At 72.1% G+C, this 53,959-nt stretch carries 56 protein-coding genes and 1 pseudogene (2 of these 57 only partly in view); 25 read left to right on the top strand and 32 right to left on the bottom strand.

Annotated elements, in window-relative coordinates; translation table 11 throughout:
• From HNR40_RS22620 to HNR40_RS22610, 3 genes are all read right to left on the bottom strand, one after another.
• Positions 1–659 carry the 5' portion of an AfsR/SARP family transcriptional regulator gene (locus HNR40_RS22620; RefSeq protein ID WP_184964468.1) on the bottom strand. It extends 214 nt beyond the left edge of the window, so only the first 659 of its 873 coding nucleotides appear in the window; it begins with the start codon at positions 657–659; the stop codon falls past the left edge of the window.
• A gap of 193 nt (positions 660–852) precedes the next feature.
• Positions 853–1,416: a DUF305 domain-containing protein gene (locus HNR40_RS22615; protein ID WP_184964466.1), complete on the bottom strand. Its 564-nt coding sequence runs from the start codon at positions 1,414–1,416 to the stop codon at positions 853–855.
• A 61-nt stretch (positions 1,417–1,477) separates the two neighbouring features.
• A complete protein-coding gene (locus HNR40_RS22610; protein WP_184964464.1) occupies positions 1,478–1,885 on the bottom strand; it encodes an ester cyclase in 408 nt (135 codons plus the stop codon).
• Between the two features lie 80 nt (positions 1,886–1,965).
• Between HNR40_RS22610 and HNR40_RS22605 the strand changes: the two genes are divergently transcribed.
• Positions 1,966–2,574, top strand: a complete 609-nt coding sequence (locus HNR40_RS22605; RefSeq protein ID WP_184964462.1) for a TetR/AcrR family transcriptional regulator — start codon at positions 1,966–1,968, stop codon at positions 2,572–2,574.
• A 4-nt stretch (positions 2,575–2,578) separates the two neighbouring features.
• Here HNR40_RS22605 and HNR40_RS22600 read toward each other — a convergent pair whose 3' ends face one another.
• A complete protein-coding gene (locus tag HNR40_RS22600) occupies positions 2,579–3,139 on the bottom strand; it encodes a TetR/AcrR family transcriptional regulator (RefSeq protein ID WP_184964460.1) in 561 nt (186 codons plus the stop codon).
• Between the two features lie 95 nt (positions 3,140–3,234).
• Between HNR40_RS22600 and HNR40_RS22595 the strand changes: the two genes are divergently transcribed.
• Together HNR40_RS22595 and HNR40_RS22590 are read left to right on the top strand one after the other, a co-directional pair.
• Entirely contained in the window at positions 3,235–4,077 is an 843-nt protein-coding gene (locus HNR40_RS22595; protein ID WP_184964459.1) for an alpha/beta fold hydrolase, read from the top strand.
• A gap of 48 nt (positions 4,078–4,125) precedes the next feature.
• The gene (locus tag HNR40_RS22590; RefSeq protein WP_184964457.1) at positions 4,126–4,779 is read left to right on the top strand and encodes a class I SAM-dependent methyltransferase; all 654 of its coding nucleotides are present in this window, start codon (positions 4,126–4,128) and stop codon (positions 4,777–4,779) included.
• On the opposite strand, the gene HNR40_RS22585 is transcribed toward HNR40_RS22590, so the two are convergent.
• The 4 genes from HNR40_RS22585 to HNR40_RS57305 are packed head-to-tail and all read right to left on the bottom strand — an operon-like array spanning position 4,732 to position 8,586.
• On the bottom strand, positions 4,732–5,472 hold the full coding sequence (locus HNR40_RS22585; RefSeq protein WP_184964456.1) for a helix-turn-helix domain-containing protein: 741 nt from the start codon (positions 5,470–5,472) through the stop codon (positions 4,732–4,734). The genes HNR40_RS22590 and HNR40_RS22585 overlap by 48 nt on opposite strands.
• A 35-nt stretch (positions 5,473–5,507) precedes the next feature.
• Positions 5,508–6,653, bottom strand: a complete 1,146-nt coding sequence (locus tag HNR40_RS22580; protein ID WP_184964455.1) for a serine hydrolase domain-containing protein — start codon at positions 6,651–6,653, stop codon at positions 5,508–5,510.
• Positions 6,654–6,677: 24 nt separating this feature from the next.
• Positions 6,678–7,676, bottom strand: coding sequence for an alpha/beta hydrolase family protein (locus tag HNR40_RS22575; RefSeq protein WP_184964454.1), 999 nt, complete (start codon positions 7,674–7,676; stop codon positions 6,678–6,680).
• 31 nt (positions 7,677–7,707) lie between these two features.
• Positions 7,708–8,586: a winged helix-turn-helix transcriptional regulator gene (locus HNR40_RS57305; RefSeq protein ID WP_184964453.1), complete on the bottom strand. Its 879-nt coding sequence runs from the start codon at positions 8,584–8,586 to the stop codon at positions 7,708–7,710.
• Between the two features lie 24 nt (positions 8,587–8,610).
• Between HNR40_RS57305 and HNR40_RS22565 the strand changes: the two genes are divergently transcribed.
• The 3 genes from HNR40_RS22565 to HNR40_RS22555 all read left to right on the top strand — a co-directional run bounded on the left by HNR40_RS22565 (position 8,611) and on the right by HNR40_RS22555 (position 12,095).
• The gene (locus HNR40_RS22565; RefSeq protein ID WP_184964452.1) at positions 8,611–9,873 is read left to right on the top strand and encodes an MFS transporter; all 1,263 of its coding nucleotides are present in this window, start codon (positions 8,611–8,613) and stop codon (positions 9,871–9,873) included.
• Positions 9,874–10,043: 170 nt separating this feature from the next.
• The gene (locus HNR40_RS22560; RefSeq protein ID WP_184964451.1) at positions 10,044–10,505 is read left to right on the top strand and encodes a hypothetical protein; all 462 of its coding nucleotides are present in this window, start codon (positions 10,044–10,046) and stop codon (positions 10,503–10,505) included.
• Between the two features lie 78 nt (positions 10,506–10,583).
• The gene (locus tag HNR40_RS22555) at positions 10,584–12,095 is read left to right on the top strand and encodes an amidohydrolase family protein (protein ID WP_184964450.1); all 1,512 of its coding nucleotides are present in this window, start codon (positions 10,584–10,586) and stop codon (positions 12,093–12,095) included.
• Positions 12,096–12,193: 98 nt separating this feature from the next.
• Here HNR40_RS22555 and HNR40_RS22550 read toward each other — a convergent pair whose 3' ends face one another.
• The 3 genes and pseudogenes from HNR40_RS22550 to HNR40_RS22540 form a co-directional block, all read right to left on the bottom strand.
• Entirely contained in the window at positions 12,194–12,481 is a 288-nt protein-coding gene (locus tag HNR40_RS22550) for a hypothetical protein (protein WP_184965405.1), read from the bottom strand.
• Positions 12,482–12,520: 39 nt separating this feature from the next.
• Positions 12,521–12,978: pseudogene (locus HNR40_RS22545) on the bottom strand (AMP-binding protein); the annotation flags it as partial.
• 24 nt (positions 12,979–13,002) lie between these two features.
• Positions 13,003–13,395 carry a DoxX family protein gene (locus tag HNR40_RS22540; RefSeq protein ID WP_184964447.1) on the bottom strand — a complete coding sequence of 131 codons (393 nt, stop codon included), beginning with the start codon at positions 13,393–13,395 and terminating at the stop codon, positions 13,003–13,005.
• A gap of 91 nt (positions 13,396–13,486) precedes the next feature.
• On the opposite strand from HNR40_RS22540, the gene uppS reads away from it, so the two are divergent.
• Positions 13,487–14,224, top strand: coding sequence for a polyprenyl diphosphate synthase (uppS, locus tag HNR40_RS22535; RefSeq protein WP_184964445.1), 738 nt, complete (start codon positions 13,487–13,489; stop codon positions 14,222–14,224).
• Between the two features lie 11 nt (positions 14,225–14,235).
• Here uppS and HNR40_RS22530 read toward each other — a convergent pair whose 3' ends face one another.
• The 5 genes from HNR40_RS22530 to HNR40_RS22510 all read right to left on the bottom strand — a co-directional run bounded on the left by HNR40_RS22530 (position 14,236) and on the right by HNR40_RS22510 (position 22,193).
• Complete coding sequence (locus HNR40_RS22530) at positions 14,236–15,327, bottom strand: TolB-like translocation protein (protein WP_184964443.1); 1,092 nt, start codon at positions 15,325–15,327, stop codon at positions 14,236–14,238.
• On the bottom strand, positions 15,324–15,842 hold the full coding sequence (locus HNR40_RS22525) for a SigE family RNA polymerase sigma factor (RefSeq protein WP_184964441.1): 519 nt from the start codon (positions 15,840–15,842) through the stop codon (positions 15,324–15,326). Before HNR40_RS22525 ends, HNR40_RS22530 begins: the two co-directional genes overlap by 4 nt.
• A gap of 66 nt (positions 15,843–15,908) precedes the next feature.
• Positions 15,909–16,592 carry a hypothetical protein gene (locus HNR40_RS22520; RefSeq protein WP_184964439.1) on the bottom strand — a complete coding sequence of 228 codons (684 nt, stop codon included), beginning with the start codon at positions 16,590–16,592 and terminating at the stop codon, positions 15,909–15,911.
• On the bottom strand, positions 16,585–21,555 hold the full coding sequence (locus HNR40_RS22515; protein ID WP_184964437.1) for a CHAT domain-containing protein: 4,971 nt from the start codon (positions 21,553–21,555) through the stop codon (positions 16,585–16,587). Before HNR40_RS22515 ends, HNR40_RS22520 begins: the two co-directional genes overlap by 8 nt.
• 92 nt (positions 21,556–21,647) lie before the next feature.
• Positions 21,648–22,193, bottom strand: coding sequence for a TIGR03086 family metal-binding protein (locus tag HNR40_RS22510; RefSeq protein ID WP_184964435.1), 546 nt, complete (start codon positions 22,191–22,193; stop codon positions 21,648–21,650).
• A 61-nt stretch (positions 22,194–22,254) separates the two neighbouring features.
• Between HNR40_RS22510 and HNR40_RS57300 the strand changes: the two genes are divergently transcribed.
• Entirely contained in the window at positions 22,255–23,013 is a 759-nt protein-coding gene (locus tag HNR40_RS57300) for a helix-turn-helix domain-containing protein (protein WP_184964433.1), read from the top strand.
• Positions 23,014–23,159: 146 nt separating this feature from the next.
• On the opposite strand, the gene HNR40_RS22500 is transcribed toward HNR40_RS57300, so the two are convergent.
• Complete coding sequence (locus HNR40_RS22500; RefSeq protein ID WP_184964431.1) at positions 23,160–23,960, bottom strand: HpcH/HpaI aldolase/citrate lyase family protein; 801 nt, start codon at positions 23,958–23,960, stop codon at positions 23,160–23,162.
• On the bottom strand, positions 23,957–25,144 hold the full coding sequence (locus tag HNR40_RS22495; protein ID WP_184964429.1) for a CaiB/BaiF CoA transferase family protein: 1,188 nt from the start codon (positions 25,142–25,144) through the stop codon (positions 23,957–23,959). The genes HNR40_RS22500 and HNR40_RS22495 overlap by 4 nt, the downstream gene beginning before the upstream one ends.
• Before the next feature lie 71 nt (positions 25,145–25,215).
• On the opposite strand from HNR40_RS22495, the gene HNR40_RS22490 reads away from it, so the two are divergent.
• Both HNR40_RS22490 and HNR40_RS57870 read left to right on the top strand, forming a co-directional pair.
• Complete coding sequence (locus HNR40_RS22490; RefSeq protein WP_246509376.1) at positions 25,216–25,857, top strand: GntR family transcriptional regulator; 642 nt, start codon at positions 25,216–25,218, stop codon at positions 25,855–25,857.
• 214 nt (positions 25,858–26,071) lie between these two features.
• Positions 26,072–26,227, top strand: a complete 156-nt coding sequence (locus HNR40_RS57870; RefSeq protein ID WP_184965318.1) for an alpha/beta hydrolase — start codon at positions 26,072–26,074, stop codon at positions 26,225–26,227.
• A gap of 270 nt (positions 26,228–26,497) precedes the next feature.
• On the opposite strand, the gene HNR40_RS22480 is transcribed toward HNR40_RS57870, so the two are convergent.
• Positions 26,498–26,998, bottom strand: a complete 501-nt coding sequence (locus HNR40_RS22480; protein ID WP_184964428.1) for a TetR/AcrR family transcriptional regulator — start codon at positions 26,996–26,998, stop codon at positions 26,498–26,500.
• Positions 26,999–27,051: 53 nt separating this feature from the next.
• Here HNR40_RS22480 and HNR40_RS22475 point away from each other — a divergent pair, with 53 nt between their 5' ends.
• A complete protein-coding gene (locus HNR40_RS22475) occupies positions 27,052–27,405 on the top strand; it encodes a VOC family protein (RefSeq protein WP_184964425.1) in 354 nt (117 codons plus the stop codon).
• A gap of 3 nt (positions 27,406–27,408) precedes the next feature.
• On the opposite strand, the gene HNR40_RS22470 is transcribed toward HNR40_RS22475, so the two are convergent.
• Positions 27,409–27,819 (bottom strand): VOC family protein, encoded by a 411-nt coding sequence (locus tag HNR40_RS22470; RefSeq protein WP_184964423.1) that lies wholly within the window; start codon positions 27,817–27,819, stop codon positions 27,409–27,411.
• A 10-nt stretch (positions 27,820–27,829) separates the two neighbouring features.
• Positions 27,830–28,270 (bottom strand): helix-turn-helix transcriptional regulator, encoded by a 441-nt coding sequence (locus HNR40_RS22465; protein WP_184964421.1) that lies wholly within the window; start codon positions 28,268–28,270, stop codon positions 27,830–27,832.
• A 306-nt stretch (positions 28,271–28,576) separates the two neighbouring features.
• On the opposite strand from HNR40_RS22465, the gene HNR40_RS22460 reads away from it, so the two are divergent.
• Positions 28,577–29,854 carry an MFS transporter gene (locus tag HNR40_RS22460; RefSeq protein WP_184964419.1) on the top strand — a complete coding sequence of 426 codons (1,278 nt, stop codon included), beginning with the start codon at positions 28,577–28,579 and terminating at the stop codon, positions 29,852–29,854.
• A gap of 114 nt (positions 29,855–29,968) precedes the next feature.
• Positions 29,969–32,326: an ATP-binding cassette domain-containing protein gene (locus HNR40_RS22455; protein ID WP_184964417.1), complete on the top strand. Its 2,358-nt coding sequence runs from the start codon at positions 29,969–29,971 to the stop codon at positions 32,324–32,326.
• Here the strand turns inward: HNR40_RS22455 and HNR40_RS22450 are convergent.
• The gene (locus HNR40_RS22450) at positions 32,311–32,961 is read right to left on the bottom strand and encodes a TetR/AcrR family transcriptional regulator (RefSeq protein WP_221340720.1); all 651 of its coding nucleotides are present in this window, start codon (positions 32,959–32,961) and stop codon (positions 32,311–32,313) included. The two genes, HNR40_RS22455 and HNR40_RS22450, sit on opposite strands and share 16 nt — an antisense overlap.
• Positions 32,962–33,047: 86 nt before the next feature.
• Between HNR40_RS22450 and HNR40_RS22445 the strand changes: the two genes are divergently transcribed.
• From HNR40_RS22445 to HNR40_RS22430, 4 genes are all read left to right on the top strand, one after another.
• On the top strand, positions 33,048–33,686 hold the full coding sequence (locus HNR40_RS22445; protein WP_184964413.1) for a maleylpyruvate isomerase family mycothiol-dependent enzyme: 639 nt from the start codon (positions 33,048–33,050) through the stop codon (positions 33,684–33,686).
• Complete coding sequence (locus tag HNR40_RS22440) at positions 33,679–33,951, top strand: DUF1905 domain-containing protein (protein ID WP_184964411.1); 273 nt, start codon at positions 33,679–33,681, stop codon at positions 33,949–33,951. Before HNR40_RS22445 ends, HNR40_RS22440 begins: the two co-directional genes overlap by 8 nt.
• 55 nt (positions 33,952–34,006) lie before the next feature.
• Positions 34,007–34,381: a hypothetical protein gene (locus HNR40_RS22435; RefSeq protein ID WP_184964409.1), complete on the top strand. Its 375-nt coding sequence runs from the start codon at positions 34,007–34,009 to the stop codon at positions 34,379–34,381.
• Positions 34,382–34,470: 89 nt separating this feature from the next.
• On the top strand, positions 34,471–35,847 hold the full coding sequence (locus tag HNR40_RS22430; RefSeq protein WP_184964407.1) for a cytochrome b: 1,377 nt from the start codon (positions 34,471–34,473) through the stop codon (positions 35,845–35,847).
• On the opposite strand, the gene HNR40_RS22425 is transcribed toward HNR40_RS22430, so the two are convergent.
• Positions 35,844–36,731 (bottom strand): LysR family transcriptional regulator, encoded by an 888-nt coding sequence (locus tag HNR40_RS22425; protein ID WP_184964405.1) that lies wholly within the window; start codon positions 36,729–36,731, stop codon positions 35,844–35,846. The two genes, HNR40_RS22430 and HNR40_RS22425, sit on opposite strands and share 4 nt — an antisense overlap.
• A 76-nt stretch (positions 36,732–36,807) precedes the next feature.
• Here HNR40_RS22425 and HNR40_RS22420 point away from each other — a divergent pair, with 76 nt between their 5' ends.
• The 6 genes from HNR40_RS22420 to HNR40_RS57295 all read left to right on the top strand — a co-directional run bounded on the left by HNR40_RS22420 (position 36,808) and on the right by HNR40_RS57295 (position 43,502).
• A complete protein-coding gene (locus tag HNR40_RS22420) occupies positions 36,808–38,211 on the top strand; it encodes a cytochrome ubiquinol oxidase subunit I (protein WP_184964403.1) in 1,404 nt (467 codons plus the stop codon).
• A 13-nt stretch (positions 38,212–38,224) separates the two neighbouring features.
• A complete protein-coding gene (gene cydB / locus HNR40_RS22415) occupies positions 38,225–39,238 on the top strand; it encodes a cytochrome d ubiquinol oxidase subunit II (protein ID WP_184964401.1) in 1,014 nt (337 codons plus the stop codon).
• Between the two features lie 81 nt (positions 39,239–39,319).
• A complete protein-coding gene (locus HNR40_RS22410) occupies positions 39,320–40,618 on the top strand; it encodes an amidase (protein WP_184964399.1) in 1,299 nt (432 codons plus the stop codon).
• 102 nt (positions 40,619–40,720) lie between these two features.
• A complete protein-coding gene (locus tag HNR40_RS22405; RefSeq protein ID WP_221340718.1) occupies positions 40,721–41,164 on the top strand; it encodes a pyridoxamine 5'-phosphate oxidase family protein in 444 nt (147 codons plus the stop codon).
• A gap of 37 nt (positions 41,165–41,201) precedes the next feature.
• Positions 41,202–41,759 (top strand): TetR/AcrR family transcriptional regulator, encoded by a 558-nt coding sequence (locus HNR40_RS22400; RefSeq protein ID WP_184964397.1) that lies wholly within the window; start codon positions 41,202–41,204, stop codon positions 41,757–41,759.
• Between the two features lie 69 nt (positions 41,760–41,828).
• Positions 41,829–43,502 (top strand): alpha/beta fold hydrolase, encoded by a 1,674-nt coding sequence (locus tag HNR40_RS57295; protein ID WP_184964395.1) that lies wholly within the window; start codon positions 41,829–41,831, stop codon positions 43,500–43,502.
• A 9-nt stretch (positions 43,503–43,511) separates the two neighbouring features.
• On the opposite strand, the gene HNR40_RS22390 is transcribed toward HNR40_RS57295, so the two are convergent.
• The 5 genes from HNR40_RS22390 to HNR40_RS22370 form a co-directional block, all read right to left on the bottom strand.
• Entirely contained in the window at positions 43,512–44,000 is a 489-nt protein-coding gene (locus HNR40_RS22390; RefSeq protein ID WP_184964393.1) for a hypothetical protein, read from the bottom strand.
• Positions 44,001–44,120: 120 nt separating this feature from the next.
• Positions 44,121–45,293: a bifunctional alpha/beta hydrolase/OsmC family protein gene (locus HNR40_RS22385; RefSeq protein WP_184964391.1), complete on the bottom strand. Its 1,173-nt coding sequence runs from the start codon at positions 45,291–45,293 to the stop codon at positions 44,121–44,123.
• A gap of 52 nt (positions 45,294–45,345) precedes the next feature.
• Positions 45,346–45,726: a hypothetical protein gene (locus HNR40_RS22380; protein ID WP_184964389.1), complete on the bottom strand. Its 381-nt coding sequence runs from the start codon at positions 45,724–45,726 to the stop codon at positions 45,346–45,348.
• A gap of 84 nt (positions 45,727–45,810) precedes the next feature.
• A complete protein-coding gene (locus HNR40_RS22375) occupies positions 45,811–46,551 on the bottom strand; it encodes an SDR family oxidoreductase (RefSeq protein WP_184964387.1) in 741 nt (246 codons plus the stop codon).
• Positions 46,552–46,640: 89 nt separating this feature from the next.
• Entirely contained in the window at positions 46,641–47,639 is a 999-nt protein-coding gene (locus HNR40_RS22370; protein ID WP_184964385.1) for a hypothetical protein, read from the bottom strand.
• Between the two features lie 154 nt (positions 47,640–47,793).
• Between HNR40_RS22370 and HNR40_RS22365 the strand changes: the two genes are divergently transcribed.
• Positions 47,794–49,011 carry a serine hydrolase domain-containing protein gene (locus HNR40_RS22365; RefSeq protein ID WP_184964383.1) on the top strand — a complete coding sequence of 406 codons (1,218 nt, stop codon included), beginning with the start codon at positions 47,794–47,796 and terminating at the stop codon, positions 49,009–49,011.
• On the opposite strand, the gene HNR40_RS22360 is transcribed toward HNR40_RS22365, so the two are convergent.
• From HNR40_RS22360 to HNR40_RS22345, 4 genes are read right to left on the bottom strand one after another with little or no spacing between them, the layout of a single operon-like run.
• A complete protein-coding gene (locus tag HNR40_RS22360; protein WP_184964381.1) occupies positions 49,004–52,525 on the bottom strand; it encodes an AfsR/SARP family transcriptional regulator in 3,522 nt (1,173 codons plus the stop codon). The genes HNR40_RS22365 and HNR40_RS22360 overlap by 8 nt on opposite strands.
• Positions 52,526–52,538: 13 nt before the next feature.
• A complete protein-coding gene (locus tag HNR40_RS22355; RefSeq protein ID WP_184964379.1) occupies positions 52,539–52,676 on the bottom strand; it encodes a P-loop NTPase family protein in 138 nt (45 codons plus the stop codon).
• Positions 52,676–52,828, bottom strand: coding sequence for an acylphosphatase (locus tag HNR40_RS56430; protein WP_312896477.1), 153 nt, complete (start codon positions 52,826–52,828; stop codon positions 52,676–52,678). The genes HNR40_RS22355 and HNR40_RS56430 overlap by 1 nt, the downstream gene beginning before the upstream one ends.
• A gap of 45 nt (positions 52,829–52,873) precedes the next feature.
• Positions 52,874–53,542, bottom strand: a complete 669-nt coding sequence (locus HNR40_RS22345; RefSeq protein ID WP_184964377.1) for a type 1 glutamine amidotransferase domain-containing protein — start codon at positions 53,540–53,542, stop codon at positions 52,874–52,876.
• Positions 53,543–53,614: 72 nt separating this feature from the next.
• Between HNR40_RS22345 and HNR40_RS22340 the strand changes: the two genes are divergently transcribed.
• A protein-coding gene (locus tag HNR40_RS22340) for a LysR family transcriptional regulator (protein WP_184964375.1) crosses the window boundary here: on the top strand, positions 53,615–53,959 show its beginning. Its footprint extends 528 nt past the window's final position; 345 of the gene's 873 nt are visible here — the first part of the coding sequence; the start codon lies at positions 53,615–53,617; its stop codon lies off the right edge, out of view.

Genomic DNA, 53,959 nt, shown 5'->3' with positions numbered 1-53,959 from the left:
AGCTCCGCGCCCGGATCGGTGCCCAGCTCATCGGCCAGCCGCCGCCGCATCCGCTCGTACTGGGCCAGCGCCTCCGCCTGCCGCCCGCACCGATCCAGCACGACCAGCAGCCGCTCCCACAACGACTCCCGCAGCGGATGCCGGGAGGCCAGCTCGAGCAGTTCCGCGACCAGCTCGCCGTGCCGCCCCTCGGCCAGGCGCAGGTCGATCCGCCGCTCCACCGCACCCAGATGCAGCTCCTGCAGGTACGGGGCCAGGCTCGCGCGCAGCCAGTCGGAGTCGATGCCCTCGAACGGCGGGCCGCGCCACAGCCGGTCCGCCTCCTCCACCAGGCCGGGCTCGGCCGCCGTGCCGCGCGAACGTGCCGCCTCGGCCAGCAGCCGGCGAAAGCGCAGCACGTCGACCCGCTCCGGATCGGCCTCCAGCCGGTAGCCGCCGGGCATCGTGCGGATCGCCGCCCGGCCGACGACGCGGCGCAGTCTGGTGACGTAGGTCTGCACGCTGCGCCGCGCGTTGGCCGGGAGCTCCTCACCCCACAACGCCAGGGCCAGGCGCTCGAAGGTGACCGTGTCTCCGGCCGACACCGCCAGCACGGCCAGCAGCGTCCGCAGCCGGCCGGTGGTCAGCCGGATCGGCGTGGGCCCCAGCCTTACCTCCATCGGACCCAATAGCGCGACGTCAAGACTCATACGATCACTGTCCCCGCCGGCGCGCCGCCGCGCATCGGCCGCACGGAGCGGGCAGGGCTACGCCCGGCGGCAGAGACGGTCACCCCGGGCACTGCCCCACCGGGATGACCCCGCGGCGCGCGGATGCCGCGCCCGGCGCACATCGCCGCTACGGCGCGGCCCCTCAGCTCTGACCGGCGCGCTCCCCGAGTTCGGCGATCAGGGCGCGCTGGTCGGGGATCAGGGAGCGGGCCAGCGTGGTCGTGGGCACGTGCTCGCCCTGCGTGGTGACGGCCTCGGCCATCCGCACCCCGCTGCCCAGGTGCGTGGCCAGCAACGACGCCCACAGCGTGTCGAACTCGGCGCCGCTGCGCCGCTTCAGCTCGGTGATCTGGACCGCGGAGAGCATGCCGGGCATGGCGTGACCGGCGGCCGGCGGGGTGGAGGGCACCGCCGTACCCCAGGAGCGCAGCCAGGAGGACATGAGCTCGATGTCGGCGCGCTCCTTCTTGATCAGGTCCCGCGCGACCCGCCGGACGTAGGTGTCGCCGGACTTCTTCTCGGCCAGTTGCGCCACCTGGATGGTCTGCAGGTGGTGGGGGATCATCTGCTGGGAGAAGGCCAGGTCGGCGGTGTTGTATCCGGCGCCGGAGGCGATGGGCGCCCCCGCTGCCTGGCCGCAGCCGCAGGCCAGGGCGGCCAGGCACAGGGCGACGATCGCGGTTCGCGCTTTGCAGGAGCCTGTCATGGTCGATCCCTTCGGGAGCACTCATGACCGGATACGCGGCTCCCGCCGGGCAGGTTCGGTCTCAGGCGGCGCGCAGCTGGTTGAGCAGCCCGAGCCGGTCGATGACGGCGTGACGTTCGCTGATGCGCTCGCCGACGAAGCGGAACAGCGCGAACGCCTCCATGGACACCTCCCGGCCGGTCGGGGGCACGCCGAGCAGTTCGCCGCTGTGGGTCGCGGTCATGCGCCAGCGCACGGCGATCTGGTCGCCCTCGCCGAGAATGTCGAGGATCTCGAACCTGGGGCCGGCGTGCGTGGCGTGCACCTCGCGGATGGCCTCCTTGAAGCCCTGGGGCCCGACGATGTGCTGGTGCTCGCCTTCGGTGGTGATGAAGTCGGGGGTGAACAGTTCGTCGGCGATGTCGACGTCGCCGAGCTCAAGGGCCTTGTAGAGACGTCTGACGGTGTCCTTGCGCGCTTCGATGCTCACGGGGGTCTCCAATTTCTGAGTGATTACTCAATAAAGCTACTCTTTCCTGAGTGATTCCTCAATAAATCGGGAGTGAAGCGATGACGGAGTCCCGGCGCGGCCGCCCGTCCACCGGTGTGCGCGAGGCGGTGCTGAAGGCGACGGAGGAGGTGCTCGGCGAGGCGGGCCTGGCGTTGTCGACCAAGGAGATCGCCCGCCGGGCGGGTGTCGTGGAGTCGAGCATCTTCTACCACTTCGGCAACCGGCTCGGCCTGCTGCAGGCCGTCATCAACCTGCACCTGCCGCTGTTCGCCGACGCGACGGTGGTGCTCGGCCGCCCCGGACGCAGCGGCGACCTGAAGGCCGATCTCGGCGCGGTCATCGCCGGGCTGGAACGCTTCTACCTGCGGATCATGCCGATTCTCGGCGCGCTGCAGTCCGACCGCCAGCTGCGCGAGCTGCTCGTCGAACGCGAGGCCGAGGTGGGACCGCATCTCGCGCTGAAGCCGGTCGCCGAGCTGCTGCGGGCCGAGCAGCGGGCCGGGCGGATGCGCGCGTCACTGGATCCGGCGGCGGGCGCGCTGCTGCTGATCGGGGCCGGGCACCAGCGGGCGCTGCACCGGTATCTGCTGGGGGATCTGGCCGCCGGCCTGCTGCCTTCGGTGGAGTCGCTGGCCGAGGCGCTGGTCCCGGCGTTCCAGAAGGACTGAATTCCTACTCGAACGCGCACCGGATGAGGGTCTCGGCCGCCGCGCGGGCCTGCGCGGCCGTGCCGGGGTCGCGCGTGATCGCCGCCGTGGTCTGGGCGCCCTCGGCGAGCAGGGCCAGCTGCGGGGCGAGGTGGCCGGGGCCGCCCGCGTCCCGCACCAGGCCGGCGACGTGGCGCTGGAAGGACGTCTTCTGCTCGCGTACGGCCGCGGCCACTTTGGAGTTGCCGCCGCCCAGTTCGCCGAAGAAGTTGATGAAGGCGCAACCGCGGAAGTCGTCCTCGCGAAACCACTCGGCCAGGAAGTCGAAGACGGCCAGCATCTTGTCGCGCGGCGTCCCGGCCGCCGCGACGGCCTTGGCCAGGCCGGTGTTCCACTGCTCCGTGCGGTGCCGGAGCACGGCCAGGACCAGGTCGTCCTTGGAGGGGTACAGCGCGTAGATGCGCTTCAGCGACACGCCCGAGGCGCTACGGACCGCGTCCATGCCGACGGCCTGCACCCCCTGGGCGTAAAACAGCCGGTCGGCGGTGGACACGACGCGGGCACGCGCTGCCTCCTCGTTGTTCATGAGAGCTCCCGAGTTGCGCGGAGAACGTACGTTCTCTACTGTAGACCACGGAGCGAGAGAACGATCGTTCTCCGCCAAAGAGGAGGAAAGATCTCATGGGCCACATCAAGGTCGGAACAGAAAACAGCACCCCCGTCGAGCTCTACTACGAGGACCAGGGCTCGGGTCAGCCGGTCGTGCTCATCCACGGCTACCCGCTGGACGGCCACAGCTGGGAGCTCCAGACCCGCGAACTCCTCGCCGCCGGATACCGCGTCATCACCTACGACCGGCGCGGCTTCGGCCAGTCCAGCAAGGTGGGCGCCGGCTACGACTACGACACCTTCGCCGCCGACCTGAACACGCTGCTGGAGACCCTCGACCTGCGCGAGGTCATCCTCGTCGGCTTCTCCATGGGCACCGGCGAACTCGCCCGCTACGTCAAGAACCACGGCCACGGGCGCGTCGCCAAGCTCGCGTTCCTGGCGTCGCTGGAGCCGTTCCTGGTGGCGGCCGACGACAACCCCACCGGCGTGCCCCAGAAGGTCTTCGACGGCATCATCGCCGCCGCCCGGGCCGACCGCTACGCCTGGTTCACCCAGTTCTACAAGGACTTCTACAACCTCGACGAGAACCTCGGCACCAAGATCAGCCAGGAGGTCGTCACCGCGAGCTGGAACACCGCCACCACCTCGGCCCCGGTCGCCGCCTACGCGGTGGTCCCGGCCTGGATCGAGGACTTCCGCCAGGACGTCGCGGCGGTACGCGCGGCCGGCAAGCCGTCGCTGATCCTGCACGGCACCAGCGACAACATCCTGCCGATCGACGCCACCGCGCGCCCCTTCCACCAGGCCTTCCCCGAGGCGGACTACGTCGAGGTCGAGGGCGCCCCGCACGGCCTGCTGTGGACGCACGCCGCCGAGGTCAACCGGGCGCTGCTGGCCTTCGTGGCCAAGTGAGCGGTTCGTTCAAGACCGTGGCCCGAGGTGGGATGAAGACTGCCGGGCATGACCGGACGAGCCTTCACTCCCGCCCTGGGCCGCTTGGCCCCCACCCGGCTGTATGACGCCGCGGCCGCGCTGACCCGCGAACGCCTGTGGCGCGGCCTGCTCGCGATGCACGCCGCGCCGCGGCCCGGCGACGTGATCGTCGACGTGGGCTGCGGCACCGGGTCCCTGGCGCTGCTGCTGAACCGGGTCGAGCCGCGCGCCCGCCTCATCGGCGTCGACCCCGACCCTGACGCGCTCGCGATCGCCCGCCGCAAGGCCGCCGCCGCGGGCGCCGAACTGGACTGGCGGACCGCCATGGGCGACGCGCTCACCGACATCGTCGAAGCGGGCTCGGCGAGCACCGCCGTCTCCAGCCTCGTGCTCCACCAGTGCCCGGTCGCGATGAAGCGGGCCGTGCTCGCCTCGATGTTCGCGGTGCTGCGGCCCGGCGGGCGGCTGGTGCTCGCCGACTACGGGCTGCAGCGCACGCCGCTGATGCGCACCGCCTTCCGCCTCGTGCAACTCGCCGACGGCCGAGCCGACACCCAGCCCAACGCCGACGGCATCCTGCCCGAACTCATGGCGCGGGCGGGCTTCCTCGACGTGCGCGAGGCCGAGGTGGTCTCAACGATCACGGGCTCCATCTCCGTGTACGTCGCCCGGCGCGGCTGACCGGCGCAGCAGCGGCGCCACGGCGGCCGGGGTGAGCCCCATCATCTCGCGCAGCCGCCGGGTGAAGTGCGCCTGGTCGGCGAAGCCGCCCGCGATCGCCGCGTCCGCCGGTGACTGCCCGGCCCGCATCGCCTCGGCCGCCCGGCGCAGCCGTACCCAGATCCGCCAGCGCGACAGCGGCATGCCCAGTTGCAGCCGTGCCAGTGCCCGCAGCCGCTGCGGCGACAACCCCACCTCGGCGGCCAGGGCGGGCATCGAGCCCGGGGCGCGCGGCGCGTTCTGGCCGGACAGGGTGCGCATCGCCGCCTGCAGGCGGGGGTCGAGGTCGCCGGAGGGGTGCGCGCCGCCGCCGCGTACGTCCTGCTCGCGCAGGCCGCGCAGGTCGGCGGCGGCGGTGATCCCGGCGCCGTGACGCGCGCGCAGCCGGTCGGCGAACGCGCAGTGCGGCTCGACGAAGAACGTGAGCAGGTTCTCCACCGCGAGGATCCGGTGCCACACCATCGGCGGCACGACCAGCGCCGCCGCGCGGTGCCGGGTCCGGCCGGCGTCCAGCATAGACACCTCGCCCTCGACGGCGATGGCGACCTGGAAGGCGGCGTGGCGATGCGCCACGCTGTCGGAGACCGGGCCCCGATACAGCGCGTATCCCTCGTGGACGGCGAAGTACGGCGCCGTTCCGTCCCCGGACGTCACCCCGCCGATGCTCCCAGGTGCCGGCGCCGGTGGTGTCAGGGGGTGGCGGAGGCGTAGGCCTGGGCGAGCTTCGTCCAGATCGTGCCGGCCACGTCCGCGGCGCCCATCCGGTTGGTCACCACCATCAGCGTCACGCCGCGGGCGCGGTCGGTGGCGCCCATCGAGGTGAATCCGCCGTACGCGCCCCCGTGCCCCTGCCAGGTGCGCTTGCCGACCTTCGTGCGTTCGGTGGCCATGCCGTAGGTGCCGTCGGCGGCCCGCGACTGGGGTGACGGCGTGGTCATCGTCTTGACCGTGGCGGCGCGCAGGAGCCGTTTGTCGACGAACAGGGCGTCGAGGAAGCGGGCGCCGCCGGTCGCGGTTCCGGCGAACATCCCGTCGCCGAACGGCAGGCCGTACAGGTCGGTGGGGATGGCCTTGGCGCCGTGGGCGGTGGAGAAGTCGGTCAGCGCGCCGCCGTCGCCGACGGTGTAGCCGTGGGCGAAGCGGGAGAACGCGCGGCCCGAGCGCTCGGCGGTGAGGTGGCCGGCGCTCGTGCCCGCTCCGCGCAGGAAGCGCCGCAGGTCGCGTTCGAGCGCTTCGCCGCCGCCGGAGACCTTGCTCAGCACGTGGGCCAGGACGATGAACCCGGTGTTGGAGTACTCGTAGCGCTTGCCGGGGTTGACCGGCTTGCGGATGCCCGGCGCGAGCATGGCGAAGGTGTAGGGCCGGTTCGGGTCGTACTTCTTGCCGCCCTCGAACAGGGGAGCGGTCTTGGGGTCGGCGTACATGTCCGGATAGCCCGAGGTGTGCGTGAGCAGCATCCGGAGCGTGACGACCTGCGAGCCAGCCACCTTTTTCCCGACATAGACGGAGATCGGGGTGTCGAGTGCCAGGACCTTCTTCTCGGTCAGCCGCAGGGCGTACGCGGCCAGGATGGTCTTGCCGAAACTGCCCAGGCTGAACAGCGTCGAGCCGGTGACCGGAGCGGACGGTTCGTTGATAGCCCGGCCGGACTTCGCCGACCAGATCACCTTCCCGTCCTTCACCGCGACCGCCTGGGCGCCGGGATCGCCGACGCCGGCCGCCGCCTTGGCGAACGCCTTGTCCAGCGCGGTCTGGAGCGGTACCTGGGCCGAGGCGGGAATGGCCAGCCCGCCCGCGAGAAGGCTTAACGCCGGCACGAGTGTCCTGAAGATCATGGTTGTCCCTCCGGGTGTCGGTGGTCAGTGTCCATGCTTGTTCACGAACGCCGTGAGCGCGTCGAGATAGCCGGGCACGTACAGGGAACGCGGCGCGGCGACGGCCGTGATCGCGCCCCGGATGCTATCGGGACTGTCCAGTTCGTGTTTGGCCGCGCTGTGGGAGCCGCCGCGCAGGATCGCGACGGTCAACAGGTCGCGGGGGAGGGCCGCGCGGTAGGCGGCCTCGGTCTCCTTGACGTCGACGTTGCGGTCGTGGTCGCCGAGCACGAGATACGTCGGCACGCGTACCCGGGGAAGCTGATCGGTCACGTCGGCGCGGAAGTTTCGGAGCACGAACTGCCAGCGGTCCTTACTCATCGGCGGGTCGTCCAGCCCGGAGGCGAGGTATTCGGCGTGGCTCACGCCCTTCTCCAGCAGGCGGATCTGGGCGGCGCGCCGCCTGAGCTCGGCGTCGAGCGTGCTCTGGCCGCGTAGTTCCGCCCGCAGGTTGTACTCGCCCTGCCGCAGCCAGTTCACCGCGGGCCCGACGAGGATCATGAAGCGCACGTCGGTCCGGTCACCGGCGACCTTCGGCAGCACCCAGCCGCCCTGGCTGATGCCCCAGAGCCCGAGCCGCCGCGGGTCGATCTCCGGCCGCTTCTTCGCCCAGTCCAGCGCGGCCTCGACCTCGGCGCCGCGATCGTCCATGCTCTGGTCGAGCCAGTTGCCCGGTGCGCCGCCGACGCCGGGCTTGTTCCAGGACAGCGACGCGTACCCGGCCCGCGCGAACGCCTCCCAGAGCGGCCGGTAGAACCCGTCCCGGCCGGCGTCCGCCGCGCCGTCCCCATGGGCGAAGACGACCAGCCCGTGCGGTCCCTTGCCTTCCTCCGGCAGCGCGAGCACCGCCTTCAGCGGCTGCTTGGGCCCCGGGATGCTCACCTCCACCTCGCGCACGGCGAAGTCGTTCTGCGCGACGACCCACACGCCGGTCCCCGCGACCAGGACGAGCACGCAGAGCACAACCCACGTTCTGACTCTCATGAAAACTATCGTAAACGATACGATCGGATGACTAGTGAACGTTTTCTATGAGATCAAGCATCTCCGCCACCGAACCGGCCGGATCGATGATCGGGAACTGCACCGCCCGGATGACCGCGCCGGGATCGGCCAGCAGGCTGAGGCGCTTGAAACGATCGACGCCGGCCGCGCGGAACGTCGGCAGCAGCAGCCCGGCCGCCAGCTTGCTGTCCTGGTCGGACAGCAGGGGATAGGGCAGCTTGGCGTGCTCGGCGAAGGCGGCGAGCTGGTCGGGCCGCTGGGTGCTGACGCCCCGGATCGCGACTCCGGCCGCGGCGAAGTCGGCCTGCCGGGCGGCGTACGTGAGAGATTCCAGCGTGCAGCCGGGCGCGCCCGGGATGTCGCCCCAGCCGGGCGGATAGTTGTGCGCGCCGGGGGCGAAGGCGCCGGGAAAGAGGTAGAGCACGCTCCAGGTGTCGCCCGGCGCGCCGAGCGCGACGTGCTCGCCGTCGTGGCGTTCCAGGACGACGTCCGGGAGCTTGCGGCCGACCAGATCGTGCACGCGGCGTGACTCGGCCGACCCCTGCTCGCCGGTGGCGGTCAGCGCGCCGTCGCCCATCACGTGCCTGCTGCCCCAGTCCTGCAGCGCGATGAGCGCGGGCAGCAGGCCCTCGCCCTTCGGGGTCAGCACGTAGTCGTGGCGCGGCGGGCGCTCGGAGTAGGGCCGCTTCTCCAGCACCCCGTGCGCGACGAGCCCGGCCAGGCGCTCGGCCAGCGCGCGTCTGCTGACGCCGAGCTCGCGCTGCAGGTCGTCGAAGCGGGTCGTGCCACCGGCCACGTCCCGCACGACCAGGAACGTCCACCAGTCGCCGATGACGCCGAGAGCTTGGGCGATGCCGCAGTCGGCGTCCTGGAGATCAGCGCGCTTCACGCCCCCACTATAGTGCGTTTCAAAATGGAACTCACTGAGGAGGAAGCCGGGATGACGAGCGTCTTCTGGCGTTGGTGGAGCGCCGGCACCACCAGCGCGATCGGCTCTGCGGTGGGCGGGGTGGCGCTGCCGCTGACCGCCCTGACGGTCCTCGACGCCTCCGCGTTCGAGATGGGCCTGATCGTGGCGGCCAGCTACGTCGCCTGGATCGTGATCGGCCTGCCCGCCGGGGTGCTGGTGCAGCGGCTGCCCATGCGCGGCGTGCAGATCGCCGCCGACCTGGCCCGCGCCGTGGCGGTCGTCTCCATCCCGCTGGCCTGGTGGTGGCAGGCCCTCACGGTCGCCCAGCTGGTGGCCGTGGCGCTGGTGATCAGCTTCGCGAACGTCGTCTTCGACGTCGCCAACTCGACCTTCCTGCCGTCGATCGTGAGCAAGGAGCAGCTGCAGTCGCGCAACAGCCTGACCTCGGGCACCCACGCCGTCACGCAGCTCGGCGGGCCGTCCGCGGGCGGCCTCGTCGTCCAGGTGCTCGGCGCGGTCCCGACCCTGCTGGTCGACGCGGTCAGCTACCTCGTCTCGGCGCTGCTGCTGCGCACACTGCCGGAACGGCGGGCCGAAGCCCCCGCCGAGTGGCCGCCGATGCGCGCGATGATCGTCGAAGGCTGGCGCTTCGTCGCGCACCACCCGGTGATGGGCCCCTGCATGTGGGCCGCCACCGCGGCCAACGCGGTCTGCGGCGCCCAGCACGCGCTCTTCGCCCTGTACCTGGTGCGCGAGCTGCACGCCTCACCCGCCCTCCTCGGGATCCTGCTGGCCGCCGACGGCGTCGGCACGCTGATCGGCGCCGCGCTGACCACCCGGATCACCGCCCGGTTCGGCGGCGCCCGCGCCCTGATCGGCGCCGGGTTCGTCGCGGTGGCCGGGGCGCTCGTCCTGCCCCTGGGCGCCGGCGCGCTGGGGTTCATCGCGTTCGCCGTCGGCAGCGCCGTCTTCGCGGCCGGCGTGGTGGTGCTCAGCGTGGTGACCCGCACCTACCGGCAGCTCGCCAGCCCGCCCGAGCTGCTGCCCCGGGTCATGGCGACGGTCCGCTTCGTCTCCTGGGGCGCGATCCCGATCGGGGGACTGCTCGCCGGAGGCATCGCCGGCGCCCTCGGCGGGCGCGCCACGCTGCTGCTCTTCGCGGTGGTGGCCGCCGGTGTGCCGCTGATCCTGCTGCTCTCACGGGTACGCCGCTTGCGCGACCTCACCGACCACCAGCCCACCGCCCTGTCCCCAGAACTGGGGTGAAACACCCTGCCGGATCCGGACACGTACCGGGCAGGCGGGCGCAACCAGGGGAGAAGCGCACCGGAGGATCGATGAACGCGGTCATGCGCCGGTTGACCTGACCTCAGGCCGGACGAATGCGGATGACCACGGCCTTTCCGGTGATGCCGACGACCTCCAGGCTCATCTTGTTGACGACCGTCTTGTCGCCCGACCCGCAGGTCACGCTCCAGAAGGCGGCGGAGTTCGCCGTCGGGCCGGTGATGGTGGGCGAGCACCCGCCGTCGCTGGAGAACTTCGACCCGATGATCGTCGCGACGAACGAGACCGTCTCGTCCTCGACCCCGGTCACCTCGAGCGAGCTGAGCCCGAACCGCTTCGGCAGCGGAACCCTGGCCGAGTTCTTCACCCGGACGTCGCAGGTGCCGTCCGCGCACGCGCGGGTCCTCGTCCCGTCCTTGGGAGCCGACGGTGACGGCGTGGGAGTCGCGGTGGGAGTGGCGGTGGGGGAGGTCGCGGGGGTGGACGGCGCGGCGGCCTCCGGAGCCGAGGTGGCCGGTGAGCATGCCGCCACCAGGGCGATCACAGCAGCGGACAGCGATACGCGGGCAACCCGCGAGCCAGGCATGCCTGCATTCAACACCAAGCACTGACCACGAGTGCGGTCCTTTCGTCAACAAGGCCTGTCGATCACACTGGAAGGATCACCACATACGGGGAAGGAAGCACTCATGCCCACCATCCCGAGTGAGCCCGCCAGCCGCCGCGACGTCTTACGTGGCCTCTCGATGACCGGCGCGGGAGCCGTACTGGCGACAGGTTCGCTGCCTGCGCCCGCCCGCGCGCACTCACCGGACCTCACGGTCCTGCGGCGGGCCAGCCTGATCGACGGCACGGGAGCGCCGGTACGGCGCGGCGTCACCATCGTGATCACCGGCGGCCGGATCGCCTGGATCGGCGACGACCACGGCGCACCCGGACACCGGGCAGCCAAGGTGGTCGATCTGCGTGGACGCTACGTCATCCCCGGACTGTGGGACATGCACACCCACGGGACGCTCGACGAGAAGATCGCCCCGCCGCTGTACATCGCCAACGGCGTCCTCGGCGTCCGCGAGATGTGGGGCTCCCCGCCGCTGCACGCCCTGCGCGACCGGATCGAACGCGGCGACCTGCTCGGCCCGCGCATGGTCGTGGCCAGCAACATCATCGACGGCCCGGTCTCCCTGCTGGGGCCCCTGCCCGCCAAGGTCGCGAACGCGGCCGAGGCCAGGCGGGTCGTACGCGCGGAACAGGCGGCCGGAGCCGACTTCGCCAAGATCTACTCCTACCTCGGCCGCGACGCCTTCCACGCCCTGACGGACGAGGCGCGCGCGGCGGGGCTGCCCGTCGCCGGCCACGTCCCTTACCTGGTGCCGATGGCCGAGGCGAGCCGGGCCGGGCAGCGGTGCTTCGAGCATCTGCTCGGCCTCACCCTGGCCACCTCCGGCCAGGAGCCCGAGTTCCGCCGCCGGATGGAGGACACGCCCATCGACCCGGCCGATCCGCGCGCCTGGTACACCATGGTGCGCGAGATGGAACGGCTGGCGGCCGACACCTACGACCCGGCCAAGGCCCGGGACCTGTACAAGCTGCTCATCCGCGACGGCAGCCGCCACTCGCCCACGCTGTCGGTGCTCAACGTCGTCACCCAGCCCGCCGAGACCTACGCCGACGATCCGCGCCTGAAGTACATGCCGGCCGCCGTCCGCGAGGTCTGGGCCGAGAGCCTGAAGATCGTCGCCCCGGTCACGCCCGAGCAGATCGCCCAGCAGCGCCACTTCTTCAACCGGCTCCTGGGCCTGGTCGGACGCCTGCACCGGGCCGGCGTCGGCCTGCTCGGCGGCACCGACTGCTACAACCCCTACGTCTTCCCCGGCTTCAGCGCCCACGACGAACTGTCGCTGCTGGTACGCGCCGGGCTCGCGCCGATGGCCGCGCTCCAGACGATGACCCGCGACGCCGCCCGCTTCCTCGGCCAGGAGCACACTTCGGGCACGCTGGCTCCCGGCAAGGCCGCCGACCTGGTGGTCCTGAACGCCGACCCGCTGGCCGACATCCGCAACACGCGCCGCATCCACGCGGTGATGACCCGCGGCCGCCTCATCGGGCCGAGGGAACGCGCGCACATCCTGGCCGAGGTGGAGGCGGCCGCCAAGGAGCAGGGCAGCGCGGCGGCAGTGCCCACCTGCGCCTGCCACTGACACCCAACCTGCGTTTGCCAATGACGTCAGGGTAGGAGCCGGGCGCTCTCGGGGTCGGTGAGCGGGACGTAGCTGCCGGAGCGGGGGGCGTCAAGCGGTCACCCGGGAGGTTCCGCCGGGCGGTCGTGGGTGCGGGCGGTGATGACCGCGCCGATCTCGGCGAGCGGTCCCGGGCGGGTCAGGTCCTTGGGGTCGCAGGCCACGTCGTGCGCGTCGATCACGCCCGTGATGTGCGGCCGCCACGCCCCGGCCGTCCGGCGGTCGTGGAGGGTGTCCGCGGTGGCCAGGAAGTACAGCGCGTCGCCCTGGTACACCCTGGTGACATGGGCGCGTACCAGCCGGTCGGTGTTGAGGTGGACGTCCCTGAGCTCGTGGCCCAGCACCATCCACAGCAGCGGGTCGAGGGCGGCGTCGAAGGAGAACGACGCGGTGTGCGCGACGCGCAGCCGTTCGCCGCCGGGGATCAGGCGCTCGCGGTGGCCGGCCAGGAGCGCGGCCAGGCCGCCGTGGGTGGCGACGACGCCCTTGGGCTGGCCCGTGGAGCCGGAGGTGTAGATGACGTAGGCGGCTTGGGCGCGGTCCGGTTCCGCCTGCGGGTCCGCGGGGTCTCGCCCTCCTGCGCCCAGCCGGGGGTGATCACGATCGAGGGGGCGGCGTCGGTGAGCATGAGGCGCCGCCGTTCGGCGGGGTCGACCGGCAGGAACGCGGCCCCGCAGCGCAGCACGGCCAGCAGCGCGACGACCAGTTCGGCCGATCGGGGGAGGGCGAGGGCGACGATCTGGCCGGGTCCGGCTCCTTCGAGTACGAGCTGGCCGGCCATGTGATCGACCCTGGCGCCGAGTTCGGCGAAGGTCAGCTTCTCGTCCCTGCTGACGAGGGCCACGGGGAATGGGTGCGAGGCGGCGGATCATCCGTGCTGTTCGCGGGATCGGAGGGCCGACCACAGCTTCGCCGTACTGCTCCGCCGGCCCCAGGCGATCACCAGGGAGAGCGCGAGCAGGACGAGCGGCAGGAACGCGCCGCCGCCCATCACGAGCACCTGGGTCAGCGTCGCGCCGACCATGAGCGCGGCGAACGCCAGCGCGGCGAGCCCGGCCAGCGGGGGCACCAGCAGGCCGACCACGCCCGCGACCTCCAGCGCGCCCACCAGGTAGCGCAGCCAGTCACCCGCGCCGATCGCGTCGAACGTGCTCGCCGCCGGCTCCGCGTCCGCGAACTTGCCCAGCGCCGCCAGCAGGAAGGCCGCCGCCGTGACGACCTGAAGGATCCAGAGCCCGATGGTACGTAGCGTGGTTGTCATGATCCCGACGCTAGGTTCCGGATCCGGTGTTCAGAATGCAGGTAACGCCCAACCGAGGGTGTACCTGCGTGCACCTCTATAGAGTCGGAACATGCTCCGAGCGCTCTACGCCCGCAGGCTCCGTACCCAGGTCACCCGCGTTCCCCGCCACGTCGGCCTGGTGATGGACGGCAACCGGCGCTGGGCCCGCGAGGAGGGCTTCGCCAACCCCAGCGTCGGTCACCGCTACGGCGTCGAGCACATCCAGACCGTCGCGGGCTGGTGCGCCGAACTCGGCATCAAGGAGGTCACGATCTACGTGGCCTCCTCCGACAACGTGCGCAAACGCGCCTCCGAGCAGGTCACGTTCTACATGGAGCTGATCGAGAAGGTCATCGCGGGCAGTCTGGTCGCCTCCTCGCCGCTGTGGCGGCTGCACGTGGCCGGTCGCCTCGACGAGCTGCCCGACTCGACCGCGCACGCGCTCAAGCTCGCCATGGAGGCCACCGCGGGGCGCGAGCACGGCCACGAACTCACGCTCGCGATCGGCTACGACGGCCGTCAGGAGGTCGTGGACGCGGTCCGCGCGCTCCTGGAGGCTGACGGCGCCGACCTGACGGAGCTGGCCCGGACGCTGACGGCCGACGACATCGCCGCCCACCTCTACACCCGAGGGCGCAGCGACCCGGACTTCATCATCCGCACCAGCGGAGAGCAGCGTCTGTCCGGCTTCCTGATGTGGCAGGCCGCGCACGCCAAGCTGCACTTCTGCGACGTGAACTGGCCCGGTTTCCGCCACATCGACTTCCTCCGGGCCCTGCGCACCTTCGCCCGCGGCTCCCGGACCTGACCGCTCGACCCCTACTTGACCTCGACGCGGCCGGGCAGCGTCAGGCCCGGCCGGTTGCCGGGAAAGCGCTCCAGCGGGCGGGCCCGGCCGCTGCTCACGTCGACGGCGAAGGTGCGCAGGCCCGTCGTTCCCGAGTAGGTGATGGCGATCTCCCCGGAGCCGCGCCAGGGGCCGGTCGCGGTCACGGCGCCGCGGTCCTCGGGCAGGCCCCGGATGGCCACCGTGCGCAGGGTTCCGCCGTTCTTGGCGTCCAGCAGGGTCAGTTCCTCGGCCAGATGGCGCTGGTGGCGGACCGCGGCGACCGTGCGGCCGTCGGGGGAGAGTTCGCTGAACATGATGAACGTGCCGTCGAACCGCACCGGCTTGCCCCCGCCGGTCACCGGCATGAGCCACAGGTCGGTCTTGAGGTAGCGCACCAGCGACACCACGCCGTCCTTGAGGCTGACCGGCTCGAACGTCCCCGGCACCTCCACCTTCGCGCCGGTACGCACGTCGATGACCATCCCCGGCTCCTTGCTGCCCTCGCGCGGGTCGAACGCCAGGTGGCGGCCGTCGTCGGAGACGAAGAGCAGGGAGCCGATGCCGACGCGGTCCTCACTCAGCCGCAACCGCGACACCGTGCGGGTGCCGCGCTCCAGGTCGTGCACCACGTGCGCCCCCTCCCGCGGGTCGTAGTAGGCGAGCATGCGGCCGTCACGGCTGATCGACACCGGCATGGTGAACCCCGTGGAGCTGTGCGCGGGGGCGTCCGGCAGCCGGTAGGTCTTGCCCGAGCGGGTGACGACCCGCCAGTGCGACGTGGAGCAGTCGAGCTTCGGCTTGACGACGCACGGGGTCTGGTAGGCGTAGCCGAGCGGCCCCACCGCGGTGGCGGGCAGGTCGGGCGCCTTCTCCGTGCCCTGAGCCGCGACCGAGATCGCGGTGCTCGTCCACGGCAGCGTCACCGCGGCTCCCGTGACGGCCAGTGCGGTGGCGGTGGCCAGGGCGGCGACCACGCGGCCGGTACGCCGCCTGCGCAGGTGGCCCGCGATGGCCGCCTCGGCCAGATCCACGCGCGGAGCCTGCTCGGCCAGGTCGCCGAGCGCGTCACGCAGCCTCGTCATCGGGCCACCTCCTCGATCACATGCTCCGACAGCAGACCGGCCAGCTCCGGCGCCAGCTCGCGCAGCCGCGCGAGCGCGTGGTGGGTCTGGCTCTTGACGGTTCCCAGCGAGCAGCCCATCACCTGGGCGGTCTGCGTTTCCGTGAGGTCCTCCCAGAACCGCAGCACGAGTACGGCCCGCTGCTTGGGAGTCAGCCTGGCCAGCGCCTGGCGCAGCACGATGCGGTCCAGCGCCGCCTCTTCGTAGCGCCGCCCGTGCTCGGGCAGGCTGGCGCTGGGCAGTTCGGGACGGGGCCGCCGCCGCCAGGAAATGTACTGGTTGACCAGGGCTTTTCGCGTGTACGCCTCGGGGTTGCCGTCGCGGGCCAGGCGCGCCCAATGGCCGACCACCTTGGCCAGGACGCTCTGCAGCAGGTCCTCGGCAAGGTGGGCGTCCCCCGTGAGCAAGTACGCGGTCCGCATGAGCGCCTGCTGGCGGGCCAGCACGAACTCGCGGAATCCGGCGTGTGGGTCCAAGATTCGTTCTCCTCTCACCCCAGTCAAACGCCACGTACGGGGCGAAAGGTTGGAACACCTACCGGATCAGTCCGGCAGGAACCGGATGCGCAACGGCTCGGGCAGGTCGGTCAGCGGCGTCGTGTAGGAGAACAGGTCGAGGCCGAGCCGCTTGTGCCGTACCGACGCCCCGGCCTGGAGCGTGCCCTCGGCCGGCAGCCCCGCCGGGGTCCTGACGACCAGCCGCAGCCGCTGCACCCCGTGCACGGGCGCCCGCGCGCTGCCGTGGAAGACCCACGACGGCGTCCGCGTCCCGTCGTAGAGCCCCTCCACCGCCGTGCGCCGCTTCTTGCGCGCGCCGTCCACCCCGAACTCGCTCTCGATCACCAGCGGCACCACCAGCTTGATCGAGTACGACAGGTCGGCGAACTCCTCCAGCAACATGGGATCCATCGAATGGGCGGTGCTCTCCTCGCCCGACAACGTGATCCGCAGCCACCCCGACGCCAGCTCCGCCTCCTCGTGGGACACGAACGTGCACGACAGCGCGGTCAGGTAGTAGTCCCAGCGGGCGGACTCCGCGGCGATGAAGCCGGCCAGCTCCTCATCCGGCCCCGCGTCGGCGGCGGTGAGCCGTCGGGTCGTGGGCGTGCCGATGGACACCTGCCCCTCCAGCAGGAAGGGGGCCGCCGGCGCCGGCCGCCCGCGTACGGTCCGCAGCCGCAGCGCCACCGGGACGTCGGCGTCCTCCGACAGCTCGATCTCAGTCATCGCCATCCCCTCCCATGAGGACGAAGGCCCCCCAGTCGCGATACTGCGGGAACTGCCGGCGGGTCTGGTGCCGGACGTCGTGGAAGGCGTCCCGGATCCCCTTGCCGCCGGCCAGCTCGGCGTACAGGCGCGGGAAGAAGTACGCCGCCGTCTCGTCCGAGACCGGCCACAGCGTGGCCACGATGAACCGCACCCCGGCCAGGAACAGGGCGGCGGGGATGCCGCGCAGGTTGTCGGCCCGGTCGATCCGGCCGAGCCCGGTCTCGCATGCGCTCAATGTGACCAGTTCGAGCCCGGTCAGGTCCAGGCCGAGCAGGTCGTACGCGAAGAGGGGCCCGTCGGCCAGGTGCACGGCCTGCAGGACGGGCGCGTCGATGTTGTGCGAGCCGTGCGCGGCGAGGTGGACGTAGCGGCTGTCGCGCAGCGCGGCGAGCACGGCGGCGCGGGTGGCGGCGGCGTTCAGGACGGGCGCGGTCGCGAAGGCGGCGGCGCACGCGCCCGCCTCCGCGGCCGCCTCGTACAGCGGCGGGTGGTCGGTGCCGAGGTAGTCGAGCCCGATGCTGGTCAGCGTGCCGTCGCCGATCTCCGGCGCGGGGCGCAGCAGCAGGTCGAGGTTGGGCAGGTAGCCGGTCTTCCAGTCGTCCAGCCACCGGCCGCGCTCGGGCCCGGCCAGGTGGAAGGGGAAGAAGTGGTACGGGCCGTGCGGCGCGACCAGCAGCCGGTCGAATCCGCTCGCGCGCAGGCCGGCGAGGTGGTCCAGGCTCTCCCGGCCGAACAGCAGGGGATTGGCGAGGAAGGCGAGCGCCCCGGCGGTCACGGGGGCCGGGCCGGGGTCCTCCTGCACCAGTCGCCTGGTCCCGGCCACGTCGGTGCCCAGCGTGGACATGGTGAAGGCGGTGTCGCCGACGACGGCGATGTCGCCGGGGGGATGGTCGTCCCAGGCCAGGCCCACGAACGTGGCGTCGGTCGTGATGATCAGGTGGGCCAGCCCGCCCCGGCCGTCGTCGGACAGGATCGGCAGGTAGATGATCAGCGCGGTGCGTTCGCCGAGCCGTTCCCGAAGCGTGCCGAGCTTGAGCGTGGAGTAGGGCAGGAAGGAGCGGTCGGCGAGCACCTTCTCCGTGATCTCGGCGTCGAACGCGCGCTGGCGGTTGCGCAGCCGCCCTTCCTCGGAGCGGGACGGACGGCGGTGGCGGGAGTCGGCCCAGGCGACGACCATCAGCTCGTCCATGGTCTCCTGCGTGGCCGGCGGAACGGCGAACGTGACCGGCTCGGGGTCGGTCAGCGCGGGCGGCCCGGCGAGCAGGACCTCGCCCAGGCGGCTGCCCTTGGCCTGGCTGAGCAGGACCCCGAGCGTGACCTCGCTGGTGCCGGTGGTGAGCAGGCCGGCGAGGACGCGCGCGTAGAACTGCTGGAGCAGGTCGGTGGTGCCGGGGGAGGTGAGCGGGACGGTCTTGGCGATCACGCCGAGGGTCGCGAGAACCATGACGGCGTCGTCGTCGGAGATGCCGGCGCCGGCGGGCATGAGGAAGGACTCGACGACCAGCAGCGCGTACTGCGTGGCGCCCGCGTAGGTGAAGCCGTGGACGGCGGCCGAGGCGAGGCTCACCCGCTCGGAGCCGTCCACCTGTTCCGCCGCGGTGGCCGACAGGCGAGCCGTCAGGAAGTCCAGCGCGGGGCGGAAGCCGGCGAGACGCGGGTCGTCCCGGTCGACCCGCTCCAGCGCGGCCAGGCCCCGCAGCGGATCCCCGTCCTGCGCGGTGGCCAGGTCGGCCTCGGTGAGCAGCCGCCCGAGGTCGTCGTCGTGGATTCTGGCCAGCAGCTTGACCTGCCAGGAGCAGACCTGGGCGACGCTTAAGCTCTCGTCGAGTTCGACGCCGGGTGCCGCGGCGACCTTGTTCAGCAGGTCGAGCGCGCGGGCCGGGGCCGTGCCGACGAGCAGCCGGGCCAGCGTGACCGCCGTCGCCACGGCGGCCTCCCCGCCCGCACGGTCCAGGTATTCGTCCAGATCGGCTTCCAGCAGGGCGATGGCACGTTCCGCTCCGGCGACCCGCTCAGGGCCCGACCGCATCGCCAGCATCCCCAGGCGGCGTCCGTACGCGTCCTCGGGAAGCAACTGCAGCGCCGTCTCGACCGCCGCGTCCAGCTCGGCCTCGTCGATCGCCTCGCCCAGCTCGCGCAGCCGGTACAGCGCGGCCGCCACTCGCCGGGCCGCTTCTCCCCGGGCCTCGCCGGTACGCAGGACCATCGCCCGCGCCAGATGCCCGGCGGCGGTGCGCAGGGCGGTGACGGTGTCGGGCAGACCGGGACCTTCGTGGTTGGGCAGCAGCGGAGCCGGGTCGAGGAGGACCTCGCGGCCGCGCCGTTCCCATCCGGGGGTCGCGAACCGGCCGTAGAGCTCGAGGTTCAGCGTGCCGAGCCGGAAGGCGGCCGTCCCGGCCAGGATGTCCTCGCCGGTCTCCTCGGCGAAGCGGGCCACCCACGCCCCCGCTTTGTCGGCTGCCTGGTAAAGCGCGGGATCGGCGCGGCGTGAGAGCACCTCGCGGGCGCAGTCCACCAGGATGAGGCTCGCCTCGGCCCGTGCCTTGGCCAGGATCGCGTCCGCGGGCGTGTCCCTGAGACCGGCGACCAGAAGCCTGGCCAGCCGTAACGCCTGCTCGGTGGCGCCTTCCCGCAGCAGCAGCGTCGCCTCGCCGGTCTGCCTGAGCAGCGCGCCGAGCGTCGGCTCGTCGTCGGCGAACTGGGGCATGGCCGCTTCGGCCTGCTCGACGTCGAGCGACCCGTCGGCGACGTCGGCGAGCGCGGCCTGAAGGAGCGCGGCGGCGGGCGGCTCCTCCGGGTGGCGCAGGGCGAGCAGGTCGCCGAGAAGCAGGAAGTCGGCGGTACGGCGGGCCGTCTCGATGGCCTCGTCCAAGTCGTCGGGCCGGCCGGCGGCGTCGGCGCGGTGGGACAGCGCCCGCGCCAGCTCCTCCCGGCTCGTGGTGGCCAGTTCATGCCCTTCGGACAGCGACACCGCCCCGCGCAGGAAGCCGATCGCCGCGTCGAGCAGCGCGGGCCTGGGTTCCAGGTCGTCGCGCCATTGCAGCAGTTCGCCCAGGCGGAACAGGACGAGGAGGGGTTCGGCGCCCACCGCGCCGCCGTACGCGGCGAGGCTGCGGTCGAGGTCGGCCGGATCCCGGTGGCGGAGGTGGCGCCGGCGGAGCGCGGAGCCGTACATGAGGGTCGTCAGGCTGGTTCCGTCCAGCGTGGCGGCCAGCATGCCGATGGCCTCGTCCAGGTCGGCGTCGGGGTCGTCGAGCGCCCGTTCGACCAGTCCCAGCCCGGTGGTCCTGGTGATCTCACGCCACTCGGGCGAGTCCCGCGGCAGGGCAGGCAGGAAGCGCCGGGCGACGGCCAGCATGGCGTCGGCGTCCTGGCGGGTGGCGTGGGCGCGGAAGAGGGAGACGACGGCGATCGGCGGCGGGGGAGTGTGCTCGGTGGCCTGCCGGTAGAGCTCGATCGCCTCGTCGAGCCCGGCCGGCGTGTGGCTGAGCGCGTCGCCCAGGTAGGCGAGGAACAGGGCGCGGCGGTGCTCGGGCAGCTCGCCGTCGAGCGCCTCGCGCAGCAGCCGGACCGCGCTCGCCTCGTCGCCGGGTTCGCCTTCGAGGTGGTAGCGGATGTCGTGCGCCAGGCCCAGGTAGCCGGTGAGGACGGCCGAGGGCGGCCGGGTCTCCAGGCGCTCCACCACGCGGCCGAAGAACCGGGGGAGTGTCGGGGACAGGACCTCGTGGATCAGGGCCGCCGTCTCGAGGTCCAGGCCGTCGGCGCGCAGCCCTTCGCTGTCGGCGGCGAACCGGCGCAGCGCTTCGGGGCCCGTCGTGGCCTCGTCGAGTCCGGTGGTCTCGCCCAGGTAGACGGCGCGGTACCAGGTCAGCAGGCCCGAGTCCGGCTGGGGACCGGTCAGGTGGGCGGTCTTGCCGGTCTGTTCGAACGCCCGCAGTTCGGGGGTCGCCGGTTCTTCCTCCGGCTCCGGATCGGGTTCCGGTGTGCCGTCGCCGAACCGGTCGGCCAGCAGCCGGGAGAGCACCTGCCCGGTCTGCCGAGGCGGGTCTCCGGTGGCGTAGAGGCCGGCGAGTTCGTTCAGGATCCGGTCGGCGAGCTCCTCGTCTCGCGAGGTCTCGAACAGGATGGCTCCGGCGTCGCAGTAGTTGAGCACGTGGACGGCCCGGTCGACGTGGTCGCCGGGGATCAGCCCCAGCACGTCCTCGTAGATCTCCACGGCCCGGCGGAGCAGGCCGGGGTCGCCGGTGACGTGGTGCAGGTCCTTGACGATCGCCGCCCGCAGGGCCGAGCGGGTGGCGTGGTCGGGGTCGTCCTGCCGGGTCGCGGCCAGCGACTCCTCGACCAGTTCCAGCGCCCGCCGGAGTCCGGCCGCGTTGGCCAGGTGCTGGGCTATGAGGTGCCAGGCGTTGCCCAGGTTGAACACGTGCCGGGGGCGGCTGGGATCGTCGGGTCCGGTCGCGGCCAGCACGCGTTCCCACAGGTAGACGGCATCGGGCACGCCGTCGACCGTGCCGGTGCCGATCACTCGCTCGACCAGTTCGGCGGCGGCGCCGTCCCACATGAACCGGACGAGGCCGCTCTCACCGGCCAGCAAGTGCCGCGGCACGGCCACGACCAGGTCCTTCGCCGCGCCGGGAACCCGGTGTGGAGCGAGGGTCTTCAGCAGGGAGAACACTCCCATGGCGGCCAGGAGCTCGCCCTCGTGGCGGCTGCCGCCGGTGGTGTAGCGGGCCCAGTGCAGGCGCCCGACCGCCTGGATCGCCTTGGCGAAGTCCGCCGGGTCCACCTCGTGGTCCCCGTCGATGAGCCGCACCAGCTCCGCGGCCTCCGCCAGCGCCTCCTTGGCCCAGACCCGCTTCTTCCTGCCCCAGACGAAGACCCGCCGGCGCACCTTTTCCACCAGGGTGTCCAGGTCGTTCACGGAGCCTCCCCGCCGAGAGTCACACGGCACTCGCCGGAGGCGGGTCCTCCCCAAGCAAACCAGATTGATCCAGTGCGGTCAGCGCCTTTCGATCACGTCGCCGTCCAGGCCGGATCCCGGCCGATGACGCCGAGCAGACGGTCGAAGGCCGGGGCGTCGTCCGGCACCGGCACCGGCGGCCCGAAGGCGCCGCGCTGCCTGCCCATCTCCACCATCCGGCCGGTGAAGTCGACGGCCACCGTCACGGTCTCCGGGTCCGGCTCGTACGGCTGCGCGGTGGCCTTGGCCAGGTCCCAGCCGTGCACGACCATGTCCACGAGGAACATGTGGCCCAGCACGGGCATCGGCAGCCCCATGGCGGCGCTGTCGCCTTCCCACGCCTCGGGCCGCGACCAGACGGTCAGCGCGCGCCCGGCCCGCTCGGGGAAGTCGCCCGTGTAGGGGCCCTGCTCGACGGCCGGCCCCTTGCCGCCCAGCGACTCGAACAGCTCCGCGACCCACTCCAGGTGCGCGATCAGGGCTTCGACGTCGAACTTCGCGCAGGGCGTGGGTGCGGCGAACTGCTCCTGCCGTACCCCGCGCACCACGCCGGCGGTGCGTTCGGCGGCACGTGTCATCAGCGGCATCATGTGGTCCATGGCAGCGATGATGCCCCGTCCGACACAGGCGCGGCTTGTAGAAACGCGACAGCGTGGCTGGGTGGACCCCTATGCCGGGCTTGAGGCCTTCGACTTCACCCGGCAGGCGCCGCCGCCCGGCCTCGCGGCGTTCGTGGACCACTTCTGGGTCGTCACCTGGACGGATCTGGCCGAGCCGTACGAGCAGGTCATCGTCTCCCATCCCACCGTGAACCTGAACATCGCCCCCGGCCACTGCCGGATCGCCGGCGTCATCAAGGGCGGTTTCTCCTACACGATGCGCGGAAGTGGTCGCGTGCTCGGCGTCCGCTTCCGCCCCGGCGGCTTCCGCACGTTCCTCGGCGCCCCCGTCTCCGAGCTGACCGGCCGTTTCGTGGAAATCAGCGACATGTACGGCGAGGCGGGCACGGCCCTTTCCGAGCGGGTACTGGGCGATCCCGAGGCGCGGACGGCGATCACCCGGGTCGAGACGTTCCTGCTGGGCCTGGCCCCGCGCGAGGACCCGCTGGCGGAGGAGGCGGCGGCGCTGGTGGCCCTGGCGGAGGCCGAGGTGCCCATGGTCAGGGTGGAGCAGCTGGCCGCCCGGTCGGGCCGGTCGATGCGGTCGTTGCAGCGGCTGTTCCGGGACTATGTGGGGATCGGCCCGAAGTGGGTGATCCGCCGGTTCCGGCTGCACGAGGCGGCGGAGCGGATCTACCAGGGCCTCGACCTGGCCACGCTGGCGGCCGAGCTTGGCTACACCGACCAAGCCCACCTGACCCGCGACTTCACGGCCGCGGTCGGCATGACTCCTGCGGCCTACGCTCGTCGCAGATCTTGATCTACAAAGTAAAGGCGGGCGGTTGGTTCAGAGAGTCATATAACCATCGCAAACAGCCTCCGACGGGGAAGGGGAGGTCGGCTTGCGAGTGACCGCGGGCTGGATCGTGCCCCGCTCCAGCTCGTCGGTCCTGTCGCCTCCCGATGTCAGGAGTCGGCCAGGCGGTCGGCGAGGTTGAGGATGCGGCGGGCCCTGGCGAGTACCGGGGCGTCGACGAAGCGGCCGTCGGGCAGGGCGAAGGCGGCCTGGCCGGTTTCTGTGGCTGCTCGCACGATTTCGGCGGCGCGGGCGGTTTCCTCGGGGGTGGGGCGGAAGGCTCGGCGGATCGCGGGGATCTGGCGGGGGTGGATGGCGGTGCGGCCGAACATGCCCAGGGCGCGGCCGGCCGTACAGGAGGCTATGAGGCCTTGTTCGTCGCTGATGTCGGGGTAGACCGACATCGGGACGGGGGGCAGGCCTGCGGCGGCGGCGGCGAGGATGACCTGCAGGCGCAAGTGGTCCAGGGCGGCTGGGGAGGTGATGGAGAGTTCGGCGGTCAGGTCTTGCTCGCCGAGTGCCGCTCCGACGACTTGGGGGTGGGCGGTGATGGCGGCGGCGTTGAGGATGCCGGCGGCGGATTCGAGCAGGGCGTAGGCGGGGACGTCGAGGGTGTCCAGGGTGATGGTGGATTCGACTTTGGGCAGGCGGACGGCGCTGAGGCCGAGTGCGCCGGTGAGGGCGGCGAGGTCGTCGCGGCCGCGTGGGGTGGTGAGGTCGTTGATGCGGACCTGGATGGGGATGCCGGGGTTGGTGTGGAGGTAGTCGAGGGCGTTGGCGCGGGCTTGGTCTTTGTGGTCGGGCGCGACGGCGTCTTCTAGGTCGATGATGATCTCGTCGGCGCCGGAGGTGGCGGCTTTGGCGAAGCGTTCTGGGCGGTCTCCGGGGACGTAGAGCCAGGTGACGGTCATGCGATCACTCCGGCTTGGCGCAGGGTGGTGATCTGTTCCGGGGTGTAGTGGAGTTCGGTGAGGATGGCGTCGGTGTCGTGGCCTAGGGGGCGGCCGGGCCAGCGGATTTCGCCGGGGGTCTCGGACATGCGGAACATGACGTTTTGCATGGTCACGGTGCCGAGTTCGGGGTCGGGGAGGTCGACGAAGGTGTTGAGGGCGGCGTATTGGGGGTCTTCCGCGATGTCGGATATTTCGTAGATGGGGGCGATGGCGGCTTGGGCGTTCTCGAAGGCGGTGATGACTTCGTCGGCGTCGCGGGCGGCGATCCAGGTGGCGACGGCGTCGTCGAGTTCTTCGACGTGCTGGACGCGGCCGGCGCCGCTGGCGAACCAGGGTTCGGCGACGAGGTCGGGGCGGCCGACGAGGGTCACGACGCGTTCGGCGACGGGTTGGGCGCTGGTGGAGATGGCGAGCCAGCGGCCGTCGCGGGTGCGGTAGGTGTTGCGTGGGGCGTTGCTGCTGGAGCGGTTGCCGGTGCGTTGGGGGGTGATGCCGAGGGCTTTGTAGGCGCTCATTTGTGGGCCGAGGATGCCGAGGATGGGTTCGATGATGGCCATGTCGACGATCTGGCCTCGGCCGGTGCGTTCGCGGCTGTGGAGGGCGACCATGACGGCGTAGGACATGGCCAGGCCGGCGATTCCGTCGGCGAGGGCGAGTGGCGGGAGTGTGGGCGGGCCGTCGGGCTGGCCGGTCATGGCGGCGAAGCCGCTCATGGCTTCGGCGAGTGTGCCGAATCCGGGTTGGCTGGACATGGGGCCGAACTGTCCGAATCCGGTCATGCGGGCGATGATGAGCCGGGGGTTGGCGTTCAGGAGGTCTTGGGGGTCGAGTCCCCAGCGTTCGAGGGTGCCGGGGCGGAAGTTCTCGATGAGGACGTCGGCGTTCTCGGCGAGTTGCCGGATGATCTGCTGTCCTTCTGGGCGGGACAGGTCGACGGCGGCGTTGCGTTTGTTGCGTGACAGGGTTTTCCACCACAGGCCGACGCCGTCGACGGCGGCGCCGTGGCCGCGTGAGGGGTCGCCGCGCCGTGGGTGTTCGATTTTGATGACGTCGGCGCCGAAGTCGCCCAGCATCATGGCGGCGGAGGGTCCGGCGAACAGGGTCGCCATATCGATTACCCGAAGGTCGGGCAGGCTTGTCATGATGATGTAACTTATAAGAAATAAGTCATACGTCAACCCGCGCGACTCCGAAATACGGAACAATCACGGACATGCCGCCTACGCCGCCGATGAGTAAGGCTGATTACGTCTACAGCGTGCTGCTGGACGACATCCGCAGCGCGCGCATCCCGGGGGGCACCGCCCTGCGCGCCGCCGCGGTGGCCGAGCGCCTCGGCGTCTCCGTCACGCCCGTGCGCGAGGCGCTGCGCCGTCTGGAGAAGGACCGGCTGATCAGCTACGAGCCGCATCACGGCGCGACCGTCATCGACATGGGGGCGGACGCGCTGGAGGAGTTCTACGGGGTGCGTGCGGTGGTGGAGGGGCTGGGGGCGCGGCTGGCCGCCGGCCGGATCACGCCCGAGCATCTGGTGGGGTTGGACGCGTTGCATGCCGAGATGGTCGCTGACCTGGGCGCGGGTGCGCTGGCGGGGTTGGGGGAGAAGTCGCGGGCGTTTCACCTGTCGATCGCCGACATCGGGGGGCCTGCGTTTTTGGGGCAGCATGCTCGGGCGATTCGTAATAGTGTGCCGGTTCCGGCGGCGGCTTCGTTGTGGCTGGATCCGGTGCAGGCGCGAGCCAACCTTGACGCGCACGAGCACATTCTGGCGGCGTTGCGGGCCGCGGACGGCGACCTGGCCGAGAAGATCATGATCGATCATGTACGGCAGGCGGGCGTGTCCCGGGCATCGTGACCGGGGCGTGGAGCCGGGTGTCGTGACCGGGGTTGGCGGCGTCCGACGGAACGTCGCTGCCGTTCCTGCTGGGCTGTGTGGGCGCGGCCATCCCGTCGGTGAACCCACCCGCGCCGTTGCCGTCCGGCGTGCCGCCGCTGCTGGCCATGGGCACCTGGGCTGACGCGCCGGCCACGTTCAGAAGCGTGGCTTCGGTCCCGGCAGCTCCACAGCCCTGCAACCCGACACCGGCCACGAGATCTACGTCACCGGCTCCGCCTGCGCCCGCCAGCACGCCGACACCTACTTCACCACCGGAACCCTCCCCCCACCCAACACCACCTGCACCCTTAACCCGCACACCCTGGCGGCTCGTCGGGGTCCGCCATGATGCGGGCGCTGGCACCAGGAGCACCTGCCGCTTCCCGGCCGGCGTGCCCCGGACTGCTTCCCGGCCGGCGTGCCCCGGACTGCTTCCCGGCCGGCGTGCCCCGGACTGCTTCCCGGTCCGCGTGTCCCGGTCCGCGTGTGTCGGGCTGGTGGCTTGTTGTGTCGGGGGCGGTGCGTCCTGGGGTGGGTTGCCGGTGGTGATTGCGAGTGCTGGGCTGCCGGGTGGCTGGGGTTCTGGGCGGCCGGGGGTTCTGGTGGGTTGGGGGAGGGGTTATGTGTTGGTGAGGATGAGGTCGAGGGCGGGGCGGACGGTGGAGGCGGGGGTGTCGTCGGCTACTTCGAGGAGGGCGGCGCGCCAGGCGGCGGTGAGGATGGGGGCGGCGCTTCTCAGGTGGTTCTCCAGCAGGGTGCGTAGGAGTTCGGTGATGGGGTCTTTTCGTGGCTCGGGGGGTTGTTCGGCCAGGATGCGGCAGGTGCCGAAGTGGACGGCGGTGTCGAAGGCGACCAGCAGGGCCGCACGGATGGGGGTGGGGGAGGCGGCGGCTGCTCCGTGCATGCGGTCGATGACGCGTTGTTCGAAGTCGTCGCGGATGACGCCGTAGAGGCCGAGTTTGGAGCCGAAGTGGTGGTAGAGGGCGCCGGTGGTGACGCTTGCCTTGGCGGCCAGGTCGGTGACGTTGACGGCGTCGTAGCCGTCGCGTTCGAAGCGGTGGAGTCCGGCTTCGATGAGCCGTGCTTTCGCTGAGCCAGGTACCGGGATGGATGGGCGCACCACGCCATCGTAATTGATTGACGCGTACACGTAAACGGATTATGTTCGAGCGTATGAAGCTTATCTTTCTTTATCAGCCGGTCACCGACCTGCAGGAGTCGGTGGCGTTCTACCGCGACGTGCTGGGGCTCGACGAGTCGTGGCGGGAGGGGGAGTCGACGGTGGCGTTCCACCTGCCCGGGACCGAGGTTGAGCTGATGCTCGACGTCCCGCCCGGCGAGGGGCCGGAGTGGGGGAGGGGCGGCGGCTTCATGGTCGACAGCGTCGACGCCTACATCGCCGCCCATCCCGGCCTGAAGTGGGTGGGGGAGGTGCTGGAGCTGCCCGACGGCAAGAGCGCGGCGTTCCTGGACCCGGCGGGCAACCCCATCCACCTGTTCGACCAGAGCACGGCGGGGCCGCAGTAGTTCTTACGCTTTCGGCTCCTGCTGGATGCGTACCAGGTTGCCCGACGGGTCGCGCAGGGCGCAGTCGCGGGGGCCCCAGGGTTGTTCGATGGGCTCCTGCAGGATCTCGGCTCCGGAGGCGCGGGCGTTCTCGAAGGTTTTGTCGAGGTCGTCGGCGCGCAGGACGATCATGGGCATGACGCCCTTGGTGAGGAGCTCCTGGATGGCATCGCCGTCGGCCTGGGAGCGGCCCGCGTGTGGTTCCGACAGGACGATCTCGGTGCCGGCCTGGCCGGGGGTGCCGAGGGTGACCCAGCGGAATCCGCCGGAGGCGACGTCGTTGCGTACCTCGAAGGCGAGGGCGTCGCGGTAGAAGGCGAGGGCTTCGTCGACGTCGTTGACGGTGACGTGGCAGTACTGAAGGGCGATGGTCATGCCGCCCACGTTAGGCGGCGGCCTCGCGTTTGGCTTCTTCGTTCCTGCTCGGCGCGTCGCGGGTGGGCCGGGTGCGCATCCGGGCCACGCATGGGGGCATCGCGGTCACGGCGCTGTGTTCGCGGGCTCGGTAGGCGCTCGGCGTCTCTCCGAGCAGTTCGGTGAAGCGGGAGCTGAAGGAGCCGAGTGAGGTACAGCCGACGGCCATGCAGGCGTCGGTGACGCTGACGCCGGCGCGCAGCATGGCCATGGCCCGCTCGATGCGGCGGGTCATGAGGTAGCTGTAGGGCGTCTCGCCGTAGGCGGCTCGGAACTGGCGGGCGAAGTGGGCCGGTGACATGAGCGCGTGGCGTGCCATCGTGGGCACGTCCAGGGGGCGCGCGTATTCGCGGTCGATCAGATCCCGCGCCCGCCGCAGGTGCGCGAGGTTGGCCAGGTCTTGCGGGGTCATGCGGGCAGCGTAGCACCGGCGGCTGACAAAGTGCCCCTGACCTGCGCTCGGGCTCGGTCCTGGGCGGGGGCTGTGCCGGGGGCGCTGGCGCCGGTAGTCTCGTCGCGTCCTGCGAGTCACCTCCCACGCGTCACACCCTCCGAGTCGAGTCACACCCTCCGAGTCGAGTCACACCCTCCGAGTCGCGCCCTACGAGTCGGCCTCCGACGAGTCGTGCCCTCCCATAAATCGCCCCCACAAGCCGCCCCTCGAGTCGTCCTCTCCAGTCGTCCTCTTGAGCGGCGCCGGCCTGACGGTGAAACCCCCATGACGCTGCCCCGCCTGCTTCCCTCCGCTTACCGGCCGGTGCTGGCCAACCGGGTGTTCCGGCGGCTGATCGGCGGGTTCGCCGTGTCGTATCTCGGGGACGGGATGAGCTTCGTGGCGGTGGCGTGGCTGGCGATGGAGCTGGCGCCGCCGGCCAGTGCGGGGTTGTGGATCGGCGGTGCGGTGGCGGCGTACACGCTGCCGGGGGTGGTGGGGGCGCTGGTGCTGGGGCGCTGGCTGCGCCGGGTGCCGGCGCGGCGGTTGCTGCTGGCCGACAATGTGGTGCGCGGGGTGTTTCTCGGGGTGGTGCCGCTGGCGTGGCTGGCGGGGGTGCTGACGCCGCCGTTGTACGTGGTGCTGCTGGCGGTGTCCTCGTTGTTGCACGCGTGGGGCAATGCGGGCAAGTACACGTTGCTGGCGGAGTTGCTGCCGCAGAAGCAGCGGCTGGCGGGCAACACGGTGGTCAGTTCGCTGAGTTTCGCGGCCACGATCGCCGGGCCGGCGGTCGCCGGGGTGCTGGTGACGTATGTGAGTTCGGCGCTGGTGCTCGGCTTGGACGCGCTGACGTATGTTTTCCTGGCGGTGGTCGTGGCACGTACCCGGCTGCCGAGGGCGGGGGAGGTCTCGCCGGTCGACAAGGCGGCGCGGGGCGGGCTGGCGTTGCTGCGTTCGCATCCGGAGTTGCTGGGGCTGCTGACGCTGACCTGGTTCTTCAATCTGCTCTATGGCCCGGTGGAGGTGGCGCTGCCGTTGCACGTGACCCGGGATCTGGGGGCGCCGGGCACGCTGCTGGGTCTGTACTGGATGTTGTTCGGCATCGGGGCGGTGGTGGGCGGGCTGGCGGTGGGGGCGCTGCGGCGGTTGCCGTTGTGGCCGGTGACGGTGGTGATCGTGGCCGGGTGGGGGGTGTTGCTGCTGCCGTTCGGGTTCGACGTGCCGGTGGCGGTGACGGTGGCGTGTTTCACGCTGGGCGGCGTGGTTTATGGGCCGTTCGTGGCGCTGTCGGTGACGCTGATGCACACGGCTTCGCCGCCGGAGCATCTGGCGGCGATGCTGGCGGCGCGCAGCGCGGTGCTGCTGACCGCCTCGCCGCTGGGCACCGCGCTGGGCGGTCCGCTGACGACCGCGTTGGGGCCGAGGGTGACGCTGGCGGGCTCCGGGCTGGTCACGGTGGCGCTGGGGGTGGTCGCGTGTGTGTTGTTGCTGGCCCGGCGCGCGGCTTTGACCAGACCAAGCAGGAATGAAGAAGCATCCGGTACGGCCCCGCCCTTAGCGTGACCCCCGGGGCCCCTGCGCCAGCAAAACCAGACGTACCACCTAAAACTGCTTAAATCTACACGGCGGCCCGAACAGGACCCCGAGTACAGTTCACGCGCACACGATGGAGACACGATGCCGCACGCTGCCGACTCTCACGACCTGATCCGCGTGCACGGCGCGCGCGTCAACAACCTCAAGGACGTCAGCGTCGAGATCCCCAAGCGCCGCCTGACGGTGTTCACGGGCGTGTCGGGGTCGGGTAAGAGTTCGCTGGTGTTCAACACGATCGCCGCCGAGTCGCAGCGGATGATCAACGAGACCTACAGCGCGTTCGTGCAGGGGTTCATGCCGACGATGGCGCGGCCGGAGGCCGACGTGCTCGACGGGCTGACCACCGCGATCATCGTCGACCAGCAGCGGATGGGCGCCGACGCCCGCTCGACCGTGGGCACCGCCACCGACGCCAGCGCGATGCTGCGCATCCTGTTCAGCCGGCTCGGGCAGCCGCACATCGGCTCGCCGCAGGCCTTCTCCTTCAACGTGGCCTCGATCAGCGGGGCGGGCGCGGTCACGCTGGAGCGCGGCGGGAACACGGTCAAGGAGCGGCGTGACTTCAGCATCACCGGCGGCATGTGCCTGCGCTGCGAGGGCCGGGGCAAGGTCTCCGACATCGATCTGACCCAGCTGTATGACGACTCCAAGTCGATCTCGGAGGGCGCGTTCACGATCCCCGGCTGGAAGTCCGACAGCTTCTGGACGGTACGGATCTACGCCGAGTCGGGCTTCGTGGACCCGAACAAGCCGATCCGTGACTTCACCAAGCGGGAGATGCAGGCCTTCTTGTACAAGGAGGCGACGAAGGTCAAGGTCGACGGCGGCAACTACACTTACGAGGGGCTGATCCCGAAGATCCAGAAGTCGTTCCTGTCGAAGGACCGTGAGGCGATGCAGCCGCACATCCGGGCTTTCGTGGACCGGGCGGTGACCTTCGCCTCCTGTCCCGAGTGCGGTGGCACGCGGCTGAGTGATCTGGCGCGCTCCTCGCGGATCAAGGGCATGAACATCGCCGAGGCGTGCGCGATGCAGATCAGCGACCTGGCCGAGTGGGTGCGCGGGCTGGACGAGCCGACGGTGGCGCCGCTGCTGGCCAAGCTGCTGCACACGCTGGAGTCGTTCGTGGAGATCGGGCTGGGCTACCTGTCGCTGGAACGGCCGGCGGGCACGCTGTCGGGCGGCGAGGCGCAGCGCGTGAAGATGATCCGCCACCTCGGCTCCTCCCTGACCGACGTCACCTACATCTTCGACGAGCCGACCATCGGCCTGCACCCGCACGACATCCAGCGGATGAACGAGTTGCTGCTGCGCCTGCGCGACAAGGGCAACACGGTGCTGGTGGTGGAGCACAAGCCGGAGGCGATCGCGATCGCCGACCACGTCATCGACCTGGGCCCCGGAGCCGGTACGGCCGGCGGCACCATCTGCTACGAGGGCGGCATCGAGGGCCTGCGCGCGGCCGGCACGATCACCGGCCGCCACCTGGACGACCGGGCCCGGCTGAAGGACTCCACCCGCACGCCGAAGGGCAAGCTGGAGATCCGCGGCGCCACCCGCCACAACCTGCAGGACGTCGACGTCGACATCCCGCTCGGCGTCCTGTGCGTGGTCACGGGCGTGGCGGGTTCGGGCAAGAGCTCGCTGCTGCACGGCTCGATCCCGGCCTCGGCGGGCGTCGTCTCGGTCGACCAGGCCCCGGTACGCGGCTCGCGCCGCAGCAACCCGGCCACCTACACCGGGCTGCTGGAGCCGATCCGCAAGGCGTTCGCGAAGGCCAACGGCGTCAAGCCGGCCCTGTTCAGCGCCAACTCCGAGGGCGCCTGCCCCAACTGCAACGGCTCCGGCGTCATCTACGTCGACCTGGGCATGATGGCCGGCGTCGACACCCCGTGCGAGGAGTGCGAGGGCAAGCGTTTCCAGGCTTCGGTGCTGGAGTACCACTTCGGTGGCCGCGACATCAGCCAGGTGCTGGCGATGCCGGTGACCGAGGCCCTGGAGTTCTTCGGCGCGGGCGAGGCGAGCACCCCGGCGGCGCACGCGATCCTCGGCCGGTTGGCCGACGTCGGGCTCGGCTACCTGAGCCTGGGCCAGCCGCTCAACACACTGTCGGGCGGGGAGCGGCAGCGGCTCAAGCTGGCCACGCACATGGCCGACAAGGGCGGCGTCTACCTGCTGGACGAGCCGACCACGGGCCTGCACCTGGCCGACGTCGAGCAGATGCTCGGCCTGCTGGACCGGCTGGTCGACTCGGGCAAGTCGGTGATCGTCATCGAGCATCACCAGGCGGTCATGGCGCACGCCGACTGGATCATCGACCTCGGTCCCGGCGCCGGGCACGACGGCGGGCGGGTCGTGTTCGAGGGCACCCCGGCCGACCTGGTCGCCGGCCGTTCCACGCTGACCGGCGAGCACCTGGCCGCCTACGTCGGCGGCTGAGCGGCCCCGTAGCGGCGCAGGAAGGTCTCCACGCCGTCGGTGATCAGCCGGTCGGCCAGGTCCGGGCGCAGGGCGGCGCCGATGGAGCCGGTGATCAGGTGGGGGTAGACGGTCAGGCTGAAGAACTGCAGGACGGCCAGCTCGACATCGGCGATGTCGAGCTGGCCGCGCGCGCCCAGGTCGCCGAACAGCGCGCCCAGGTCGTGGGCGGAGCGGGCCGGGCCGCGTTCCCGGTAGGCCTGGGCGAGTTCGGGGAAGCGGCGCAGCTCGCCGGTGACGAGGTTGCGCAGCGCCATCCGGGACGGGTCGGTGGCGGCGCTCACCAGGGCGCGGGCGGTGTGCAGCAGCGCCTGGCGCACGTCGCCGGTCTCGGCCAGGAGGGTCCTGACCTGCGCCATGGTGGCGTGCGCCTCGCCCATGGCCAGGCCGATGACCTCGGTGAACAGCTCTTCCTTGCTGCCGAAGTGGTTGTAGACGGTCACCTTGGACACCCCGGCGCGGGCGGCGATGAGGTCCATGCCGGCGTCGAAGCCGTCGCGGGTGAACATCTCGCGCGCGGCGGCCACGATGGCCTGCCGGTTGCGTTCGGCGCGCTTGCCCGTCGGCGGCGCCGTCCTGGTGCTGTCTTTGCCCACGTCCCGCATCCTACCTCTAACTGAACCCTTGAGTACAGGAGTATCTGTCCTGTACAGTTCAGTTCAGTTATCGAGGAGGGGAAGCCGTGAACGAGATCTGGCCCGTGGTCCACGCCGAACGCCAGGCGCTGATCCGGGACCTGGAGGGCGTCCCCGCCGAGCGGTGGGCCACGCCGTCCCTGTGTCCCGGCTGGGACGTCCACGACGTCCTGGCCCACCTCATCGACGACGCCAGGACCACCCCGGTCTCCTTCCTGTTGCGCCTGGCCGCGGCCCGCTTCGACTTCGACCGCTACAACCAGGCTGGGCTGGCCCGCGAGCGCGCCGCCGACCCGCGCGACACCCTCGCCGCCTTCCGCGCCGTCAGCCACCGCACCACGGGCGCCCCGGCGCCGAAGGCCACCCGGCTGGTGGAGGCGTTCGTGCACGCAGAGGACATCCGCCGCCCGCTCGGCCTCACCCGCGACTACCCGCCCGAGGCCGTCGCCGCCGCGCTGCGCTACCAGCTGCGCACCAGCGTCGGGCAGGGCGGCGGCCGGCAGCGGGCCGAGGGCCTGCGCCTGATCGCCACCGACACCGGCCTCGATGCCGGCGACGGCCCGCAGGTGCGCGGCAGCGCCCTGGCGCTGCTGCTGGCCGTCTCCGGCCGCCCCACCCGAACCGACGAGCTGAGCGGGCCCGGCGTCCCGGCCCTGACCCACGACGGAGGAACCCACCATGGCTGACATCGACACCACCTTCACCGCCCCGGTCGTCGCCGACTCCAACAGCGGCTGGCCCTGCGTCCAGATGCCCGGCTCGGCCGGCTTCTTCGGCACCGGCAAGGCCGTCAAGGTCGCCGGCACCGTGGACGGCCACGCCTACGAGGCGACCCTGCTGCCGATCGGCGGCGGCACCCACATGATGCCGCTGCGCGCACCCTTCCGGAAGATCATCGGCAAGGGGCTCGGCGACGAGGTGACCGTGCGCCTGACCCGCCGCCTGTCCTGAAGGGGCCACAGCATTGTGCCTTGCCCGGCACGCCGCGCGGGGGAGACCATCCGTCATGAAACGTTCCGTCATCGGTGCGCTGCTCGTCGCGGGCATGATCGTGATAACCCCCGCCGGCGCGTCGGCCGACCCCACGTGGGGATCGCCCGACTGCTCCGTGGTCCCCCGGCTCTGCCTGGACGCCTACCGGCCGGGCTACATCGGCCAGATCCACGTGCGCGTCTACCGCGCCAACACCGGCGGCGACGTCTGGTATCTGGTGAACGGCTCCACCACCTGGCACTGGGCACTCGGGAAGTACGCCGACGCCTCGGGCTATTTCACCGGATCTTTCACGGTGCCGCAGTGCGCGTACTCCAAAGTCTGGGTGAAGGCCACCGACTGGGCCGGCGTGCACTCCGACGCGGACTTCGTCTACGCGATCTGCTGAAGGGGCGCGTGACGCGTATCACCCACGGGAGGCGTCACGTCCGGCCGCCCTGTTTCGTCAGGTTTACGAGACGAGACGAGGGGGCTCCCATGCGCCTGCTGCCGGCCAAAGGCCGTACCTTCCAGTTCTCCCACTGGACCTTCATGTTCGCCGAGATCGCCATCTGGTCGTTCGTCGTCCTGCTGGTCACCGGGGCGTTCCTCATGGTGTTCTTCGACCCCAGCACCTCGCGCGTGCTGTACGACGGCGTCTACACCCCGCTGAGCGGCATTCCGGTCAGCAAGGCGTTCGACTCGACGATGCACCTGAGCCTGGAGGTGCGCGGCGGCCTGCTCGTGCGCCAGGTGCACCACTGGGCGGCGCTGGTGTTCGCGGCCGCCGTGGCGCTGCAGCTGCTGCGCATGTTCGTCACCGGCGCCTTCCGCCACCCGCGCACCGCGCAGTGGCTGATCTGGGTGACGCTGCTGCCGCTGGCTATGGCGGCCGGCGAGACCGGGCACATCCTGCCCGACGACATGCTCTCGGGCGGCAGCCTGTGGCTGATCAAGTCGGTGCTGCAGTCGATCCCCGTCGTCGGCTCCTACGGCATGTACCTGCTGTTCGGCGCCGAGTTCCCGGGTGAGAACGTCATCACCGTCCTGTACTGGGGGCACGTCCTGGTGATCCCCGCCGTCATGATCGCGCTGCTGGCCGTGCGCGCCCGGCTGCTGCGCCGTAACGGCCACACCCGCTTCGCCGACGCGGCCCCCGGCCGCCGCCGCGCGCGCCCGATCATGGCGGTGACGACCGTCGGCGTGCTGCTCGTGCTCGGGCTGGCCTTCCAGGTCGCCCCCATCTGGCTGTACGGCCCCGCCAACCCCACCCACGTGTCGGCCGGATCGGTGCCCGACTGGTACATGGGCTTCCTGGACGGCGCCCTGCGGCTCATGCCCGCCTGGGAGGCGACCGTCTTCGGCTACACCTTGAGCCTCGCGGTCCTGGTGCCCACCCTGGTCGTGCCCGGCGTCTTCTTCACCGTCCTGGCCGGCTACCCCCTGCTGGAGCGGCGGCTGGCCGAACGCCGTACCCGGCGCGACGCCGAAGGCCGCCCCAAGACCCGCGGCCGCATCAGGAGGGCCAGGGCCCGGCACGACATCCTGCAGCGCCCCCGCGAGGCCGCGGTGCGCACCGCGCTGGCCGCCGCCGGCGTCACCTTCTACGGCCTGCTGTGGGCCGCCGCCTCCAACGACCAGCTCGCCCACCGGTTCCAGCTGTCGCTCGAAGCGGTGACGGTCGCCTTCCAGGTCGCCGTCGTGGCCGGCCCGGTCCTCGCCTTCGTCCTGACGCGCTGGATCTGCCTGGCGCTGCAGCAGGGCGATCGGCGCCTGGTCGCGCACGGTGTGGAGACCGGGATCATCACCCGTTCGGCCGACGGCGGCTTCCATGGCGGGACCAGCCACCAGGAGCGTGTGCCGCTGGGCCGCTAGCGTTCGGGGGGCGGCGCGAGGGCGGCCAGCAGATGCTCGCGAAACAGGCGGGCCGCCTGCGACAGGTAGGCCCGCTCCCGCCAGATGAGCCGCTGGACGCGCTCGCTGCCGGGCGCGTCCAGGTGCAGCAGCACGAGCGGCGGCCCCGCCGGGTTGGCGGCCGACCAGGCCGGGACGAAGCCGATGCCGAACCCGGCGCTGATCAGCTCGACGACGGCGTAGGCCTCGTTGGCCTCGCACGCGTACACCGGCTCCATGCCCGCCGCCGCGAACAGCCGCTCGATCATCTCGCGCTGCCAGTGGCCGGGGGGAGTGGTCGCGACGCGCTCCCCGCGCAGATCGTCCATCGTGGCGTGCGTGCGCCCGGCCAGCCGGTGCCCCGGCGACACCGCCAGCAGCACCTCCTCGGCGGCGAACACCCGCTCCCCGAACCCGGCCCCCTCCAGCGGCTGCGAGGTCAGGCAGAGGTCGACCTCGCCCTCGCGCAGCCGGAGCGCCATCGTGTCGACGTCGGACTGATACAGCCGCACGCCGACCCCGGGATGGGCGGCGATGAAGCTCTTGACCGGCTCGACCAGCATGATCAGTGTCTCCGATGCCACCGACACGCTGCCCCGGGCCAGGCCCGCGGCGTCGGCCAGCTCGCGCCGCCCGTCGTCCAGCTCGCCCAGCGCCCGGTCCACCCGCCGCAGGAACGCCGCGCCGAACCGGTTGAGCCGTACCCGCCGCCCCTGCCGGTCGAACAGCGGCACCCCGAGGTCGGCTTCGAGACGGGCGATCGTACGGCTGAGCGACGGCTGGGCCACCCGCAGCTCCTCGGCGGCCCGGCTGATGTGCTCGTGCCGCGCCACGGCCTGGAAGTAACGCAACGGCAGCAAATCCATTATGCCTCGAAAGCTATCAACTGATGGATATTTCGGTCTTGAACAGCATATGCCGAGGTTGCCTACGGTCGGCGGCGTGGAACTCTTGGATCTGGCCCGTCTCCAGTTCGCCCTCACCACGGGCGTGCACTGGCTGTTCGTCATCCTCACGCTCGGCCTCGTCCCGATCGTCGCCGTCATGCACACCTCGGCGGTACGCGCCCGCGACCCGGACACCCGGGCCGCCCGCGAGCGGATGACCCGGTTCTGGGGCCAGCTCTATGTGATCAACTACGCGCTGGGGATCGCGACCGGGCTGGTCATGGAGTTCCAGTTCGGCCTGAACTGGAGCGGGCTGAGCAAGTTCACCGGCAACGTCTTCGGCGCGCCGCTGGCCCTGGAGACGCTCATCGCCTTCTTCGCCGAGTCCACCTTCCTCGGCATGTGGATCTTCGGGTGGGGGCGGCTGCGGCCCTGGCTGCACGCGAGCATGATCTGGCTGGTGACGCTGACCGCCTACGCCTCGGCGTACTGGGTGCTGGTCGCCAACGGCTTCATGCAGGCGCCCACCGGCCACGTCATCCGTGACGGCGTGGCCTACCTCACCGACTTCGCCGCCCTGCTGACCAACCCCAGCGCGCTGGTCGCGCTCGGCCACGTCATCGCGGCGGCGCTGCTGACCGGCGGCCTGTTCGTCGCCGGGATCAGCGCCCACCACCTGCTGCGCGGCCGGGGAGAGTTCCGGAGCCCGCTGCGTAAGGGCGTCCTGGTGGCGGCCGTGGCGAGCCTGGCCGTCTACGTCGTCGGCGCCCTGCAGTACCCGCTGCTGGCCACGACGCAGCCGATGAAGCTCGGCATGCTGTCCGGCGGCGCGGGCGTGGCGCGGGCGCAGCGCGCCATGGAGGCCGCCCACGGCCCCGGCGACTACATCCCGCCGCACTGGGCGGTGTGGGGCCAGTACGTGATGCTCTGGCTCGGCTACGTCCTGGGCCTCATCGCGCTGTTCGCCGTCATCATCGCCTTCCGGGACGGTCTGGCCCGCCGCAGGAGCGTCGCCGTCCTGGTCACCCTGCTGGCCGCGCTGCCGGCCGGGGAGTTCGCCGGCGGCATCGCCTTCGGCGAGGCGGGCCCCCACCGGCTGCCCATCTACGCCGCCCTCGCGCTGCTCATGGGCGCCGCCCTGATCCACGGCGGCCGCCTCACCCGCCCGCTGCACCGGGTGCTGATGGTCGCGATCCCGCTGCCGTTCCTGGCCTCGGTGGGCGGCTGGGTCCTGCGCGAGACCGGCCGCCAGCCGTGGATCGTCTACGGCGAGCTCACCACCGCCCAGGCCCTGTCGCCCGGCGTCGGATACGGCGCGATGCTCACCTCACTGCTCAGCTTCGCGCTCGTGCTGGGCGCGCTCGCCGTGACCGACTGGACGCTGATCATCCGGTACGCCCGCCGCGGCCCCCACGCCGCCCACCTCGGGCAGCCGGCCGAAACGCGCCCCACCTTCTGAGAGGAACGGCTCCATGGACATTCTCTGGCTGGCGATCCTGGGCTTCCTGCTCACCGGATCCTTCATCCTCGGTGGCTACGACTACGGCGTACAACTCGCCCTGCCCTTCACCACACGTGAGGAGAGCAGCCGGCGTCAGGCCCTCGCCGCCCTCGGCCCGTTCTTCTTCGGCAACGAGGTCTGGCTGATCGGCGCCGCGGGCGTGCTGTTCGGCGCCTTCCCCTTCCTCGAAGGGACCCTGCTGTCGGGCGCCTACCCGCTGATCGTGGCGCTGCTGCTCGGCCTGGTCGCCGGGAAGAGCGCGGTCCAGCTGCGCGGCCGGACCGGCGGCGCTGCGGGCAGGCGGGTGTGGGACGTGCTGCTCACCGCCGGCGGGCTCATCCCCGCGATGGCGCTCGGCATGCTGATCGGGCTGCTGCTGACCGGCGTCCCGCTGCGCGGCGGCCACAGCTTCACCCTGTCGGCGGGTGAGGTCCTGCATCCCTTCGTGCTGCTGTGCGGGCTCACCACCGTCCTGCTCTTCGCCGCGCACGGCGGCGCCTTCCTCGCTTTGCGCGCGGTCGGGCAGGTGGCCGCCCGCGGCGCCGCCTTCGCCCGGCGGGCGGCGGCGTGGGCGGCGCTCGCGGCGGTGGTGACGGCCGCCGCCGGACTGACGCTCGGCATCCGGCCGATCAACGCGGTGCCGATCAACGCGGCGCCGGCCGTCGTGGCGGCGATCGCCCTTCCGGTCCTGCTGACGGGGGCCCGCGCGGCCCTGGCCGCCGCCCGGCCCGGCCTCGCCTTCGCCGCCACGTCGGCCGCCGCCGGGCTGCCGGTCGTGTCCACGGGCCTGGCCAACTATCCGTACCTGCTGGTCTCCTCCGTCACGCCGGGCGCCGGACTGACGCTGGCGGAGTCGGCCGCCGACGGCGCGACGCTGCAGATGCTGACCGGGTTCGGCGTCGTGATCGTGCCGGTCATCCTCGGCTATCAGTTCTTCCTGTGGTGGGCCTTCCGCGGCCGTGTCGCCCGGCCCGACTACTTCTGACCCCGAGGGCTCGCTTCTGCCGGGGCCGGATGGTATTCAGTGGGATCTGCACGAAGATCCGACTGTTGCGGAAAGGTCCCCATGACCGGCCCCTTCGCCGGCCGTACCATCGACGGCCTCGCCCAGGACCTGCGCCGGGCGCGCACCACGTCGGCCGAGCTCACCGAGCTGGCCCTGGACGCGATCGCCGGGCCCGGCGCCAAGCTCAACGCGTTCGTCGCCGTCGATGCCGACGGTGCCCGCGCCGCCGCGCGGCGGGCGGATGCCGAACGGGCCGCCGGAACCGACCGCGGGCCGCTGCACGGCGTGCCCGTCGCGGTGAAGGACCTCATCGGCGTCGCCGGGCTGCCGCTCACCATGGGATCGCGGCACTTCGCCACCCACCGCGCGCGGGCCGACGCCGCCTGCGTGACGCGGCTGCGCGCGGCCGGGGCGGTCATCGTGGGCACGACCACCACCCACGAGTTCGCCTACGGTCCCACCGGCGACGTGTCGGCCACCGGCCCCGTGCGCAACCCCCACGACCCGGCGCGGATGACCGGCGGCTCCAGCGCCGGCAGCGCGGCCGCGGTGGCCGCGGGCCTGGTGCCGCTCGCGCTCGGCACCGACACCGGCGGATCGGTCCGCATCCCGGCCGCGTTGTGCGGGGTGGCGGGGTTCAAGCCCGCCTACGGCGCGATCCCGGCCGGCGGCGTCTTCCCGCTGGCCCGCTCCTTCGACCACGTCGGCGTCCTGGCCGCCTCGGCACACGACTGCCTGCTCGCCTACCGCTGCCTGACCTCTCACGCAGCAGAGGGCGGGCGGGCAAGGGCCGCGCGCGTGGCCTGGCTCGACCCTTCCGATCTGTCCGCGCTCGATCCGCAGGTGGTACGGCTGGCCCGCACGGCAGCCGGAGACCCGCAGGAGATCGGCTGGCCGGAAGGCCTCGCCCACGCCCTGCGCGAGACCTACGCCGCCATGCACAGCTGCGAGGCGGCCGCCGTGCACGCCGAACGCCTGGCCGAAGCGCCCGACCTGTACGAACCCGAGACCCTCGAGCGCCTGCACGGAGCCGTGGAGATGCCCGGCTGGCGCTACGTCCAGGCGATGGACGCCCGAGCGGGCCTGGCCGCGGCCGCCGACGCGCTGTTCGAGCACCACGACGTGCTGGCCCTGCCGACCGTGCCCATCACCGCCCCGCTCATCGGACAGCGCGAAACCGACATCGACGGCGGCCCGGCCCCCGTCCGCGCCACCCTCCTGGCCCTGACCAGCCCATGGAACGTGCTCGGCCTGCCCGCCCTGTCACTCCCGGCCGGCACGGCCGAGGGCCTGCCCGCAGGCCTGCAACTCATCTGCCGCCCAGGCGACGAGGAACTGCTCTTCCAGGCGCTCGATTGAGGCGTCCGTTCAGCCGATGGCATACCCCCAGCGAGTCCTCAGCCGATCGTGCGCGCCGCCCAGAAGGATGACGGGTGTCGATCCACCAACGATGAGGAGCCGATGATGTCGACGCGCATGACGACGGACGAGCGGGAGAGCTTCCTGGGCGGTACGCACATCGGGGTGCTGAGCGTGGCCGACGCCGGCGGCGCCGGCCCGATGGCGGTGCCCATCTGGTACGGCTACGAGCCCGGCGGCGAGCTCACCTTCGCCACCAGCCCGGACAGCCGCAAGATGGCCCAGATCCGGGCCGCCGGACGGGTGACGTTCACCGTGCAGCAGGAGGAGATGCCCTACAAGTACGTGACGATCGAGGGGCCGGTGGTCGGTTACGAGCCGGTCGATCTGCAGGAGTACCGCCGCTGGTCGATCCGGTATCTGGGGGATGAGGCGGGGGAGCGGTTCTTCACCTCGGCCGAGGGATTCATCCGTTCGATGCAGACCGTCCGGGTACGCCCCGAGCGCTGGCTCACCTACGACTGGGGCAAGGAGTTCACCGGCTGAATTGACGAAATATGTAGACCGGTCTAGTTTGAGCGGCATGGGACACAAGGGAGCCGAGACGCGCGAGCGCCTGCTGGACGCGACGCAGGGCCTGGTCGAGGCCGCCGGATACTTCGGCGCCGGGCTCAACCAGGTCATCGCGGTCAGCGGCGCCCCCCGCGGCTCGCTCTACTTCCACTTCCCCGGCGGCAAGGACCAGCTGGTCGCCGAGTCGGTACGGCGAGCCGGCCGGGAGATCGGCGAAGCCATGGAACGCCTGGCCGACACCGCCCCCACAGTGGCCGACTTCGCCGAAGGCATGCTGCGCCACCTGGGCGAGCGGCTGGAGGAGTCGGGCTGGAGCAAAGGCTGCCCGGTCGCCACCGTCGCGCTGGAGACGGCCGCCACCAGCGACCCGCTCCAGCAGGTGTGCTCGCAGGTCTACCGCTCATGGGAAGACGCGCTGCGCGCCCGGCTGGAAGGCCGCCCGGACGCCGACGACGTCGCGGTCACCGTCCTGGCGCTGGTGGAGGGCGCGCTCCTGCTGGCCAGGACCCATCGCGACCTGGAACCGCTGAACCGCGTCTCGCGCCAGATCGCCGTTCTTCTGCGCTGACCCCGCCCGCCGTGGCGGACTCTTTTTCTGCCCACAAAATATGTAGATCGATCTATTTAGGGAGTCCCTGTGGACGCGATCGTCTTCGGCGCGAGCGGCTTCATCGGCCGCCACCTGGTCGCCGAACTGCTGGCACGGGGGCAACGGGTGGCCGCCGCCGTACGCGAGGACACCCTCACCGCGTGGCTGGACGCCCGCGGCGTCGAGACGGGCGGGCTGAGCGTCGTCACCGCCGACATCACGCGCCCCCTCGCCGCACTGCCCGCGGCGCGCGACGTCTACAACACCGCCGGGCGCTACGCCTTCGGCCTCACCAGGCAGGACGCGCGGGCGGCCAACGTCAGCGGCGCGCTCCACGTGCTCGAATGGGCCGCCACTCTGCCGGAACTGCGCCGCCTCGTGCACGTCAGCGGGTACCGGGTGAGCGGGGCGAGCGGGCCGCCGGACTACGCGGCGCTCGGCGCGTACGAGGCGTCGAAGATCGAAGGCGACCTCGCCGTACGCGCCCGGGCGGCCGAGCTCGGCGTGCCGCTGACCATCGCCAACCCCAGCGCCGTGATCGGGCCCGGCCAATACATCGGCCCGGCCACCCTCGTGCGGGACCTGTGGAACGGCAGACTGCCCGCGCTGCCCGGCGGCCCCGACACCTTCGTGCCGGTCGTCGAGGCCGGCTACTTCGCGCGCTTCCTGGCCGAGGTCCCGGCCGGGCCCGCGGGTGAGCACTACTGGGTGCTCGACGACGCCACCCCGCCCCTGCCCGAGCTGATCGGCCTGATCGCCGCCCACCTCGGAGTGAGGGCGCCCCGGCGCTCCATTCCCGCCGGGCTGCTACGCCGCCTGCCGCGCGCGGTGACCGGAGCCGACCCCGAGACGCTGTCGTTCCTGTCGGCCGAGCGCTATCCGACGGCTTCGGCTCATGCGTTCGCCGCACGGGTTGGACTGAAGCCGCCGCCGGTCGAAGACGTGGTGCGCGCCTGGGCCGACGGCCTGGTGGGCACCCGCTTCGGCGCCGCGCCGCCCGCGCTGAGCCCCCACGGGTTCCACGACGTCGCGGGCAGCCGCACCTGGCTCGCCGGGGAACGGCACCGGCCCGCGTACGTCCTGCTGCACGGGCTGCCCATGAACGCCGACCTCTGGGCGCCGCCGGCCGCGCACCTCGACGGCCCGATCCTGGCCCCCGACCTGCCCGGCCTGGGCCGCTCGGCGCCCGCCGCGTCGACGGACGCCTGGATGGAGGGCCTGATGGGCCCGGTGCGCACCCGTCCCGTGCTGGTCGCGCACTCCCTGGCCGGCGGGCCCGCCCTGCGCTTCGCCGCCGCGCACCCGGAGCGCGTCGGCGGGCTCGTCCTCATCGCCCCGGCCTTCCTGCAGGGACCGGCCGCCCGGATCACCCGTTCGAGCCTGGCGGTAGGGAAGCTGCGCCGAATGTCGGCCACCCAGCTCGCCGGGACGCTCGGTGTTCCCGACGGGCCGGCGGTGGCGAGCGCCGCGGCGGACCTGCACCGGCCCGGGGTGGCGCGCCGGGTGATCGCGGCACTGCGCACGGCCTTCGCCGAACGCGAGCACTCCCGGGCCCTGCTCGAACGGGTGGGTGTTCCGGTCCAGATCGTGACGGGCGCGGCCGACCCGCTCACCACGACGCCCGGACATCCGGTGACCGAGATCGCCGGCGCCGGTCACTACCCGCAGCTCACGCACCCGATCGAGGTGGCGCAGGCGGTGCCCCGGCCGGCACGGCGCTGAGGCGACGGTTCAGCGCCGCAGGTCACGTCCGGCGAAGACCAGCCACAGGTACGGCAGCGGCAGCATCGCCAGCCAGAACAGATGCGCCTGGTCCCAGTAGCCGAACCCGCACGCCGCCGGCCAGAGCCGGACCTGCTCCGGCAGCAGGATGGTCCCCAGCACCATCGCCATCTGCACCACCACCGCCGCCATGGCCGCCTGCCGCCCCGGCGCGAACCGCACCGCGCTCGCCGCGGCCGCCAGCGCGATGCCGAGACAGACGCCCACCTCGATGAGCAGGTCGCCCACCGGGAACAGCGCGTCGGCCGGCAGGCGGGTCAGAACATAGGCGAAGGCCGCCAGCCAGATCGCGATCGCCACGCCGCCGGGCAGCAGGCAGCGCAACGCCTGCCGTACCCAGCGCGGGACCGCGGCGGCCCCGAGATCGGCGGACATGGCGTCGACCAGCCCGAACGCCGCCGCCCCGCCGAGCAGCGTGCCGCAGACGCACATGAGCACGAGCGCGTCCCACCGGGCAGCACCTGACCGAAGCCCACCAAGCTGACCAGTGCGGGGAACGGTCTCACGCTGTATCTATCGCAGCGCCGGCGCCCGCCGGTTCTGACGGGTGCGCGGCGTTCACCCGGTCGGCGGGTCCGCAGGCCGTTCGATGGTCAGTGGGCTGGTCAGGGCGCGGTGCACCGGGCACTTGTCGGCGATCTCGTGGAGTTTGCCCCGCTGCTCGTCGGTCAGGTCGCCGGTGAGCGCGAGGTCCTTGACGACCGTGTCCTTGCCCTTCCTGCGCAGCGTCACCGTGACGTGTTCGAGGGGGATCTGCTTGGCGTCGGCGTACATGCGGACCGTGATCGACGTGCACGCGCCGAGCGCGGCCAGGAGCAGGTCGAAGGGGCCGGGACCGGAGTCGTCGCCGCCGAAGGAGCGGGGCTCGTCGGCGATCAGCCGGTGCCGGCCCAGCGTGACCGACTGCTGGTACCTGCCCGCGCGGGTCTCCTCCACCGTGACCACGCCCGGCTCGCCGTCCGCCTCCGGCGCGACGTCGATGTAGCGGCCGGCCCACGCGGCCAGGACCTCGGCCACATAGGCGGCGTCCTCGCGGTCGGTGAGCAGGTGGTCGGCGCCGTCCAGGGAGACGAAGGACTTGGGGTGGCGGGCCGCGTCGTAGATGAGCCTGGCGTTCTCCACGCCCACCAGCTCGTCCTGCGGCGCGTGCATGACCAGCAGCGCGCGGCGCAGCCCGGCGATGCGCTCGTGCTGGTCCTGCTGCCTGATGTCGGCGAGAAACTCCTCGCGGATCCGGAACGGCCGGCCCGCCAGCACCACCTCCGCCACCCCGCTCGCCTCGATCTCCGCCCGCGATGAGCCGAGCAGGTGCTCCACGTGCGAGGTGTCGGCCGGCGCGCCGATGGTGACGACCGCCTTGGCCTCCGGGATCAGATTCGCGGCCGCCAGGACGGCGGCGCCGCCCAGCGAGTGGCCGATGAGGATGCTCGGCGCCCCGATCGTCTCGCGCAGATGGCCGGCCGCGCACACCAGATCGCCCACGTTGGAGGTGAACGTGGTGTTGGCGAAGTCCCCGCCCGAATCGCCGAGCCCGGTGAAGTCGAAGCGCAGGACGGCCACGCCGCGCGCCGCCAGCTCACGGGAGATCCGTGCGGCGGCGACCGAGTCCTTGCCGCAGGTGAAGCAGTGGGCGAACAGCGCCGTCGCCGCCACCGGCCCGGAGGGCAGCTCCAGGCGGCCGGCCAGCGGTTCCCCACCGGAGCCGGGGAAGAGCACCTTGGTGTGGTTCATGCGCTCCAGTGTGCTGGAGCGCCCCGAGCCTCTCTCGCCCGGATCCCCTTCGTCAACGCCTCGCCTGCCAGGAGGAGAAGCCGTCCCGCAGGTGCTCGAAGGAGTGGTCGACGTGATCCTGCGACCACGCCGCGTCCTCAAGGCGCCGGGCCGGATCGCCCTGGGGGCTCCAGGCGTAGCCGTACGGGCTGGCCAGGTTCTCGCCCTCCTGGAAGACGACCACGCCCCGCTCGCGGCGGACCTCCTCGAACGCCAGCCCGCCGACGGTCCTGGGGCCGAGCCGTTCGCCGTCCTTCAAGGTGCGGGCGACCGCCTCCATCTCGGCTGCGGCGCCGCTGAAGCGGGGGTCGTCGGTGCTTCGGAAGGCCACCAAGGCCACCATCATGACGTCGCCGAGGATGAGGACGCCCAGGACCGCCAACGCTCGCACCATTGCCGCATTTGAGCCTGGAATGACCTTGGGCCGACGACAGCCGGGATGCTCCTGGTGATCGTGGCGTTGCTACCGGAGCGGGTGTTACTTCGCGGCCCAGTCGCGGTAGTGGGTCGGGCCCAGGGTGGCGCCGTCGCCGGGGACCAGCGAGCGTTCGAGGACCTCGGCTCCGAAGTACTGGGCGTGCGGGTCGGTGACCACCTCGCGCGGGTCGCCCCACCCGGCCAGCGTCTCGCGGAAGAACTCGTCCATCCGGAACCGCTCGGGTCCGCCGATCTCGATCCGGCCGTTCAGCGGCGTGCCCACCGCCACCGTCGCGAGCACCTGGGCGACGTCGTCGCCCGCGATGGGCTGGAAGAACACCGGCGCCATCCGCACCCGGCCGCCTTCGGTGGCGTCGTCGGCGATCCGCCGCACGAACTCGAAGAACTGGGTGGCGTGCACGAGCGAGAACGGGATCGACGACTTCTCGATCAGCTGCTCCTGGGCGACCTTCGCCCGGAAATAGGCGTTGCCGGGCGGCCGCTCCGTACCCACGACGGACAGGGCGACGTGGTGGCCGACGCCGGCGGCGCTCCCGGCGGCGAGCAGGTTGCCGGTGGAGGTGCGGAAGAAGTCCAGGACGGCCGTCTCCTCGAAGGAGGGGGAGTTCGACACGTCGATCACCACCGACGCGCCCGCCATCACCTCCGTCAGCCCTTCGCCGGTGAGGGTGTTCACGCCGGTGTTCGGCGCGGCGGCCACGGCCTCGTGACCCTGCGCGCCCAGCCTTGCCACGACCTTCGACCCGATCAGGCCGGTTCCGCCGATCACCACGATCTTCATGACTGACCCTCCTGTCCGCCTCCGAACCTGTGACACCTTGGCCGGTCCCCGAAGGTCAGTCGCGGTAAACGGGATTCTTCGCCACGTACCTACGCGATTCCACCCAGGCGGTAGATCAGCGTGTGCGGGCCGTCCTGCGCCTGCACCCACAGGCGGCCCGTGCCGGGCTCGGGGGCGATCCGGGTGATCCCGCTCCCGCGCGGCAGAACCGTCCTGCGCCACGTGCCCTTCACCCAGCGCAGCACGTACGGCCGGCCGTACGGATTGGCGGCCAGCCACAACCCGCCGGTCGCGTCCACGGCCAGCCCCGCCACCCCGGTCCTGTCCAGGGGCGGCTCGACCTGCCGCCAGGCGGCGCCGTCCCAGCGCAGCAACACCCGCGCCGCACCGTGGTGACCAAGGCACGCCTCCGGCTTGGACACCATGGCCACCGCCCACGCCCCGCCGGGACCGGAGGTCAGGCGCTCGATCGCATAGTCCTCCCACGAGCGGCACCCGAACGAGGTCACCGGCGGCGCGACCTGCCGCCGCCGCCCGTTCTCCCAGCGCAGCATCCCTTCGTGGTTGACCAGCCAGGGCGGCGCCACCTTGGTGAACTGGGTGTCGAAGCTCTGATCGCCGCCGGTAGCGACGTCACGCCACTCCGTGCCGTCCCAGTAGCGGACGCCGACGCAGACGCAGTCCTCAGGCCCGCCCTGCTCACCCACCCAGACCCGGTCGCGAGCCGCCACCGCCTGCGGCCCCACGGCGAACTCCCCGCGCGGGAACGGCCTGCTCACCCACCGGCCGCCCTGCCACTGCAGCGGCTGCTCCCCGCCGAACAACCACAGGTCGTCACCGGCGGGCGAGGTGACCAGGCTCCCGTACTCGCTCCAGAAGCGCGGTGGTTTGCCCGCCGGGCTCCAGGCGCGGCCGTCCCAGCGCCGCAGCGCGCCGTCCTTGCCGATCAGCCACGCCTCACCCGACGCGGTCGCCGCCATCGACTGGACGGCCGCCCGCTGGGTGAGCGTCAGCTCCCACACCGGCCTCGACGGCCCGCCGCCCGACAGGCAGGCGATCAGCAGGACGATCACGGCCGGCACCCGCATGCGGCCCCTCTCGGCTCGGGGGCCGACAGCCTACCGGCCGGGCCCCGGACGGCGGGGGAGTGAACGTGGCTGAAAGCGTGCTGTGTGCGGTTTGTGAGTGGAGGGCCGGAGGGTGGGGTCGTTCGTTTCACCTAGCACCCGGAGGAACCGGTCCATGTCGCAACGTGTCCTTTCTGTCGTGGCGTCCGCGCTGGTCGTGGGCCTGGCGGCGACGCTCCCGGCCGCCGCCGCGCCGCCGTACCCAAGCACCGAGAAGCGGGGCGCGCACCTGCAGCGGCTGGCGCGCGAACTGGTGGAGGCCGGGGCGCCCGGCGTGATCGTGCGGGTCGACGACGGCCGCGGCCGGCCGGTCGAGATCGCCGAGCAGGCCGCGTGGACCCGGCGCGATCACCTGCTCAAGGCGGGCGACGAGTTCCGGGTCGGGTCCAACACCAAGGCCATGACCGCCACCCTCGCACTGCAACTGGTCGCCGAGGGCAAGCTCGCCCTGACCGACCCGGTGGACAAGTGGCTGCCCGGCAAGGTGCCCAACGGCCGGGCGATCACGCTGCGCATGCTGCTGAACCACACCAGCGGGCTGTTCGACTACACCCAGGACGCCGCGCTGCGACCGTCGATGCTCGGCAAGGACCGGCGGCGCTGGACCTCGGACAAACTGCTCGCGGTGGGGGTGAAGCACCCGCCGCTGTTCGCGCCGGGCACGAAGTGGTCCTACAGCAACACCGGGTACGCGGCCGTCGGCGCCATCCTGGAACGGGTCACCGGCCGGAGCCTGGCCGACCTGATCCGCGACCGGATCGCCCGCCCGCTCGGCCTCAAGTACACCTACTACCCGGCGGACGGCACCTGGCGCGGCTCCCACGCCCGCGGCTACGAGCGCGACGCCGCCCACATGCCGCCGAGCGTCCCGGCCGCGTTCAGGGACCTCGCCGGGCCGCGCCGCCACGGTCACGTGGACGTCTCCGGCCACGACCCCGGGTGGGGCGCGGCGGCCGGTGCGGTGGTGTCCACCACGCAGGACTGGGCCCGGTTCCACAGGGCGCTGATGTCGGGCAAGCTGCTGCCCGCCGCCCAGCTCGCCCAGATGCGCACGACGGTGCCGGTGGACCCGGCCCGGCCGGACGGGCCCGGCTACGGCCTGGGCGTTCAGACCGGCACTACCCCGTGCGGAACGTTCTGGGGTCACGACGGCGGCATGCCCGGCTACCTGACCACCACCCTCACCGACCGCACCGGCGGGCGAACGGCGAGCGTCGTCATAGCTACGGAGTACTGGGCCGAGTTCGAGGCCGACCCGAAGATCGCCAAGGCCGCCCGGGCGTTGCAGAGCGCGGTGACGTGCACGATGTTCGGCAAGCCGCAGGCTAGCTGACCGGCCCGGAGATGATCGCCGACACCAGGCCCTCGGCCTCGGCCCGCGACATCGCCGCCCCCGCCGCATGGGCTGCCGCGAACCCGGCCGCGCCCAGGGCCTCCGCGGCCCGCCGCGTGACCGCCCGCACGTCGGCGTCGCCGGGCTCGTCCCACCCGCGCAGCACGATCGCGGCCCCGAGCAGCCGCCCCGCCCGCTCACGATGATCAAGTTGTTCCCCGAGAAGTTGTCCTGCACGCTCACGATGATCAAGCAGTTGTCCCGCCGCGAGGGCGACCGCGATGGTGGCGGCGACCGGGGTGTTCCACGTCAGCGTCACGTGCACCGCCGGGTGGTCCAGGCGGCGTACCGCCTGCTCGGGGTGGCCCTCGGCGGCGTCAACGTGGGCGAGCACGGCCAGCAGCAGCGCGGCCAGGTGCGGCGTCGAACGGCCGGGCGCGGCCTCCGCCAGCCCGGCCATGGCATGCTCGCGAGCCGCGTCGAGCTTCCCGGCCCGCCACTCCAGCCGGGCCAGCCCGAGGCAAACCTGGGCCCGCGACTCCGCCGACCCGACCCGCTCCAGCAGGTACGCGAACTGCCGCCGCCCGCCCTCCACGTCACCGGCCTCGGCCAGATGCGTCGCGGCGGCCACCTCGCTCTCCATCGTGTGCTCGGCCATACCAAGCTCCTGGAAGCAACGGCCGGCCCGCTCGGCCATCCCCAGCGCGGCGTCCGGGTCGCCGGACCGGCGCAACGCCGTGCTCAGGGTGCTCAGCGTGGTCCCGAGTCCCCACCGCTCGCCGACCCCCTCGAACCCGGTCAACGCCTCCGACAGCAACTGCGCCGCATCGGCGGCCTGCCCGGCGTTCATGGTCAGCACGCCGCGAACCAGCAACGTGAGCGACCGGCCCCACAGATCCACCCGCTCACCCGACAGGGCCGGTAGATTCGCCCGCTCACCCGGCTGGCTCCACAGATCCGCCCGCTCTCCCGAGCGGCCCGGCAGATCCACCCGCTCACCGGGCCGGCTCCGCAGTTCCCCGCGCTCCCCCGAGGAGCCCGGGAGGTCCACCCGCCCGTCTGAGGGGTTCGGCAGGTTCGCATCCGAGCCGATGGCCAGAGCCAGCCCGGCCATCTCCAGGACGGGGTGGGCGCCGGGCGCGGCCAGCTCCAGCGCCGTCCTGATCTGGGCGAAGGCCGCCTCGCTCTCCTCCGGACGGCTGATGGTCTCGGTGGTGGCGAGGGCATGGGCGGCGACCACCAGCGCGCGGGCCGCCGGATCGCTCGCGCCGCGAACCTGGAGCACCCGGCCGAGCAGGTCCAGTGACTCCGGCGGATGATCGCGCAGGAACCAGAACCAGCTCAGCGCGACGCCGAGCCGTACCGCGAGATCGGCGTCGCCGGACTCGGCCGCCCAGCGGATCGCGGCCGCCAGGTTGTCGCGCTCGGCGTCCAGGCGGGCCAGCCAGCGCAGTTGGTCGGCGGTGCGCAGGTACGGGTCGGCGGTCTCGGCCAGGTGGAGGAAGAAGCGGGCATGGCGGTCGCGTACGGCATCGGGCTGCTCCTGTCGGCGCAGCCCGTACTCGCGGATGGTTTCCAGCATGCGGTAGCGCGGCCGCAGGGGGTCGGCCGACTCCGCCGGGTGCAGCAGGGACTTGTCGACCAGCGCCGTCAGCAACTCGCCGACGTCGTCCGTCCCGCCGATCGCCGCCGCCGCGTCCTCGGTGAACGTGCCGGGCACGACCGCCAGCCGTTCCAGCAAGGTCCGCTCGTCGGTCTCCAGCAGGTCCCAGCTCCACGCGACCGCCGCACTCAGGGTCTGATGGCGCGGCAATGCGGTACGGCTGCCGCCGCTCAGCAGCCGGAAGCGGTCGTCCAGCCGGGCCGCGACCGCCTCGACCGGCAGGGCGCGCAGCCGTGCGGCGGCCAGTTCGATCGCCAGCGGCAGGCCGTCCAGGCGGCGGCAGATCTCGACCGCGGCCGTCAGCGCGTCGCCATCCAGGGTGAAGCCGGGGCGCACCGCGGCGGCCCGGTCGGCGAACAGCCGGACCGCCGCGCAGGCCCGAGCTTGTGCGGTGGTCGAGCCCGGGTCCGGCAGTTCCAGTGGGAGTACCGGGTGCAGGTTCTCGCCGTCGATCCGCAGGGGTTCGCGGCTGGTGGCCACCACCCGCAGTCGTGGGCATCGGCCGAGCAGGGTGGCGGCGAGCGTGGCGGCGGCCTCGATCACGTGCTCGCAGTTGTCCAGGACCAGCACCACGTCGTCGTCGGCGAGGTTGTCGGCAAGGCGGTCCACGATCTCCTCTGGGGCGACGGGCCGCGCCGGACCAGGCTCCTCGCGTGCCCGCAGCCGGTCGAGCACCGCCCGGGGCACGTCGTCGGCGCTCACCGGGGCCAGCGGGATGAACCACACCCCGCCCCTCGGCGTGAGCCGCCTGCCGACGGTGTTGGCCAGCCGCGTCTTGCCCGACCCGCCCGGACCGGTCAGCGTGACCAGCCGGACCCGGCCGAGCAGCCCGGCCACGCGGCGCACGTCATCGTCGCGGCCGACGAAGCTGGTCAGCGGAACGTCCAGGTTGCCGGGTGGCCGGCCCAGGTTGCCCGGAGGGCGGTCCGAGCTGCCGGGCGGGCGGTGCAGGTTGCTCGGAAGGGGGTCCGGGCTGCCGGAGGGGCGGTCCAGGTTGCCGGGCGGGTGGTCCGGGGTGCCCGGAGGGCGGCGGGGTTGGCCGCGCAGCACCGCCAGGTGGGCTTCCCGGAGGTGGGGACCGGGGTCGCTGCCGAAACTCTCCGCGAGCAGGGCGCGGATGCGCTCGTAGGCGGCCAGCGCCTCACCGCCACGGCCCGTCAGCGCCAGGGCCCGGATCAGCTGGGAGTGCAGGCGTTCGCGCAGCGGGTGCGCGGCGGTCAGCGCCTCAAGCTCGGCAACCAGGTCAAGATCGGCACCCAGCGCCCGGTCAAGACCGGCACTCGGCGCCCGGTCAAGATCGGCCCCCAGCTGCAGGTCGGGGCCGAGTGCCAGGTCGGCTTCGATGCGGTCTTCCAGGACGGCCAGTCTGGCGCGTTCCAGCCGTTCGGCCTCCGCGGCGGCGAATGGCGCCGATCGCACGTCGGCCAGGGCGGGGCCGCGCCACAGGCTCAGGGCTTCGCGCAAGATGACCGTGGCATCGGCGGGCGTACGGCGTGCTTCGCGGGCCAGGCGTTCGAACCGGAGCGCGTCGACCGCGTCCGGTTCGACGGCCAGCCGGTACCCGTCCGGGCCCGAGGGCAGCAACCCGGGGTCGCCCAGCAGCCGCCGTAGCCGCGACACCAGCGTCTGCAGCGCGTGCAGGGGAGCCTCCGGTGGCGTCTCGTCCCACAGGTCCTCGATCAGCGCGGCCGGCCGTACCGCGTGCCCGGCCGCCAGCGCCAGCCGGGCCAGCAGCGCCCGCAGCCGCGCGCCCCCGACCGGCGTCGGCCCCGCAGCGGTCTCCAGCGCCAGCGAACCGAGCACGCCGACCCGCACGCCGGCCCGCAGCTCAGCCTCGGTCACCTTCGCCATGGCGTGCAGTCTGTCAGAGCGCGCGCAGCCAGTCGTACCAGGCGGAGGTGCCGTCGCCGCGGGTAGCGGACAGGGGCAGGACGGGGGCGTGGGCGTTGACGCGGCTCAGGTGGGTCTGGAAGGTGGCGAGGGGGAAGTCCAGGTACGGCATCAGGTGATCGTGTTGGCCAGGACCAGGTCCGCCTCGACGAACACGCCGGCGGCGTCGTTGCCCACCCTTCCGGTCAGGCCGAGGCGGGTGGCCAGCGCGTACACGAAGGGCCGGAACCCGACCCCTTGGACGACGCCCTCGACCCGTATCACCCGCCCAGTGTGCGCCCGCCGCAGCGGACGCGCACGGCTTGAGTGTCAGGCGGTCGGCTTGAGCGCGGCCAGGACCTCTTCGGCGACGCGGTGGGCGGACTGGGGATTCTGGCCGGTGACCAGGCGGCCGTCGCGGATGACCTGGGGCTGCCAGTCCGGGCCTGGCACGTGCGTGGCGCCCAGTTCGGACAGCCGGTCGGCCAGCGAGAACGGCACCACGTCGGTCAGCCCGACGGCGGCCTCCTCCTCGTTGGTGAACGCGGCCACCCGCCGGCCCGCCACCAGCGCGGTGCCGTCCTCCAGCGTGAGGCCGACCAGCCCGGCCGGGCCGTGGCACACCGCCGACACCACGCCGCCGTCGGCATAGATGGCGCGCGCCAGGGCGGCGAGTCCGGTGTTGCCGGGAAAGTCCCACATGGCGCCGTGGCCGCCCGCGAACAGGATGGCGTCGTAGCGGGAGGGGTCCACCTGGTCGGGACGCGGGGTCGAGGTCACGGCGGCCGACTCCAGGAAACGGCGCTGGGCCGGGTCGTTCAGGTCGGTGCCGTCGCGGGGCGGCTCGCCACCCGCGACGCTGACCAGGTCGACCTCGTACCCGGCCGCGGTGAAGACCTCCCACGGATGGGCGGCCTCCGACACGTAGAAACCGGTGGGCCGCCCGGTGCTGCCCAGCTCACCGTGGCTGGTCAGGGCGATCAGGATGCGCTTCGTCATGCGGCCATGATGGCCCGCGGAAGCCATCAGAATCCAATAGCACAGAGCGCGTGTATGCATCAGAATTCTGATATGTCCATCTCGTATGACCTGCTGCGGACCTTCCTGGCCGTCTACCGGTCCGGTTCGGTCACCCGCGCCGCCGAACTGCTCGGCCTTTCACAGCCGTCGGTGACCGCGCAGGTCAAGGCGCTGGAGACGGCGCTGAAGCGGCCGTTGTTCGAACGGCTGCCGCGTGGGATGGCGGCCACGGCCTCGGCCGACCAGCTCGCCCGGCGGATCGCGGCGCCGCTCGACTCGCTGGAAGAACTGGTGATGGGCGACCTGAGCGGCCCCGCCGCGGCGTTCGGGCGGGCGGTGCACCTGGGCGGGCCCGCGGAGCTGATGTGCGAGCGGGTGTTGCCCGCGCTGGCCGTG

The sequence above is a fragment of the Nonomuraea endophytica genome, from assembly GCF_014203235.1.
Taxonomy (GTDB): domain Bacteria; phylum Actinomycetota; class Actinomycetes; order Streptosporangiales; family Streptosporangiaceae; genus Nonomuraea; species Nonomuraea endophytica.
This window is presented reverse-complemented; position numbering and strand designations above follow the sequence as displayed.

Excerpts from the sequence above, each read along its gene's own strand:
- HNR40_RS22470 (WP_184964423.1), bottom strand. The coding sequence starts at position 27,819 with ATGACCATCGCCCTTCAGTACTGCCACGTCACCGTCAACGACGTCGAC.
- HNR40_RS22600 (WP_184964460.1), bottom strand. The coding sequence starts at position 3,139 with ATGAACAACGAGGAGGCAGCGCGTGCCCGCGTCGTGTCCACCGCCGAC.
- HNR40_RS22590 (WP_184964457.1), top strand. The coding sequence starts at position 4,126 with ATGACCGGACGAGCCTTCACTCCCGCCCTGGGCCGCTTGGCCCCCACC.
- HNR40_RS22565 (WP_184964452.1), top strand. The coding sequence starts at position 8,611 with ATGGAACTCACTGAGGAGGAAGCCGGGATGACGAGCGTCTTCTGGCGT.
- HNR40_RS22370 (WP_184964385.1), bottom strand. The coding sequence starts at position 47,639 with ATGCGGGTGCCGGCCGTGATCGTCCTGCTGATCGCCTGCCTGTCGGGC.
- HNR40_RS22500 (WP_184964431.1), bottom strand. The coding sequence starts at position 23,960 with ATGACCGTCACCTGGCTCTACGTCCCCGGAGACCGCCCAGAACGCTTC.
- HNR40_RS22425 (WP_184964405.1), bottom strand. The coding sequence starts at position 36,731 with ATGGATTTGCTGCCGTTGCGTTACTTCCAGGCCGTGGCGCGGCACGAG.
- uppS (WP_184964445.1), top strand. The coding sequence starts at position 13,487 with ATGCTCCGAGCGCTCTACGCCCGCAGGCTCCGTACCCAGGTCACCCGC.
- HNR40_RS22385 (WP_184964391.1), bottom strand. The coding sequence starts at position 45,293 with ATGAACCACACCAAGGTGCTCTTCCCCGGCTCCGGTGGGGAACCGCTG.
- HNR40_RS22575 (WP_184964454.1), bottom strand. The coding sequence starts at position 7,676 with ATGAGAGTCAGAACGTGGGTTGTGCTCTGCGTGCTCGTCCTGGTCGCG.
- HNR40_RS22465 (WP_184964421.1), bottom strand. The coding sequence starts at position 28,270 with ATGACCCCGCAAGACCTGGCCAACCTCGCGCACCTGCGGCGGGCGCGG.
- HNR40_RS22510 (WP_184964435.1), bottom strand. The coding sequence starts at position 22,193 with ATGGACCACATGATGCCGCTGATGACACGTGCCGCCGAACGCACCGCC.
- HNR40_RS22355 (WP_184964379.1), bottom strand. The coding sequence starts at position 52,676 with ATGCCGTACCTGGACTTCCCCCTCGCCACCTTCCAGACCCACCTGAGC.
- HNR40_RS22360 (WP_184964381.1), bottom strand. The coding sequence starts at position 52,525 with ATGGCGAAGGTGACCGAGGCTGAGCTGCGGGCCGGCGTGCGGGTCGGC.
- cydB (WP_184964401.1), top strand. The coding sequence starts at position 38,225 with ATGGACATTCTCTGGCTGGCGATCCTGGGCTTCCTGCTCACCGGATCC.
- HNR40_RS22530 (WP_184964443.1), bottom strand. The coding sequence starts at position 15,327 with ATGACGAGGCTGCGTGACGCGCTCGGCGACCTGGCCGAGCAGGCTCCG.
- HNR40_RS22555 (WP_184964450.1), top strand. The coding sequence starts at position 10,584 with ATGCCCACCATCCCGAGTGAGCCCGCCAGCCGCCGCGACGTCTTACGT.
- HNR40_RS22455 (WP_184964417.1), top strand. The coding sequence starts at position 29,969 with ATGCCGCACGCTGCCGACTCTCACGACCTGATCCGCGTGCACGGCGCG.
- HNR40_RS22375 (WP_184964387.1), bottom strand. The coding sequence starts at position 46,551 with ATGAAGATCGTGGTGATCGGCGGAACCGGCCTGATCGGGTCGAAGGTC.
- HNR40_RS22345 (WP_184964377.1), bottom strand. The coding sequence starts at position 53,542 with ATGACGAAGCGCATCCTGATCGCCCTGACCAGCCACGGTGAGCTGGGC.
- HNR40_RS22595 (WP_184964459.1), top strand. The coding sequence starts at position 3,235 with ATGGGCCACATCAAGGTCGGAACAGAAAACAGCACCCCCGTCGAGCTC.
- HNR40_RS22365 (WP_184964383.1), top strand. The coding sequence starts at position 47,794 with ATGTCGCAACGTGTCCTTTCTGTCGTGGCGTCCGCGCTGGTCGTGGGC.
- HNR40_RS22475 (WP_184964425.1), top strand. The coding sequence starts at position 27,052 with ATGAAGCTTATCTTTCTTTATCAGCCGGTCACCGACCTGCAGGAGTCG.
- HNR40_RS22520 (WP_184964439.1), bottom strand. The coding sequence starts at position 16,592 with ATGACTGAGATCGAGCTGTCGGAGGACGCCGACGTCCCGGTGGCGCTG.
- HNR40_RS22550 (WP_184965405.1), bottom strand. The coding sequence starts at position 12,481 with ATGGTGCTGGGCCACGAGCTCAGGGACGTCCACCTCAACACCGACCGG.
- HNR40_RS22440 (WP_184964411.1), top strand. The coding sequence starts at position 33,679 with ATGGCTGACATCGACACCACCTTCACCGCCCCGGTCGTCGCCGACTCC.
- HNR40_RS22605 (WP_184964462.1), top strand. The coding sequence starts at position 1,966 with ATGACGGAGTCCCGGCGCGGCCGCCCGTCCACCGGTGTGCGCGAGGCG.
- HNR40_RS22540 (WP_184964447.1), bottom strand. The coding sequence starts at position 13,395 with ATGACAACCACGCTACGTACCATCGGGCTCTGGATCCTTCAGGTCGTC.
- HNR40_RS22580 (WP_184964455.1), bottom strand. The coding sequence starts at position 6,653 with ATGATCTTCAGGACACTCGTGCCGGCGTTAAGCCTTCTCGCGGGCGGG.
- HNR40_RS22405 (WP_221340718.1), top strand. The coding sequence starts at position 40,721 with ATGATGTCGACGCGCATGACGACGGACGAGCGGGAGAGCTTCCTGGGC.
- HNR40_RS22380 (WP_184964389.1), bottom strand. The coding sequence starts at position 45,726 with ATGGTGCGAGCGTTGGCGGTCCTGGGCGTCCTCATCCTCGGCGACGTC.
- HNR40_RS22460 (WP_184964419.1), top strand. The coding sequence starts at position 28,577 with ATGACGCTGCCCCGCCTGCTTCCCTCCGCTTACCGGCCGGTGCTGGCC.
- HNR40_RS22435 (WP_184964409.1), top strand. The coding sequence starts at position 34,007 with ATGAAACGTTCCGTCATCGGTGCGCTGCTCGTCGCGGGCATGATCGTG.
- HNR40_RS22615 (WP_184964466.1), bottom strand. The coding sequence starts at position 1,416 with ATGACAGGCTCCTGCAAAGCGCGAACCGCGATCGTCGCCCTGTGCCTG.
- HNR40_RS22490 (WP_246509376.1), top strand. The coding sequence starts at position 25,216 with ATGCCGCCTACGCCGCCGATGAGTAAGGCTGATTACGTCTACAGCGTG.
- HNR40_RS22400 (WP_184964397.1), top strand. The coding sequence starts at position 41,202 with ATGGGACACAAGGGAGCCGAGACGCGCGAGCGCCTGCTGGACGCGACG.
- HNR40_RS22410 (WP_184964399.1), top strand. The coding sequence starts at position 39,320 with ATGACCGGCCCCTTCGCCGGCCGTACCATCGACGGCCTCGCCCAGGAC.
- HNR40_RS22430 (WP_184964407.1), top strand. The coding sequence starts at position 34,471 with ATGCGCCTGCTGCCGGCCAAAGGCCGTACCTTCCAGTTCTCCCACTGG.
- HNR40_RS22495 (WP_184964429.1), bottom strand. The coding sequence starts at position 25,144 with ATGACAAGCCTGCCCGACCTTCGGGTAATCGATATGGCGACCCTGTTC.